Origin of the sequence: Budvicia aquatica DSM 5075 = ATCC 35567 (genome assembly GCF_000427805.1) — a bacterium.
Taxonomy (GTDB): domain Bacteria; phylum Pseudomonadota; class Gammaproteobacteria; order Enterobacterales; family Enterobacteriaceae; genus Budvicia; species Budvicia aquatica.
On record NZ_ATYS01000038.1, the window covers coordinates 1 to 53,310 of the forward strand.

Here is a 53,310-nt window from a genome sequence, read left to right on the forward strand (position 1 = left end):
GCCCGAAAACCTGTTTAGCCCATGAATAGCAGTCAGAAAGTAACATTTTAAAATCAAGAATGAGAGGAAATATAAAGAAAGATCAACAGACAGAGAAAAAGTTCAAAAAAATCCCCAACGAATAGGTCGGGGACTTGTGTATAAGAGACAGGTTGAAAAACGGGGTCCAGCCCTTAAGCCAAATATTAACTGGTTAGCTAAAACCGGGATCCCGGCTTTCGCCGGGATGATGATTGAGTGGAGTCACATCATATAGAAATGCTTAACTGACAAGCATTACTACTGTTAGACGCGGTGAAATGTGCTATTTAAATAGCCAAGGGTATTTAGCTAAAACCAACAATGAAGGAAGTCGATATGTTTAATTCAGGCGGTTCAATTATTGACGTTCCCGGTATCAAAGTTGGCCATCAACAGGATTTGGTCGGCATGACCGGCTGTAGCGTAATTTTAATGGAACAACCCGCAGTATGTGGTGTAGACGTTCGCGGCGCGGCGCCGGGTACCCGAGAGACAGACTTACTCAATCCGGTGAATAGGGTCGACCGGGTTAATGCCATTTTATTAGCCGGTGGCAGTGCTTATGGTCTGGACGCCGCAAGCGGTGTAATGCGTTATTTGGAACAGCAGAATATCGGTTTCGATGTCGGCGTTGGCGTGGTGCCTATTGTGCCGGCTGCGGTTATATTCGATCTCGCTTTTGGTGATGCTAAATCTCGGCCCGATGCGGCTATGGGGTATCGGGCTGCACAACAGGCCGATAAATCTGCCTTTCCTCAGGGGAATATTGGTGCAGGAACCGGAGCCACCGTTGGTAAATTAGCGGGCCATGCGCTGTGCATGAAAGGGGGATTAGGTTCAGCGTCAATCACCTTATCTAATGGGCTTATCGTTGGTGCTATGGTGGTGGTTAATGCCGTTGGGGAGGTAAGAGATCCTGCCACTCAGAAGGTGCTGGCCGGTGCCCGCAATCAACAGGGTGAGATTGAAAGTTCGTTATCGCTAATGCTGGCAGACGTAACTGATGGCGGTCCAGCTGGTACCAATACCACCATTGGTATCATTACCTGTAATGCCAATATGAATAAAAGTCAGATGACAAAAATAGCTCAAATGGCTCACGATGGCTTAGCAAGATGTATCTATCCAATTCATACCATGAGCGATGGGGATACCATATTTGCGGCCACCACCGGGGGTGTGGATGTTTCCGTTAATTTATTGGGAACTTTGGCTGCCGACGTATTGGCTCAGGCTGTCGTCAATGCTATTACTTGCGCGGTCGGCGTTTTAGACATACCGTCATGGCAAGATTTGCATCAGGAAAATAGATAGTCGGTAATGGCCGGCGACATATGATGAATTTGTATAAAAATCAGAGTATAAACAGTAGGCTATTATTGTATTAATAAAATCTCAATCCGTTTCTTTTTTTTACTTTACTCTATCCATATTGCATCATTTATTATCTGAATTAACCTCTTGCTATCACTTATCTAAGATAGCAACACATTGTAACAATAAAGTGGGGTTTGCTTTTTAATTTATCACAAAGAGCCTATTCTTCTAACTATATCATTTAGTTACTTAATTAAGTAATCAAATGCTTATTATATTGTTCGACATTTAATAATAATTCAATAATTTCATCACCGCACAAGATCGCTCAAGAATTTATCATATAAAAATCAATTTAATGGGTGTTTTTATTCTCTGGTTTATTGTGATGACTGGTCTTTTTTATGATCGATAATCACATTTTTGATAGTTTTTAACTATCATTTTGGGGTGGTATGATGGTAATAACGATTTGTGGTAACTAAATATTAGGATTAGATTTCGCGCTATATCCAATGCGTTTTTTAAATTTCATTAATGATTAGCTTGCTAATGAAATTTGACGGCTATGTATTTCGATTTAATTAAATCCCATATCGATTAAATACATTGTTAATTTGATGTTAAAACGTGTTTTTGTTAATAAGTTAATAAATTAATAGTGTTCCTGAAAAGGGGGGCATTGTTGATCCCGTTGTTCTAAATAGTATGAGTGTCGGCCTTCAAGTAAGAAGGTCAGTATCAGGATAGCCCAAGACGGGCGAGTCAGTAAAAAAGGGAAGGGAGCTATACAATGGATATGTTTGCATATCAAAAGGATTTTCAGGGAAAGTCTAGCGGTCAATTCACCCAACGTACCCTATATCAGCAGTTAGCCATTACCGGCCTGTTGAGCCTGAGTGCATTCGTTTTTCAGAATCAAGCGCTGGCGGCCGAATATGGAAGCCTGTCCGGCGGTAATATTACCCTGAATAATGGCGATCAGGTCGTTGCTAATCAACTGACCAGCGGAACGCTTTACGCCATCAATAACCCGTATAACAACAATAATGCTGTTATTGACTTGGCCAGTGGTTCGAGCGTGACATCTGATGCAGCAAGCACGGGTAGTGCTCAGGGCATTATTCTTCAAGGGACGAACAGCGCATTAAAAGCCGATGGGCTAAACCTTACTGTTAACGGTAACGTTGCTCGCGGTCTGGTTGTCAGCAGTAAATCAACGGCCGATTTAGGCAATGGCGGGGTAATTAATGTCACCGGTGTTAACTCTGGTCAGGCGATTATGGTCAGCGGAGCATCGACATTAAAGGCCAATGCGATTGAAATTAATACTGCCTATGCTACGACAAATTCAATATATGCAGCTATTGATATTCAAAATTATGGCAGCTCAGTCGATCTTGGTATTAATAGCTCGATTACGACCAATGCCCGTGGTGCTACGGGTGTTTATGTCTTTGGCTCTAACGGTACCGTTTCTGAAGGCCCGGCTAAATTTAGTGCATCTAATCTCTTTGTTACCACCAATGGAAATATGTCGTATGGCATTAATGCTAATGACAATTCACAGGTTGAATTGGGATCCGGTAGCACCATCGTGACTCATGGTGCTAATTCTACCGGCATCATTATGTACAGCGCGACGATGAATGCCGATGCATTAACTATCACCACCACTGGCAGCGATGCGATTGCTTTGGAAGCCCGGACCCAAGCCAAAGCGAATATCGGCGCCGGTAGTCATTTGTCATCGGCTCAGGCAGGGGCATTAGTGGCCAGTGGAAGCAGCGTTGTGGTTAATTTTCTGGGCAGTGAATCTAACCGTAACTCTATCTTTGCCGGAGGATCTTATGGCGCTTCGGCTCAAGCTGCTGGTTCGGTGATTAATTTGACGAATACCGATATCACTATCGATCGCAATGGTAGCCTGGGATTAGGCCTTTGGGCGATGGGGGGCGGTAACATTAATGGTGAAAATCTGACGGTTAATGGCGCTGCAGGTTCTCGCGGCGTTTACGCTATGACCAATAGCCAAGTCGATCTGACTGGTCACACGGTAATTAATATGGCCGATCCGAGCGCAATGGCAATCGCTACTCAGGATAATGCCGGATATGCTGCCAGTCGGATTAATGCTACCGGCCTGATGGAAATTCAGGGCGGGATTTTGTCTCGCGGCGGTATGATCAATGTCGATATGTCTTCAGGTTCAAGCCTGACCGGTGCAACTTCAACCGATGGTGTAAACGGCGGTGTGCTGAATATGACGATGGCAGGCACCCGTTGGAATATGATTGCTGATTCTAGCGTCACTAAACTGGTGCTGAATGATAGTACCGTTGACTTCGCTGAAGATAAAACCGGTTCAGTATTAACCGTAGGTGATTTAAGCGGTAGCGGTACCTTTATTATGCGTACCGATATTGTCGGTGATGGTGATGGCGTCAATAACTCTGGCGATCGCTTAGTGGTTACGGGTACCAGTGCGGGTAACCATTTTCTTAAAATTCTGAACCGCGGTAGTTTAGCCACCACCGGTAATGAAGTATTAACCGTGGTGGAAACCACCGACGGTCAGGCCAGCTTTGGCCTCGACAGCCGCACACCGCAGGTTGAACTGGGCGGTTATTTATATGATGTTCGCAAGAATAGTACCAACTGGGATCTCTATTCATCCGGTGTCTATATACCGCCGGCAGAACCCCTTAGCCCTGTCGACCCGACTGACCCACAGGTGCCGGTAGATCCAGTAGCCCCGGTTGATCCCGGTACCGATGGCGGAAATGGCGGTGGGAAAATAACCACCACGGCCGATGCCGGTGCTAATTTCTTGAATATCGGCTATCTGATGAACTACGCCGAAACGCAGACCCTATTACAGCGTATGGGTGACCTGCGCCACAACGGAGAGAGCGGTGATGTCTGGCTGAGAGGTTTTTCCGGTAAGTTTGATTCATTTGCATCCGGTAAAATGAGCGGATTCGATATGAGCTATAACGGCGTTCAGCTTGGTGCCGATAAGCGTATTGCTGAACAGATGCCGCTATTGGTCGGTGGTTTTATTGGTATGGCTGATGGTGATCCTAACTACCGTTCCGGCGATGGCTCAGTTAAAAGCAGCCATATGGGCATTTATGCCACTTATATGGCATCAAACGGCTTCTATACTGATGCGGTGGCAAAATATTCCCGACTGAAAAATAAGTTTAATGTACAAGATAGCCAGAATAATAACGTTAGCGGCAACGGCAGTTCTGACGGTATCAGCTTCTCATTAGAAGCCGGTAAGAAATTTAGTTTGAACCAGCCGGGTAACGGCTTCTATATTGAACCTCAGGCCCAGTTATCGTTCAGTCATCAGAACAGTACTGATATAACGGCCAGTAACGGACTCAAGGTCGATTTAGGCGGTTACAACTCGACGTTAGGTCGTACCAGCGCGATTGTCGGCTATGAAATAAGTGGCGAAAATACGGAGGTCGATGTTTACCTGAAAACCGGCTATGTACGCGAGTTTGACGGTGAGGTTGACTATAAGCTGAATGGTTCTGCCGAGCAGCATAGCTTTAAAGGCGGCTGGTGGAATAACGGTGTGGGTGTGAGTGCACAGATCAATAAGCAGCATACCCTGTATATGGACATCGATAGTTCGACGGGAAACAGGTTCGATCAGCGTCAGATTAACGGCGGTTACCGCTTTAGCTTTTGATCGTCAGATAGACAAAGACTGACTTTAAACGGGCGTTGGTAATAAACCAGCGCCCGTTTTTTTATAGAATAATACTCATGATATCCCTCGTAATGAAAATGACTTTTCTGGATTATTTATAGGAGTAATTTACTGAGCGTGCTAATTATTAGCACCGATGTTCATGGTTTTTATATGGTGAGTCGATTTTCATCGTTTGCATTAAAGGCTAAAACATACTTTTGGCATTAGGTTATTATTGCCTAAATTGCTGTTTGATATTCTTTAGTAAATAAAACACCTTGGAAGTGGCATAAATTTAATATGTATTTCCATAAAGGTATCTATTTGTCCAAAATCTGTAAAATATAAATTGGAGTTCAATGAAGATTATTTTTAGAGTGAGTGTATTATTTGGAATTTTCTGTTCACCGGTAGTTAATGCATCTGATAATTCATGGTCCCTTGGGGCAAGTACTGTATTTGAGTTATTGCCCTATAAAGGTATTGAGAGCGAAGTTTTACCATTTCCAATGATTGGTTATGAAGGCGAGCGCTTCTATATTAACGGACCAAGTGCAGGGGCCTATCTATGGAAGGGGCAACAAGATCGGCTGGCGCTGAATATTTATTACTCTCCGTTACATTTTAAGCCCGGTGACAGTGACGACGATGCGATGAAGGCGCTAGATAAACGCCGCTCAACGATGATGGCGGGATTGAGCTATAAATATACCGCTAATTGGGGTAGCGTTCGAACTTCGATTTCTTCTGATGCATTGAATACCAGTAATGGATTAAATGCGGATGCAGCCTATTTATATTCGATAAATATGAATAAGCTAACACTTACGCCGGGAATAGGTGCTGGCTGGCATAATAGTAACTTTAATCATTATTACTATGGAATAACACATAGTGAATCACAGCGTAGCGGGCTTGCACAATATGATGCAAAAAGCAGTTGGGCACCTTATGTCGAACTTACGGCTAACTATAGCTTGAACGACCAATGGCACATTTTTGCATCCGGTCGTTATATTTCATTAAGCAGCGAAGTAAAAGACAGCCCGATGGTTGATAAATCGTACTCCGCTATTATTGCCACCGGTATTACTTATCGTTTCTGAGCCATTAATTAAGTTATATTTAATTTTATAAGAATATTTATAGCCGCTGGAATAATGGTTTTGGCATTAGTGCACAGATAAATAAACAGCATACCCGGTATATGGATATCGATAGTTCGGCGGGAAACAGGTTCGAGCAGCATCAGATTAACCGTGGTTACCGTTTTAGCTTCTGATTACTGAATAGATAAAATTGAATGTTGCTTGGGCGTTGGTGAATCACCAATGCCCGTTTTTTTAATCATGATTTTTGTTTGTTTTTCCAGCAATCCCTCACGTTGTATGTTCATTACGCTTTAGCGATAAAATATTCCAACTGGTTATAAAATATGACTTTTATGATAAATAATTCCATTATGTTGGAATTTTTTGTCGAATATGTTTGCACAAATATTGTTCGGTGAGAGCAGGCTCACAGATCGTGCATTTTGATATTTGTGTATTTTTCTAACGGTGGTAGAACTATGTCTAACATAAAAGAATGGATTCCAACATAATGGAAAATAGTAAGAAATCAAAAGTTCCGGCGCTTTCCAGAGCTATCGATATTCTCGATTTTGTTGCGGAAAATGGCCATTGCTCAGTGACGGATATCGCCACCAGTCTGGCGCTACCGAAAAGCTCACTGTACTTAATGATTGATGAACTCAAGAAGTTACGCCTGCTGGCTCAAAGTGATGATGGTTCATTGCGGTTGGGCTTAAAACTAATGGAGCTGGGTAGCCGTTCAGTTGCACAGCTTGACCTGCGTAAAATAGCCAAAGATCACCTTACCCAACTGATGCTCGATACCGGTCTGGTATGCCATTTAGGTATTCTTGACGGCGATGATCCGATCTATCTGCTGAAGGTCGATTCGCAAAGCACTATTCAGGTGCGTTCATGGGAGGGCAAACGCGTTTCACTTTATAGCTCTGCGTTGGGTAAATGTCTGTTGACGTGGGTGAGTCCTGAACGCCAGAAAGAGCTGATGTCAGCCATTGAATTTAAAGTGATGACCCCTTATACGCTGGCCTCAGAGAGCGAGCTGGTTAATGAGCTGGCATTGATCAAACAACGGGGCTGGAGCTTCGATAATCAAGAGGATTTGCTGAATATTCAGTGTATATCCGCCCCGGTTTTTAATTCATCAAACAAACTTATCGCCGCTATCTCTGCGGTAGGAACCACGCTGCAGGTCAACGAGAATAACCTGCAGATGTTAGCGGAAAGAGTAATGCGTGCAGCAGAACTGATTTCCAGAGAGCTCGGACATCACCACAAGTAAGGAGTAAAACCGTCATGATTCGACCCGCTGGCGTTTATAGCGCCATGTTAACCCCATGGAAAAATGGTGTACCTGATTTAGCTGAACTCAGGAAGATTGTTGATTTTCAGATTAACGCCGGATTAACCGGGCTGTTTCCGGTCAGTTCAGTCGGCGAATCCGGTCTGATGTCATTTGAGCAAAAATGCTCACTGATGGAAACGGTGATCGATCAAGCTGCCGGGCGCGTTCCGGTATGGTGTGGTATTCCCGCCAGTACTGCTCAGGAGAGTATTGCTCTGGGTAAGTTTGCTAAAGAAAAGGGCGCGGCCGGCTTAGTTTTAATGCCACCGACCTTTTATCGTCACTCGTCTGAAGTGATTGTAAACACCATGAAGCAGATAATTCAAAGTACCGAACTGCCGGTGTGTTTATACAATATTCCATTTTTTGCCGATGCTCTGACGCCTGCGATGGTGGCAGAACTGGCACGGCTACCTAATGTCGTCGGTATTAAAGATTCCGGCGGCAATGCGGTGGAATTTATGCAAATGCTCTCTTTGTGTCACGAGGTTAATCCGGAATTTAAGGTATTAACCGGCCGGGAAGAGTTTCTTTATCCTTCACTAAAAGCAGGCGGTGAAGGCTGTATGACGGCGACTTCGGGGGTTTTGCCTGAAGTGATGGCGAAGATTTATCGTTTAACAATGGAAGGAAAAGACCAGCAGGCGCATGAGCTACAAATGGCCGCTCTGCCTGTGATGATGATGATGTCTTCATTACCTTTCCCGATAGGCTACAAATTGGGATTGGAATTAAGAGGGTTCGATATGGGGGAAACGCCTTTCCCACAAATTGACTCAGTAAAAGAAAAGGCTAACTCAATAAAAAATAAACTAGAGAAAGCCCTGCAACAACTTATAAAGATTGCCAACTAGCGAAACAGAGGATAACCATGAACTTACCTAAAATCAAACAGGTCAGAGCTTATTTTATGGGTGGAGCCACGGCGGAAAAAGGTTCCGGTGGTGCTGATTATCACGATCAGGGGTCATCTCACTGGATTGATGACCATATTGCTACACCAATGAGTAAATATAAGCAGTATGAACAATCCCGTCAGTCGTTTGGTATTAACGTACTGGGCACGCTGATTGTTGAAGTTGAAGCTGAAAACGGTGTTAAAGGTTTTGCCGTATCTACCGGCGGAGAAATGGGCTGTTTTATCGTTGAGAAACACCTTAACCGCTTCATCGAAGGCAAGTGCGTCTCTGATATTAAATTAATTCATGACCAGATGATGAACGCCACGATGTATTACGCGGGTTCAGGTGGCTTAGTGATGAACACCATTTCATGCGTCGATTTAGCGCTATGGGATCTGTTCGGTAAAGTCGTCGACCTGCCGGTATACAAGCTGTTGGGTGGCGCGGTACGCGAAGAAATTCAGTTCTATGCCACCGGTGCTCGCCCGGACCTGGCTAAAGAATTTGGCTTTATTGGCGGTAAAATGCCAACCCATTGGGGGCCGCATGACGGTGATGCCGGTATCCGTAAAGATGCCGCCATGGTTGCCGATATGCGTGAGAAGTGCGGTCCGGACTTCTGGCTGATGCTGGACTGTTGGATGAGTCAGGATGTGAACTACGCCACTAAGCTGGCTCATGCCTGTGCACCTTATAATCTGAAGTGGATTGAAGAGTGTTTACCGCCGCAAAACTACGAAGGCTATGCTGAACTTAAGCGTAATGCGCCGGTAGGCATGTTGGTCACTTCCGGTGAGCACCACGGCTCGCTGCAGTCGTTCCGTACTCTGTCTGAAACCGGTATCGATATTATGCAGCCGGATGTGGGCTGGTGTGGTGGCTTAACCACGCTGGTTGAAATTGCGGCAATCGCTAAATCTCGCGGTCAACTGGTGGTGCCTCATGGCTCTTCGGTTTATTCCCACCATGCGGTAATTACCTTTACCAACACGCCATTCAGCGAATTCTTAATGACCAGCCCGGACTGCTCCACTATGCGGCCGCAGTTTGATCCAATTTTATTAGATGAGCCGGTACCGGTGAACGGACGTATGCATAAGTCTGTGTTAGATAAACCGGGATTTGGCGTAGAGTTAAATCCGGAGTGCAAACTAACGCGCCCGTACACACACTAATTTCTAACGAGTAATCGTCATTCAATGAATGATTTAAGCCTGCTCCTCATCAGCGGAGCAGGCAATATACCCTCTGTACTTGAGCTGTGGTACTAGCGCCGCAGAAACGTGAATAACGTTAGGTATATATCCTAATAATAATTTAATAATCAAGGATCTAGTTATGACTACGGTTCTCAACACGGCTGTAACTAAAACGCGCTGGCGCTTGGTTCCTTTTATGCTTGCGCTCTATATATTGGCCTTTTTAGATCGGGCAAATATCGGTTTTGCTAAACAGTCCTATCAATTAGATACCGGCTTAAGCAATGAAGCTTATGCACTCGGCGCGGGAATATTTTTTATTGCTTATGCCTGCCTGGGCGCACCGGCTAACTTATTAATGAAGCACTTTGGTGCCAGAAAATGGATCGGTGTTACTACGCTTTGCTGGGGGGTTTTGTCTTCCGCAATGGCATTTTGTGATACTGAATGGAAATTCTTAGCGGTTCGTACCCTGTTAGGCGCTGCGGAAGCCGGTTTCTTTCCCGGTATGATTTATCTGACGTCACAGTGGTTCCCTCAGCGGACCCGAGCCAGCGTGATGGGGCTGTTTTATATGGGAGCCCCGCTGGCGTTAACCTTAGGATCGCCGCTGTCCGGTGCGCTGTTAGAAATGCATGGATTCGGCGGGCATCCGGGTTGGTTCTGGATGTTTATGATCGAGGGAATGCTTGCGGTAGCTGCGGGTGTGTGGACCTTCTTCTATCTTGATGACAATCTGGAAAATGCACGCTTCTTAACGGCTGAAGAGAAGAAAGTGTTGATTGACCAAATTGCCAGTGAGGAATCTAAAAAGCAAACCTCAAGGCTACTGGACGCAGTGAAGAATCCGCAGGTATGGCACTTGGCTATTATCTATATGCTGATTCAAATCAGCGTATACGGGCTGATTTTCTTCTTACCGACTCAGGTTGCGGCATTAATAGGCACTACGGTAGGTTTCAAAGCCTCTCTGGTGGCTGCAATTCCTTGGGTTGCTGCGATGTTCGGTACCTATTATATTCCGCGCTATTCCGATAAAACCGGTAACCGCCGTAACGTCGCTGCGATTACGCTGTGTATTGCCGGTATTGGTATCGGCGTTTCCGCCTTCGCCTCACCGGTCATTGCGATTATTGCCCTATGCTTTGCTGCCGCGGGTTTTATCGCCGTACAGCCGGTTTACTGGACGATGCCAACCAGCATGTTATCAGGCGTTGCGTTAGCTGCGGGTATCGGTTTTGTCAATATGTTCGGGGCAATTGGCGGCTTTTTGGCTCCGATTATCCGAGTCAAAGCTGAAACGGCGATGGATAACTCAATGGCCGGGCTATTGACGCTGGCCGGGCTAACCGTTATTGGCGCACTGGCTATTATGGCACTGAAGAAAGATAGCGTGGCTGCTACGCAGTAATAGGTTATTTGACTGATTAAGGCCCTGTTCCCCAATGAATGTAGAGAGATATTGCATTCATCAGGCGGAACAGGGTCTTTCTGCGTTATGGATTTGGAGCGGCTAATTCTGTCTCTGAGGGCTGTGGTTTATCCTGATAGGTTTGTTGCAACTGGGATAGCGAACAATATAACCGCCAGATAAGCCCGGCCAGGTCCTGGGCCGCTTTCTCCGGGTGGCGGGAAAGGGCGGTACTCATGCGTAATAGCTCATGAAGCGTAGCATCCAGGGATTTTTGCTGAACGCCTTTTTCAGTCATGATGCCTTTAAGACAGCGGATGCAGACTTCACGCACCACGGACAGAGGGTCCGATCTGGCCTGCCATTTACGCAGTTGCCAGACAATATGGCTACAGTTGAGTAAAACAACGCCCCAGCGTAGCAGCCATAGCCGTGATTGTTCATCTTTGCTTTGATTAAGCTGGCTAATGCGATGATAAATTCGTGACTCAAACTGGCTTTCGCTCTGTTGGGGCTTTTGGCTTAGCTGGTCGATAAAATCCCGGCGTAAGGCGCGAATAATACGTCGGCTTTTAATTTTATCTGAGCTCGGGCGTAATATCTGAAACGCTAGCCCTGCCAATATGACACCGGCCAGTTTGCCGAAGTCATCGTTAATATAGTCTTGAAAGTCATAGCTGGGCGGGTTGGTGACTGCAAGAAAAGATCCCATATAAACAATAAGCTGTCCCCATAATGCCGCATAAGCCGGATGCTGTAGCTTGAACATTTGCATGGTGAGCAATACCGGTAACAGAAACAGGCAGAATACCCAAAAGTCATCGATCTGTATCATCAGGCCAAATTTAGCGATATAGCAGACGACAGACAGCAGAGCCAGTGATTTCATCAGCGTGGTAATACTGTTAATTGGTGACGGTATCGCTGAATAGAGTACGCAACTGATCGCCGCCAGCGTCAGGGCTGATGCACCGGCATCCCACTGGGTATTAATCCAAAAGGCACAGCCAACCACAATGCATAAAAAGGTGCGCAGAGCGTTATAAGCGGCTTCCGTTGAGTCGGTATGTTGAGCAATACTGCTCACTTTAGGCGGTTGCAGTTGGCTGGTTGGATTAATCTCATCTAACTTGGCCAACCAGCGGCTGGACTGAAGATATTGCCAACAGAAGTAACGCAGATGAAGCCAGAACGTTTTATGGCGGAAATCGCTGCCGTTTTCGGGATAAATATCTTTTAATATTTTGGCCAGCCGATATTTATTGGTATCCGGCTGTTTTAGCTCGTCTAATAGTTGCTGTAAAACGCCAGGCAAATTGGCCGGTTGATCCGGCCAGTTAAGCATGATGCGGCGAATGCTGGAGATCACGCTGGTTAAGCGTAACTGCTGGTGTAACATAAAATTAAGCACATTATTACGACGGCGCAGGCGGTAGTGGCTCCAGACTGCCTGAATGCGTAATACGTTCATGGTCAGAATTTGGCTGATAACGCCCTCATGCGAGGTTCGCATTTGCGGGGTAATGTCCGGTTGCCATAGCATCGCTGCGTGATCCAGCAGGCGTAAATGCATTTTACGCAGTGAATCAAGCAGGGTTGAACCGTCTGAGGTGCTGGGCAGAATCATCATCATCAATGCGCCGCAAACAATCCCTGTGACCACTTCACACACCCTCGCCTGAGTAATATCGAATACCTGCATAGAGTCTGTGGCATCGGTCAGAGAGAAGGTAATGATGGCTGCGGTATAACCGGCCAGTGCAAAAGCATATGAAACATTATTCTGATAGTGATTAGAAATATAGGTACACAGCGCCAGCCAACCGGCAATAAAGAAGGTGAATAGCCAGGGGTCATTCAGGCACATTCCGGCAATCAGCATTGAGGCCAGCGCCCCGAGCAGGCTACCGAAAATCCGGCCGATGCTTTTACTGATGACCCCGCCAATAGTCGGAAAACTTACTACTGCCGCAGAGGTCATTGCCCAGTATGGTTCGTCGAGATCGAGTAAAAAAGCCACGCCCAGGGCCAGACACATAGCAATAGAATTGCGTAATGCATATCGCCACTGGGCTTTGGTTGCTTTACCCCATGGCGTGTTTTTCCATTCAAGCCAGGAAAGATTCACGCGGCATGCCTTTAGTTTGAATGACTATGGATGAATGGATACGGAACAGGTTGTTCCCGCTACCAGCAGAACATCGTCAGAGACATGGGTCAGATTAATTCTAACCGGTACCCGTTGGGCTAAACGTACCCATGGAACGTTGGGTTTAACATTCATCAGCATATCTTCATTACCCTCGACGCTTTGGTCGTAAATGGCCCGGCCGATACTTTCTACTTCACCCTCAAGTCGGGTACTGCCGTTGTATAAGGTAATATCGGCTTTGTTACCCTGTTTAATATTATTAAGTTTGGTCTCTTCAAAATAGCCCATCACATAAAAGGAATGGATATCAACCAGAGCAACCAATGGCTGGCCGGCAGTGGCATAGCTTCCTTCGCGGGTTTGTAAGTTAGTGATGTAACCGTCCGTCGGGGCAGTAATTTTAGTATGGGCTAAATTCCATTTGGTTTGCTCAAGTGCCGCCTGCGCGGCTTTATAGTTAGCCTGCATTGATTTAACCGTCAGATTCGCTTCGTCTAAATCTTCTTTGGAAATAACATTTGCCGGTAACCGTTGGCGGCGAGAGGCTTCATGGTTGGCTTTATCTAAATCGGATTCGGCTTTGGCCAGAGCACCCAGCGCTTTGTCGATTTCGATTTGGTAGGCGGTCTCATCAAGGGTAAATAGCAAGTCGCCTTTTTTGACCATCTGGTTATCTTTGATATTTACCGACATAAGCTTACCGGAGACTTCCGGTGTGATGTTCACCAGTTCTGCGCGTACTTTTCCGTCACGGGTCCAGGGGGATTGCATATAGTAGTTCCACAGCCACCAACCCGCACTTACGGCAATGGCGAATACAATTACCGTAGAAAAGTATTTTAGTGTGTTTAGCTTCATAAGATTACCAACGAGTTAATATCCACATCGAGCCGCTAACGGAGATAATAAAAATAGACAGGTCCATCAGCGTAGGGTGCCAGACATCACCTGAATAGAGCCAGTCACGCACTACGCGATGTATCAATAGCCATATTATAAAGCCAAGCATCAGGGCCTTAAATACCGGAGGAAAGTAAAGGGATGCTCCGAAAACCAAATCTGGCATAGCAATACCTTTGTTTGAAAATATGTCCACGTTAATCACGCCTATCTTGTGCGGCGACGGCAATACTTGGTTCCAATGTTACACCTCTATGCTATCACGAGCTTGAAAAAACGATGTGGGTCAATAGGGGAGATGCTTTAGTTTATACTCTTCATACTTCAAGCTGCACCTTTATTGACGATGTTTGCTCAGTCGAATGACTTACCGGAGTCGTCTCGACAAGGTCGCTGCATGCTATCGCGACGTTACTTGAATTATTTTTTGGGATGGTTCTATCGGGGGAATCATTCACCATATAGGAAAGGTGCTAAATCAATCTTAGTATCATTTCGGGCTTATCATCAAATTTGGATGAAATATCTTTTAAGTTAATGATATTAAGTTGTTTTTTGAGTTTGCTCAAATGAGTATTTGTTTCGCTTTTTGGATAGTGATTGAAGCACTTAAGAATAACTTCGATGCTTGATTTTATACATCACTATTATAATCATTGTCATTGAAATTAAACAGACATCTCATTGGATACAGTGGTGTTTAAGGGCGAACACGCACATAAAATAACTATGATTATTATATTTAATGGACTATTAACTTATTGTAACTATCTCGTTTGTATGTTGTTTTCTGATGAAGTATTTTAATTTATTATTATTAATCTACAGTTTTATTTTATGCCGATATTTTATACTCCTACGTATTAATTAAATTTATTTTATGAACAAAGTGGTGTATTAATTTGATTTATAGGGTTATTTTTCACTTTTTTAATTTAGGTGGTGATGGGGGAATAGGGAGGGGATTTAGTTGCTATTACTTTATTACTCATTTGGTTTGCCGCGGGAGTTTTATTAAGTTCATATTTTACCTCTTCATAAAATGAATTCGGAATTTTATTATTAATGGTCGTGTATTGATTTATTAGAATGAATTTCCAGTTGTAATAATATTTATTATTTTAAATACACTTGTTTGCATTCGTGTTAATAAATGAATAGCTCAGCTTTTAGTTTTCAATGTTAAGTTGAAGAAGATGGTTTTTTTGTATGGCAAGAAGAACTTAACCGGCATTTTTTGAGTTTTTATTAATTTATGGCCATTTTTTCGTTTTTTGGATAACGGCTTTTTTCAAACTAGTCTAAGTTGTATCTCAACAATACCGGCGGGCCTTATTTTTATTAATTAATACCGGCGTAAACGTTGATAACTATCAACGTAAGTAAGACTAAATAACGGAACTCATTGCAGGCGCTACGTTTTTGCATATGAGAGCAAACTATTGCTATCAGGGTAATCTCTTTTTTAGAGATTAAATTTATTTTTTTATATTCACACATTCAGGCCTCACTGACTAATTGTTATCAGGTTGTTGCTGAAGGATAAAATATAAAAATGAGATATATAGGCATTGGCGTTATCCGCCAACATTAACGCTGGAACTTAGGCTTTTTATTTAGCCTGGGTGACGTATCTAATTATCCAAAAAACGAAATTATTAGTGAAAAGAGTATGCCATGCCATCTTCATCAATTTATCAATGTAATGTTTATCTTGGTCTTGACGTCGTTAAAGCATCTGATGTCATCTATGGTGGATATTTTGAGCACAGGTTACTTTCTTCTGCTCAACTAAGTTTATATCACCAGAGAATGATGTTGGGCGACTGTCGGCTTGAAACAGGAAACTATAGCTTCCCCGTGATTGCCCGGGGGTGTATGCCATCAGATTGCGTATGTCTTAGCTTAATGGCCTATGGAAGTGAGGTCACTCGCTATAATATGGCCAGCGTTTCGGGTAATGAATTGTTGATTTATCCGGAAGGGGCGGAATTGCTATATCACTCCGATGGTCCCGCCCGCTGGATTAATTACGCGATTCCCAGAGAAATGCTACAGCAGGCTATTATTAACTATTCCGGAAAATCTATCGCTATTTCCCAAGACAGGATCACCTCTTTACAGCTGGATGAAGGTGAAGTAGAGAAGCTGATTAAGCTAACGGATGAAATATTTACTATCGGGCAAACGCACAAGCAGTCAGGCGTTTCTTCGCGTGGTTTTACTCAATTATCTGACACTTTATTAAATAGTTACGTTGCCGCTATATGCGATGCTCATGGCGTTGGAAATCTTCAGGCTAAAAAAAGCTTAATATCTCAGCGGCATAATAACTTGATTCTCGACAGTGAGTATTTTGTGATGTCTCATGATGACATGAATACCAGCTTGATTAACATTGCTCAACGTACGGGTTATAGCCTTAGGGCTCTGGAACTTATTTTTAGAAACTCTGTGGGCATGCCCCCGGGGAAGTGGTTTCTGAATATGAGATTGAACGGTGCGTTACGCGATCTATTAATGGCTACGGCCAACTGTTCAGTATCCAGCATTGCTACGCGCTGGGGTTTTCAACACCTTTCACGATTTTCTGAACAATATCGTAAGACATTCGGCGAGTATCCCAGCCACACTTTGGTGAGAAATCGTCGGGCATTTTTAGATACGGTATCCTGAGCGGTATCGATAGGAATACTATTCATTTTATTCGATTGTAGTAGGCGTGTGTTCTTAAGCTACAGTTTGATTTCTTAGTATTAACTTAAATGATTACTCATTAAGCCTAAATCGATGAGTAATTATTTAATAGTCCTGATAGCCATATGATCTGATTAATTAAAATGACCTGTAGTAGGTTTTTTGTGAGGTTTTTTAGCTAGTTCCATTTTTATTTACTTTTAATTAACGCTATTTTAAATTTCATAAAATTTTTTATTATTATTTACCAATGTGTTTTTTATGGTTTTACTCTACTTTTTCGTTTTTTGGATAACACCCTATTTGGAAACAAGATAGATTTAATCCCGACGTTTAATTTAATCCAATGAATAAAGTTAAGGGGTTTTGTATGATATTCAAAAAAAGGACTCCATGTCGTTATTGTCAGGATTCGCAGTCTGTCAGAAAGCATGGGAAAGGTAGGGCTGGTTACCAACGTTTTTATTGTGTTAGTTGTTGTAAAACTTTCCAAATAAAATATGTTTACTCAGCCTATTATAAAGACGATGAGCCATCAGCGGTAGTATCTTAATTATGTTATGCCAATGTGCTGTTAATATTAGATAGGTTAAGGTTTACCCGCTTATCTTGAGAAAACATTATCATTTTCAATCAGTAAAATAGAACATTCAGACGTGCTTCATTGGCATAACAGCATTACCAACAGTTAGGTTTAACCACAAACAGATAATTTGACGTCGATAATAGATAAGTATAGAGCTATTCAACATTGATAATATGCTTCTATAGCGATAGATAAATTTAGGGTGTTGGTTCCACTTGCGTTGTATTAAAGGCCCTGAGATTACTCTCAGGGCCTTTTCTGTTTATCCCACCGTGGGAGTTAAAATACCAAACTAATACTAAATTTCTTCAGAGACATCCGGTATTGCTGGCAGCGGTTGAGGAACTTCATTGATCCATGCGGTCATTAAGCGATAAGACACGGCTAATACGACCGGACCGATAAATAGGCCTATCATACCGAAAGCCAGCAGCCCGCCAATAACACCTGACAAAATCAGTAGCAGCGGAAGGTCAGCGCCCATACGAATTAGCATCGGGCGAAGGACGTTGTCCAGAGATGTGACTAAACATCCCCATACCAATAGCGCTGTCCCCCAAGTATTATCGCCAGTCCAGTACAGCCAAATAACGGCAGCACCAAGGATAAGAGACGGTCCGATTTGTGCAAGACAGCAGATAAACATCAGAACGGTGAGTAGCGTTGCATAGTGAATACCCGCAACGGCCAGCCCGATACCACCGAGAAGGGCCTGAACTAATGCCGTTACCACTACCCCCAGCGCCACGCCACGAATGGCTTGCCCCGCCAGAATAACGGCTGATTCACCACGTTCTGCGGCTAAACGTAAGGCAAAATGTCGAATGCCGGTGGCAACGGCCTCTCCTTTACTGTAGAGAATGGCACTAAAGACCACCATTAAGGTTCCATGAAGCATAAAGCGACCTACGTGTGCGACTTGAGAGACAAACCATGTCGCACTGGCACCGGCATAAGGCTGAACGCTGGCAACCAGCTTTTTCCCACCGTCAGCCGTCATGGATTGCCATGTCGCCAGCAACCCGTCTCCAACCATCGGAATATTTTCAATCCAGGTCAGGGTCGGGATATGCCAATTTTCCGGCTTAGATAACCAGTTAACCAGCGTGCCGCTGTTGTCAACAATGCTGTTAATCACCAGACTAAATGGCAGAACAAACAGCAATACCAGCAGCAGAGTCATAATAATAACGGCCGGAGCTCTGCGCCCCCAGGTCAACTTTTGCACCCGCAGTAAAAGTGGCCAGGTTGCAATCACCACCATGCCGGCCCAAGCAAATCCCAGAATAAAGGGTTGGATTACCCAAAAACAGGCCAAAATCAGGATGGCAATAAAGAGTATGCCAAACATCAGGCGGGCAAGATCGTAACGTTTATGAGGTTGGTTCATTCATTCAGGCTCATTGAGAAATTAGTAGAACATCAACTTATATTATCGAGTATGGTTGGCAGAACTACCATCTTAGTTTAATAAATTGATAAATATAAGTTAACCAGTGGAATAAAGCTTTAGTTATCAAGCCTTACTCAGTTTTTTTGTCCGCCATATAAGGATGTCCCATAAGATGTAATAAATTTAGCTGATTGAGTACGCAAACGATAAAGTACTGTGCTAATTTAATCCGCTGGTCACCGGCGTAATAAGTTGGTCAATAGGTGACGCAATGGGTAATGTAAAATCTATAAAAAACAAAATAACAACAGAGATAAATGGCAAATGATTCCACAACTTAAGCAGGCTCCGGGAGTAGACTTACTGGTTCAGGATTATCTGGATGCGCTAAAACAGTCGGGTTTTAGCGGCGATGTTGCGACCCGTTATGCTGACCGTCTGACAATGGCGACGGACAACAGTATTTATCAGCTATTGCCACAGGCGATAGTTTTCCCGCGTTCTACTGCCGATGTGGTGCTAATTGCCCGTACCGGACATTTGCCGCAGTTCGCTCAACTGAAATTCACACCAAGAGGTGGCGGGACAGGAACCAACGGGCAATCCCTTAACGATGGCATCGTGGTTGATATGTCGCGTTATATGAATCGTATTCTGGAGTTAAATCTGGAGCAGGGTTGGGTGCGGGTTGAAGCTGGCGTTATTAAAGATCAGTTAAATCAGTATCTCAAGCCAAGAGGCTATTTCTTTTCGCCGGAGCTTTCTACCAGTAACAGGGCAACGCTTGGCGGCATGATCAACACCGATGCTTCCGGCCAGGGGTCACTGGTTTATGGTAAGACATCGGATCACGTGCTCGGTTTAAGAAGCGTCTTGCTTAACGGAGAACTGCTAGATACTCATGCCATGCCGGTGGCACTGGCAGAACAGCTCGCCGAGCAACAGACTCAGGCCGGGCAGGTCTATCAAACGGTAATCGAACGGTGTCGTCTTCAGCGTCAGTTGGTGTTAGATAAGTTTCCTAAGCTCAATCGGTTCTTAACCGGTTACGACCTGCGCCATGTATTCAGCGATGATTTACAGACCTTTGACCTAAGCCGTATTTTGACCGGCTCCGAAGGTTCGCTGGCCTTTATTACCGAAGCCCGCCTGAATATTACGCGGTTACCAGCAGTAAGACGCTTAGTGAATGTCAAGTATGACAGCTTTGACTCAGCGCTAAGAAACGCGCCTTTGATGGTTGAAGTGAAAGCCCTGTCGGTGGAAACCGTTGACTCCAAAGTGTTTAATCTGGCGCGGGAAGACATCGTTTGGGAATCGGTGAAAAATTTAATTACCGATGTCCCAGATAAAGATATGCAAGGGTTGAATATTATCGAGTTTGCCGGGGATGATGAGCAACGAATTAATGCCCAGGTTGAACAACTATGTACCCGATTAGATCAATTGATGGCGGCGCAAGAGGCCGGGGTAATTGGCTATCAGCTGTGTAACGATCTGGCCGATATTGAACGGATATATGGCATGCGCAAGAAAGCCGTTGGCTTACTGGGCAATGCCAAAGGGTTAGCCAAGCCGATTCCATTTGCCGAAGATACCTGCGTACCTCCGGAGCACTTGGCGGATTATATTACAGAGTTCCGGGCATTACTGGATAGCCACAATCTGGCCTATGGCATGTTCGGTCACGTTGACGCCGGAGTGTTGCACGTTCGACCGGCGTTAGATATGTGCGATCCTCAGCAAGAAATCCTAATGAAGCAGCTTTCCGACCAAATTGTTAACCTGACGGCTAAGTATGGCGGGTTGCTATGGGGGGAACATGGGAAGGGGTTCAGAGCTGAGTACAGCCCGGCATTCTTTGGCCCGGAACTTTACGATGAACTGCGCCGCATAAAAGCGGCATTCGATCCGGATAACCGGCTTAATCCCGGCAAAATTTGCCCGCCAAAAGGCAAAGACGATCCGGTGTTTAAAGTGGATGCGGTGAAGCGAGGAACCTTTGACCGTACTATTCCGCTGGCAGTTCGTAGCGCCTTTAAAGGCGCGATGGAGTGTAATGGCAACGGTCTGTGTTTCAATTTTGATGTAAACAGCCCGATGTGCCCGTCGATGAAAATCAGTGCTAATCGCGTTCACTCTCCGAAAGGTCGGGCGTCTCTAGTTCGCGAATGGCTGAGGCTGTTAGCCGAACAGGGAACAGATCCACTGCTGATTGAGCAACAGTTGACCGAACAGCGTATCAGCTGGCGGGGGCTATTAAGCAAGACCAAGAACAGCTGGCGCCAGCGTCAGGGAGAATATGATTTCTCTCATGAAGTTAAACAATCAATGGCCGGGTGTTTAGCCTGCAAAGCGTGCTCGACTCAGTGCCCGATAAAAATCGACGTTCCGGCATTTCGTTCTCGTTTTCTGCAGCTTTACCATACCCGCTATTTGCGCCCGGCCAGAGATTATCTGGTAGCCTCGGTTGAGAGCTATGCGCCCGTTATGGCTAAAGCGCCGAAAGTGTTTAACTTTTTTATTGGTCAACCTTGGGTGCAGTCGTTGGGGGCTAAGAGTATCGGGATGATTAACCTGCCGTTACTCTCCTCTCCGACCTTAAAACAGCAGTTGCAGGGGCATAAGTCCTGCACCATGACGCTGGAACAGCTAGAAGGCTTAGCGCCGGATGCCAGACAAAACTATGTGCTGATTGTTCAGGATCCGTTTACCAGCTATTACGATGCTAAAGTGGTGTCCGATTTTGTTAAGTTAGTCGAAAAGCTGGGGATGTCACCGGTAGTGTTACCGTTCTCACCTAACGGTAAGGCACAGCATATTAAAGGTTTTCTGCATCAGTTTGCTAAAACGGCTAAGCGTACGGCAGAGATGCTAAATCGCGTGGCCAAGCTGAATATTCCGATGGTGGGGGTAGATCCGGCCTTAGTCCTTTGTTATCGAGATGAATACAACCATATTTTGGGCGCACAGCGCGGAAGCTTTCAGGTTCAACTGGTACATGAATGGCTGACCGACAACCTGAGCCGTTTTCCTGAAAAGAGTTCAGCTCAAGAGCCTTGGTACCTATTCGGTCACTGTACAGAAAGTACCGCACTTCCTGCCAGCAGTAAACAGTGGCAAACCTTATTTAGTCACTTTGGCGCTCAGTTGGATAATGTCAATTTAGGCTGTTGCGGTATGGCGGGAACTTACGGTCATGAGGCTGATAATGCGGAGAATTCCGCCGGTATTTATGCGCTGTCGTGGCAAAGTGCTTTATCATCCAAACCGGCGGAGCGCTGTCTAGCTACCGGCTATTCCTGTCGCAGTCAGGTTAAACGTTTTGACGGTGTGGTATTAAAACATCCATTACAGGCATTGCTCGAACTGGTCTAAGTTGAGTAAGCCATCTTTAAAATAAAGGAATAAGCGTTATGTGGAAGCGTGAGAAGTCGTTAGCAGAGCTCAATCAGATGTCTAAAGACACCATGATTGAGCACGTAGGTATTGTCTATACTAAACAAGATGCCGACAGTCTGGAAGCGACGATGCCCGTTGATCATCGTACAGTACAACCCTTTGGTTTATTACACGGCGGAGCATCCGTGGTATTGGCTGAAACCCTAGGTTCTGTCGCCGGATATCTTTGCTGTGAGGGTGAATCACAGGTCGTTGGTATTGATATTAATGCTAATCATCTGCGGGCGGCTAAAAAAGGCTTGGTGCGCGGTGTATGCACAGCGATTCACTTAGGCCGAACCCATCAGGTTTGGGAAATTAAAATTTATGATGAAGCAGAAAGATTGTGTTGTATCTCCCGCCTGACGACGGCAGTTTTGGATAAAAAACTTTAATCCGGATGCGCAGTACATGGACGGAAAGCGGATGGTGAAGATAGATAAAGGTGGTGGTGGTGGACAAAATTACCGGTAAGCAATTAGCGGTTAAGCAGAAAATACACTCTTGTCAGCTAGATGGTAAAGGCGGGATGTTACCGCTAAATGATAAGACTGAAGTCACTCCGGAACGACCGGGTTGGTTACATTTTGACTATGAGCAAGAAGGAAGTCTTGCATGGCTTAAGTCAACCCAGCTACTACCTGAAAGTTTTAAAGAGGCTTTATCTGGCGAAAGCTGCCGCCCGAGAGTTTCCCGTCAGGCCGACGGGACGTTAATTATCTTACGCAGCATTAACCTAAATAGTGATTCACTACCCGATCCGTTAGTGACTATGCGTATCTATATTACCGATAGTCTGATTTTATCTACCCGCCATCGGCCTATTTATGCGGTCGATGAGGTGGTTAATGAACTGAAAAAAAATACCGGACCTACCCATACCGGAGACTGGCTGGTTGAAGTTCTTGATTATTTAACCGATCAGGCCAGTAGCTTTATTGATGATATTCATGGCCGGGTTATCGATCTTGAAGACGGATTACTTGACCGCAACGTTCCGCCCAGAGGTGAGATGTCGCTGATCCGCAAGCAGCTAATTGTATTACGTCGCCACTTATCTCCTCAGCGAGACGTTTTCTCACGGCTTGCCAGTGAACGTCTGCCCTGGATGACCAATGAAGACCGGCACCGCATGCAGGATATTGCAGACAGATTAGGCCGCGGATTAGACGATCTTGATGCCACAATTTCCCGTACTGCGGTACTGGTTGATGAAATTAATGCGCTGATTGCCGAGTCGATGAATCGACGGACCTATACTATGTCGCTGATGGCGATGCTGTTTTTACCCGCGACTTTCTTAACCGGGTTATTTGGTGTCAATCTGGGGGGGATTCCCGGGGGAAATAAAGAAGGGGCTTTTGCACTTTTCTGTTTGTGTTTACTCGCAGTAGGCGGTGGAATTGTGTTGTGGCTCAAGCGCAGCAAATGGCTCTAATTAACACACCTCAGGCAGGCTGCCTGAGGTGTGAGTAATTTTTATTTCACTTCAATGACGTTAATACTTAAATCATCGCTTTCTTCCGGGGTATAGCCAGCCGGAGTCAGCGGCAGTTCTTCCCGATCAAAGGCTAAGTCGCCGCCGTCAATAACATCCATTCCGTGTTGTATGGCACCGAAGTCAAACAGTTCTCGGTCGCACAGGTGAGAAGGGACAACGTCTTGCATTGCACTGAACATGGTTTCGATTCGACCCGGGTAACGTCGGTCCCAATCATTGAGCATCTCTTTGATCACCTGACGCTGTAGGTTCGGCTGCGAGCCACACAGATTACAAGGAATAATCGGGAAGGCTTTTGCCTCAGCATAGCGCTCAATGTCTTTCTCGCGGCAGTAAGCCAGAGGGCGAATGACAATGTGTTTACCATCATCGCTCATCAGCTTTGGTGGCATACCTTTTAGCTTGCCGCCATAGAACATATTTAAAAATAGGGTTTGTAGAATATCATCACGGTGGTGGCCTAAAGCAATTTTAGTGGCACCAAGTTCAGTGGCGGTACGATACAGAATGCCTCGGCGTAAGCGAGAGCATAGGGAGCAGGTTGTTTTACCTTCCGGGATTTTATCTTTAACAATACCGTAAGTGTTTTCTTCAACAATCTTATATTCAACGCCCAGCGCTTTAAGATACTCAGGCAAGATGTGCTCAGGGAAGCCCGGCTGTTTCTGATCGAGGTTAACCGCGATTAGCTCAAAGTTAACCGGAGCACTTCGCTGTAGGTTTTGCAGAATATCCAACATGGCATAGCTGTCTTTGCCGCCGGACAGGCACACCATAATCCGATCGCCTTCTTCAATCATCGAGAAGTCAGCAATGGCTTCCCCGACGTTGCGACGCAGTCTTTTATGGAGTTTATTCAGATTGTACTGTTCTTTTTGGTTAAGCGCTGCTGATGTACTCATGCCGATAGCTCTGTTTGTCCGGTTGCTTTGGTTCAAAAGTATGTTGCGGCTACTTCTCATTTTTAATAAAAAACGCAGAAGAATCGCGGGAGGGCTATGGTACGGATTATTGCCATGGTTGTCAGTATAAGAATGCGCAACAAAGGCATACCAAGGGTGTGGCTATTGTGTGTGGATGTAAAGAAGATGGATTGAATGAGATATTTATCGTTGTATGAAAGGTATTATTATTCCACTTATTTAAAGTTTAACTTTGAATAATAATATGAAATTTAATTATTGGTAACTGTCAAAAATACCAGTATTTATAAAACTACTATATATTGATAATCAATGGTTAAAATAGTAAAACTATTTTGCTACACTCAAATTATTGCGGCTGAATTTTTAAGACTGGGGTAAATTTTATTTGTCACGTCAGCTGATAAATATTATCGGAAAGGACAGGAAGTGAATTGATATCAGGATTAAATTCTTCATATCACGGCACTCATTAATATCTTATAACGTATTGCTATCATGGTTATTTAATACCAGATTATTTTTATCCAGAAGGAGGTGGAAGATGGTCACGATTGAAGTTGCATGTCGTCACTGTAACGAGACTCAGCCTGTCAGGAAGCATGGTAAAGGGCGGGGCGGTTACCCAAGATACTACTGCAATGACTGTAAAAGAACCTTTCAGCTATCTTATTTATATCGAGCACACCAGCCCGGAATGAAAGAAAAAATTATCGAAATGGCTTCGCAGGGCGCCGGAATAAGACACACCAGTCGCACGCTTAAAGTGGGATTAAACACGGTGATGCGATATTTAAAAACAGCAGAACCGGTTGGCTGAATTAATATAATAGGAATCAATAGCGTTAGTTATTTCAATGGCGGGTCTGGAGAGACGATTAAATTTAGCTTCACTATTACTCGTTCAACTAATTTTAAACTCCTCTCATTGATAAAAATAAAGCACCTGATACGGTGCTTTATTTTTATTATTTCAACGATTACTCCGGTTCTGCTTTCTCTACCGTTTTACCGGCCAATAAACTGAGTAGCTGATAACGACGGTGAACGTCTTTTTCTGCTTCAATATGTAAATTGGCTGCGACCTCTGGTTCTAAAGCATTTAACCGCCGGAAACGCTGTTCTTTTAACAGCGCCGCTGCTAACCCGTTTGACGGCGGTCGTGAATCAAGCACTAAGCCGGGCTTATCTTCAATCAGGCGACGCGGATCATAGCGGTACAGCGGCCAAAAACCAGCGGTAGTTAGCTGTTTCATTTGGTCGTGGCTGAAGGCCAGATCGTAACCATGCTCTTCACAAGGGCTATAGGCAATTATCAGTGACGGCCCGGGATAAGCTTCAGCCTCCTGAATAGCTTTAACCGTTTGATTTAGCTGGGCGCCGAGTGAAATTTGGGCGACGTAGACATGCCCATACATCATAATGCTGACGCCTAAATCTTTTCTGCCTTTACGCTTACCACGTTCGGCAAACTTGGTGACTGCGCCCATTGGGGTTGCTTTAGACTGTTGTCCGCCAGTATTGGAATAGCATTGGGTATCCAATACCAGAATATTGACGTTTTCGCTCAGGCTCATTACGTGGTCAAGACCACCAAATCCGATATCATATGCCCAACCGTCACCGCCTATCAGCCAGATAGATTTGTCGACCAGATAGTCTGCATCGGTGGCCAACTCAATGGCCTGAGGTGAACTTAATCCGGCTAAATGTTGACGCAGTTCTGCCACTTGTTGCCGGCGGATTTCTGGCTGAACGTTGTCCTGCTTAAGAGATTCAATCAGTTCGGCCGGAAGATGAGAGGCAACTGATTCGAGTAACCGCAAAACCCGGGCGTGATGCTGATCGACCGTCAGACGGAAACCTAAACCAAACTCTGCGTTATCTTCAAACAGCGAATTAGCCCAGGCAGGGCCACGACCTTCAGCATTGGTGGTATAAGGTGTGCTCGGCAGATTACCCCCGTATATTGATGAACAACCGGTGGCGTTGGCAATTAGCAGGCGATCGCCATATAGCTGAGTGAGCAGCTTAATATAAGGCGTTTCACCACAACCAGAACAGGCTCCCGAGTATTCAAACAGCGGAGTAATTAACTGTGAGGTACGAATATCAATGCGCTCAAGCTTGGTTTTATCAATTTCTGGTAGCTGCAGGAAGAAGTCATAATGACGTTTCTCAGCCTCCAGATTTTCCAACCGAGGCTTCATATTAATTGCTTTGATTTCCGGATTTTGTCGGTCTTTGGCCGGACAAACTTCAACGCATAGGTTACAGCCGGTACAGTCCTCGGGGGCGACCTGCAATACATACTTCTGACCGCGCATATCTTTAGATTTAACGTCTAATGATTGCAAATCATCCGGCGCATTATCCATGGCATCAGGCATAACCACTTTGGCTCTGATAGCCGAGTGCGGACAGGCGGCAACACAGTGGTTACATTGAGTACACAGCGGGGCCTGCCAGATAGGAATATCTTCGGCAATATTGCGTTTTTCCCACTGGGTTGTGCCTACCGGCCATGTCCCATCAGGTGGGAAGGCTGAAACCGGCAGGCTATCGCCTAATCCGGCTAACATCGCCGCAGTAACGGTTTTAACAAAGTCAGGGGCATGTTCAGAGACTACCGGCGGACGCATAGGGCTGAGCGCATTAACCGCTGGCAGAATAATCTCTTCCAGCGCTTCAATGGTAGCGTCTAATGCCTGCCAGTTATTCTGGACAATTTCTTGCCCTTTACTGCTATAACTTTTTTCGATGGCATGACGTAATTGCTGTAGTGCAACATCACCGGGAATAATCTGCGTCAGGTGGAAGAACGCCATTTGCATAACGGTGTTAATCCGAGCCCCAAGATGACATTCACGGGCAATTTTGGCCGCATTGATAATAAACAATCGAGCCTTGCGCTGATGAAGCAGGGCCTGAACGTCTTGCGGTATGCGTTGCCAAATCTCATCTTTGGCATAAGGGGTGTTAAGCAGGAAGGTTCCGCCAGTTTTCAGTTTTTCGACCATCTGATATTTATCGATAAACTGATTCTGATGACAGCCGACAAAATCAGCCAGGTCGATAAGGTAGGCTGAATTGATCGGATATTCACTGACGCGTAAGTGTGAAACGGTCAGTCCACCGGCCTTTTTAGAATCATAAACAAAGTAGCCCTGCGCGTTTAGCGGCGTACCGTTGCCTATGATCTTGATATTGTTTTTGGTTGCAGAAACCGTACCGTCACTTCCCAGCCCGTAGAACAGCGCTTCCAGCGAGGCTTTTTGTGGAATTCGTTCATGGGTCAGAGGAAGAGACAGGCCGGTAATATCGTCAAAAATACCAACGGTAAAACGCGGGCGAGGTTTATCCAGCGTCAGCTCTTTAAACATGGCCAGTACACAATCCGGCGCAAATTCTTTGGAAGATAATCCATAGCGACCACCGCTGACAATCGGCAGCGTATGACGATCGCCACGGGAGTATGCTTCGGCTAATGCGGTCATAACATCTAAGTACAGCGGTTCAGCCAGCGCCCCGGGTTCTTTGGTTCGGTCAAGCACGGCAACTTTGCTGGCGGACTCCGGTAATAATGCCAGCAGGTGTTCAGCAGAGAAGGGGCGATATAAGCGAACTTTTATCATGCCGACCTTTTCACCACGGGTCAGTAATGTATCGATAGTCTCTTCGACGGTGCCACAGCCTGAGCCCATCAATACCACCACGCGATCGGCCTGAGGATGGCCATAATATTCAAATGGCTTATAGCTGCGCCCGGTTAATCCGGCAAAAGCATCCATCGCTTCGGTGACATGACGATAGGTATCGTTATACCAAGGGTTAGTGGCTTCACGGCATTGAAAATAGGTGTCCGGATTTGCAGAGGTTCCGCGAATCACCGGATGGTCAGGAGACAGTGCGCGGCTGCGGTGTGCGGCAATAGCATCGCTCGGCAGTAGCTGACGGATAACATCGTCGTCAATTGGCGCAATTTTATTAATCTCATGTGAGGTACGAAACCCGTCAAAGAAGTGAATAAAGGGTACCCGGCTATTTAGCGTTGCTACCTGAGAGATTAAGGCAAAGTCTTGCGCCTCTTGAACTGAGCTGGCACAAAGCATGGCACAGCCGGTTTGGCGAACGGCCATAACGTCGGAATGGTCGCCAAAAATAGATAATGCATGAGTGGCAATAGTTCTGGCGGCAACGTGTAAAACAAAGGGCGTCAGTTCACCGGCCAGCTTATATAGATTAGGGATCATTAATAACAATCCCTGGGAAGAGGTAAATGAGGTCGCCAGAGCTCCGGTTTGTAAGGCACCGTGAACGGTGGCAATCGCGCCAGCCTCAGACTGCATTTCCATTACACGGGGAACATCTCCCCAAACGTTATGACTACCGTGCTCCGACCATTCATTGGCCTGTTCAGCCATGGTCGAACTCGGTGTAATTGGGTAGATGGCGATAACTTCATTTGAACGATAAGCAACGGAGGTTACCGCGCTGTTACCATCAATAGTAATCATAAACTCTATACCTTTGTTGACATTTGCTCCCCTGAACAGAGACCAGGGCAATAAAAGACATCACTGTAATTATGTTGAATCACTATATAAGTGCGTTGGGCAATGAAAATATCATATCAGAAGCGTAAATTAAGGCCGAGACCGTTTTGTGTGTTAACGCTAAATATGGCATAAAAGGATGCGTGGGGATTTGATATTTAATGATGGAATGTTACCGTAGTTTCACATTAAATTGAGGCAGGATTCAGAATAATGTAGGTCTGTATCAGAGGGAAAGGGCGTGTTACTGGACTATTCACTATCAATAGGCTAAAAATAATCTATTACACTGAATCGTACGGTAGCTGCCAGAGGCCGGGATGATAAAAAAAAACCAACGCAACACGCGCTGGTTATTAACTCAGTCAGAATAACTGAAAAGCAGTGGATCGCTAAATTAATAGCGGGATATATGTTATCTGAATGTAAAGTAGTTTGTATGACAAAAAATGCTACGGTTGAGTCAAGGTAAAAGCAGTCGACAAAGATGCAACTTGAAGTATGACGGGTATCGCGTTAGGTTAACCACAGAAACCTTTAGCTTTAACCACCGGAATGACGGTGGTTTTTTGTGTTCCAGACGGCAAGAAAACATTGATCAGGAGTTAATTATGAAGGGAACGATAAGTTTGGCTGCGTTGTGTGCATCACTATTCTTAGCCGGATGCAGCAGTGCTCCAGACCAAACGCGCCTGTTACCGACTCAGGCTATTGAGACAGACGTCACCGCCCCGATGGATGAAGTGGCATTAGCTAACTGTAATGATATGGGAGGCATGCCGACCACTCTGCATAATCTGGATGGCAGCATTATAGGAAAATGCGTGCTCTCTAACGGTAAGCGTTTTTAGTCGTAATCTGCTTCAAGCAATTTATTTTAGTGATGAAAAGCCGCATCTATGTCTGAATCTATTTTAGACCTGAGGCGGCTTTTGCTTTTATTCTGCCGTGTATCCGACCGGAATTAATTAACCCAGTCTTTTAAGCGATAAATCAGAGTATGTTCCGGCGTGGTTAACGTCAGGGTGCCCTGATCTAAATTAACCTTAGCGCCTTTATTTAAAACGTCGGCAATAACCTGATCCAGGTTAGCGCGTTGTTCATCCAGACAGGCCATTCTGGTCGAAGCTAACTGACTGGTGGTTAATACGTTATTCTTTAATGTCCCTTTGCCCATAAAGTTATTACACATAGCACCGCTGATATGCATATTCTCACCAAACTCAATGTTTAGCGGGCGAGGCTGTTTGATTGAATTCTCAATGGCTTTGCCGTCAACGCTGGTGAGAATAAAATTATGATGCATTAAATCGCTTTCTTTGACTGAATTCTGCTCAGATTGGCTAGTACAACCGGCAAGTAACACCGCAGAAATAATAACAGGTAACAGTGTTTTCATTATGTTCTCCGTAGAACCCTATGTTTAAATAACGGCATTAACCATGACTGACTAATGCCGTAGCGATCCCTGATGTTTCTCTGGAAAGCGTTGTATCATACTAAAACTACTGATGTTTACCTATTTACACTGTTTTACTGCTGACTAACGAAAACATTGCATAATAGATTAAAAAGCCATCAATTTTATAGCGTGTTAGGGCAAGGTTCATTGCGCTCTAACTGACGAATGTTTTGAAGCGTTGTTTCTGAAATATTCAGCAGAGCCTCTTCAGTTAAAAATGCCTGATGGCCGGTAAACAGAACATTGTGACATGATGATAAACGACGGAAAATATCATCCTGAATAACATCGTTAGACTTATCTTCAAAGAACAGGTCGCGTTCATTTTCATAAACGTCCATTCCCAAAGAGCCTATCTTTTGCTGTTTTAATGCTTCAATAGCAGCAGGAGAATCAATTAATCCGCCGCGGCTGGTATTAATGATCATCACGCCTTTTTTCATTTGGTCAAAAGCGGTCTGATTGAGCAAATGGTGATTTTCCGGCGTTAGCGGGCAGTGCAGAGAGATAACGTCGGAATTAGCATACAGGGTTTTTAAATCAACGTACTCGGCTCCGAGCTCCAGCGCCTGTGGTGACGGATAAGGATCAAAGGCCAGCAGTTTCATGCCAAATCCTTTGAGAATTCGCATGGTAGCAATACCGATTTTACCGGTGCCAATAATACCCGCAGTGCGGTTATGCATATTGAAACCGATCAGCCCTTCCAGAGAGAAGTTTGCATCACGGGTTCTTTGGTAAGCGCGGTGAATGCGTCGGTTAAGGCTCATCATTAAGCCGACTGCATGTTCAGCGACGGCTTCCGGCGAGTAGGCCGGAACGCGTACAACTTTTAGGCCCAACTCTTTTGCCGCGTCCAAGTCGACATTATTGAATCCGGCACAGCGTAAAGCTAATATTTTTACGCCATGTTTAGCCAGCTCTTCGAGTACAGGCCGGCTTGCATCATCGTTAACGAAAATACAAACTGCTTCACAGCCTTCAGCGGTTTTAGCCGTTTGTTGACTGAGCTTAAAATCAAAGAATTCGGCATCAAAACCGAACTTCTGATTAGCAATCTCAAGGTATTTACGGTCATATTGCTTTGTACTGTAAATAGCTAATTTCATCGTATGTCTCCACTATAATAATGAAATTAATTTACCAGATATCGGGCATCCGGACAATTTAACGATACACGAAGTCTGCTTACTGATTCATTGAATCAGTTTAGTCAATAGGGTTAATATGCTATATTTCAAGCTTCTTTGGCGTTATGGGGTAATAGAGCGTGATAATAGGTAAGCGTGTTAAAGTCGCTCTGATAATTATCATTGTCCCGATCGCGTTGGCGATCTCGTTATGGCTAACTATCCCCAAATGGTTACCCGGTATTGCCAGCATTTGGCTACCCGAAGGGACCAAGCTCTCACTGAATGAACGTCCTCATTTTATTAAGCGTGGTATTTCGCTATCCGGTATTCAGTTTCGCGCCGGGGATTGTTTGCTTGCCAATGCAGGTCCGCTTAGCCTGACTTACCAACAACGCCAGTGGAACTTACAGGGCGACTCGCTGGACATAGATACCCACTGTTTAGAAAGCTTGCCGCCTCAGCCGCAAGCCACCGACAGTGATATTCCGTTATCTATTGCGGATATCCAAAACCAACTGCCACTATTTAATATCACCCTCGATAAACTCCGGATTACTCCTTGGGAGTCATACCAAGGCCGGGCGGTAGTGACTAATAGCGCTGAGGGGCAGCGGTTGGCCTTTCAGGGGGATTTAGTTTCGGGCATTGTTTCTCTGAATAACCAACAGATGCTGACGCTGGAATCGCTTAAACTCCAGATTCCGGACAGTGATGATGTCATACAGCTTAATGGGGACGTTAAAGTACCGGTGAGTCTGGATGAGATCCCTGAACAGGGCGACATTCATGGTGAGTTTGTTACTTCCTATGTTGAAAAACCCCTGTTAATGAAGCTCAACTGGCAACAGAAAAAAGGTCATTTAACGATAACGCCAGAGGGTGAAGAACAAAGCCTGTTAGATGTTCCATGGGAACTCTCTATTGCAGAAAAACGCTTATTAGTGGTCGAGCAAGGCCAGTGGCGCTGGCCATATGCGTCTCAGCCTTTTAACGGGGGCGTGCGTTTAACGTTGTCTGACTGGAGCAGTGATTACTCAGAGGCAACGATTGAAGCCAGACTGAATGTTGTTACGCAGGGAGATAGCGGTAAAGGCAATGCGGTACTCACCGTTAACCCCGGAAAGATCGGCATGACGGACAGCAATTTGTCGTTTCAGTTTACCGGTAAGGTTAATCACGATGAGATATCTCTGTATGCCACAATTCCGGGCACGCTGAACGGGACTATTTTAAACCCGACGCTGGATATGATGTCTGGCGCATTATTGCGGGCTACCGGTCCGGTAACGCCGGATATTTATCTTAATGAAGCACGCTTTCCGTTAGCGGGTATTAAGCTTACCGATCAAGGTATTTCTGGCCCTTTACAAACCATAATTAATGCCAGCCATCGCTATTGGGGAAAATATAAGCTTCATCTGGATGGCAGAGCGCGCCATTTCTGGTTAGATCAGGGCCACTGGGAATGGAACTTCTGGGGTAACGGTGATATGCCACCGCTTAAGGCCAAATGGGACATGTCAGGCAGAGGTGAATGGAATGACAGCCTGATTAATCTGCAAAGCTTATCTACCGGATTTAACCAAATCGTTTATGGTCAGCTTACTATTGATAAGCCAAGGTTGATTCTTTCGTCACCGCTAAACTGGCAGCGCGAAGAGGGCGTATATCAAGCCGGGTGGCAGCTTCAGGCGCAAAAAACGTCGTTCGAAAACGGAGGATATCTGCCTAAGTCTACCCTGAACATTCATTTTGACGGTAAAGATCCGGCTAACTTCCAGTGGACCGGCGATCTCAGTACTGACAAGATTGGCCCCATTACCATCAGAGGTCGTTGGGACGGGCAGCGCATCAGAGGTGAAGCATGGTGGCCAGAACAGTCACTACAGGTTTTCCAGACGTTATTATCACCTGAGCTTGGGTTTAAAATTCGCAGCGGCAAGCTTTATGCTCAGGCCGCCTTCTCAGCATCTGAAGAACAGGGGATTGAGGCCGGTGGCCACTGGGTGGTTAAAGATGGCGGAATGTGGTTAAAAGATGGCGATCTTGATGGCTTGGACTTTGTTATGTCTTACCGTTTAAAAGATCATATCTGGCAGCTCGGTCCAACAAGTCCGGTTAAGCTAAGAATTAAAAAGCTGACCAACCTGTTTGAGATGGAAAATATCAGCGCTGATTTGCAAGGTCATTATCCTTACGATAGCCGTCGCCCGCTGCGGCTATCTAACGTGGGGGTAGACATCATGAAAGGGCATATTAGTCTTACAGAGCTTAAGTTGCCACAGAAAGAGCCGGTTACGTTAAAGGTAAAAGGTGTCGATCTCAGCGAACTGTTTACTATTCTTAAACCGAAGCAGTTCAGCATGTCGGGTAAAGTTGACGGTGAACTCCCGCTATACTTAGATCATCCTGAATGGCTGGTCCGTGGCGGTTGGATTGAAAATAGCGGGCCACTGACTTTGCGACTGGATAAAGATTTTGTTCAGGCTATCAGCGATGACAACATGTACACCGGTGACATTATCAGTTGGCTAGGTTATATGGAAATTCACCGATCTCGTACCGATATTAATGTGAGTAACTTAGGCCTGTTGAGTATGGATGCCCAAATAACGGGTTTCAATCCAACAAAGATGGCCGACAAGCTGGTGGTGCTCAATTACCATCATGAAGAAGACATATTCCAGCTCTGGCGCAGCCTGCGCTTTGGCGATATTTTACAGGATGACTTACAGCAAATGCTGTCATCACCGAGGGAGAGTAAGCAGTGAAAAAGTGTGGATGGTTGTTAGGGATGGCTTCATTGTCATTAGCTTTGGGTGGCTGTGTTCCCCGTATTGAGATTGCACCGTCTAAAGACCCGATAGTGATTAATATGAATGTTAAAATTGAGCACGAAATTCTTATTAAAGTGGATAAAGACGTCGAAAAAATGTTGAAAACTCAGTCAGATATTTTTTAAGGGTTTATGATGAAAATTATCAAAATTTGTCTGGCTGCAACCTTGTTGTTATGTAGCTCGATGACCAGTGCGTTGACGTTGCATGAAGCAAAGCAGCAGGGCTTAGTCGGTGAGACGCTGAGCGGCTATATTGCACCGGTGACTCAAACCCCTGAAGCTATCGCATTGACTGAAAAAATTAATCAGGCTCGCAAAGATAAGTATAAAGAGGTTGCGGCTCAGAATAACGTTAGCGTTAGCGACATTGCCAGCATGACCGGGAAAAAGTTAATTCGTCGGGCTGAACTGGGTGAGTATGTTCGTGGCATCAATGGTCAATGGTTGAAAAAAGAGGGCGTGAAATAGCCTGCGGAAATCTCATATTTGCTGATGGATTAACTCACTGAAGTATTGTTCATTCCCCGCATACTGTCTTGCGTTTAATCAATTTATCCTAAAAGTCAGTAGCGGTATTTATCATTTGTATTGTTATTTTTCTTATACCTCTATTTATGTAATTAAGCTCACTAACTTATTGTGAGTGAAAGAAATAATCATAATGTGCTCCAAGTATTATTGCGCTAAAGTTAATTGTATATAGGCTGAGTTTATGACAAATAACAATCATATGCTGCCCGTCGGATATATGTATAAAACGGTAAAAACAAAGCCCGATTGGATTAAAACTCATCGGGTCGACGATGTTTATTCTGTCAGTTGCTGCGTATCTACTGATTTTATGGATGATTGGATTAATCAATGGAAACATAATGGATATTGGTTATTTAACTCAGCGCAAGATATTGAGGAGATTGCCAAAAATAATAATATATCGTTAAAGGATATGACGTTATTTTTTTACTGCAGCTATCAATATCAGTGGAATGAGCTTGATAAAAAATGGACTAATTTTGAACCGGATATAGCGTTTGAAACTCATATAATTATGCCGGATAAGGCTGAGTTGCAAGGTTATGATGTTGTTAGCTTTATTGGTGAAAATAGTGCCGGATGTTCACCATTATCCTGTAACCAAATGGCGGATAAATTAATAGTAAATAACCATTGTCTGCTCAATGATTTTGATGAAACAAAAGCATATATCGAGTCCGGAATATTTAATAGTTGTGAACCTGGGCCATATCGAATTTTAGCCGTATATCGAATTATGTAATCAATATTTGGCCAAATAATAGGGTTGAGATTTGGTTGATATTATGGATAATCAGCCCAATATTTAGTCTCAACAGGTATCAAAACGCTCTGTAATAAGTCATAAACCTGCGCTAAAACAAATTTTGTGCAGATTTTTGTCCAAAATAAAGATATGATCTTATACAATTATATCGTTTTGTTACATCTTGCAGCTTTCAATTTGCATTAACATCATTAAAGTTTGAGCGTCTGTATATTTTTAAACTAGTCAGGAGTTATATGCCTTCACTTGTTTTAAAGATAATAGGATCAACAATTTTTCTACTGAGTTTGAGTACATCGGCCAGTTGGGCATCAACTAGTACCGAGTCTCATCAAGAGTATTCTCGCAACGGCAAGTTAAGCGATCTCCCTGATTTGCGACAATACCCTTCTGGTACCCAGAGAAAGAAAGCGTTTTTAAACGCGGTAGTCCCTATTATCGATAAGCAGAATAGTCAAATTCGCCAAGAGCGCGAATGGCTATTAAAAAAGCGCAACACAAAAAACTGGAGCCAGCAGGATATTGCTAAGGTCCGGCAGATATGTGATCGCTACAAAGTTAACTGTGCGACTAACCCGGAAAAGATTAACTGGAATTCGTTGCTCAAGCGCGTTGATATCATTCCGACTCACTTAGTCGCTACGCAGGCTGCAACCGAGTCTGGTTGGGGAACATCGAAGTTAGCCCGCACCAATAAGAACCTTTTTGGTCTGCGCTGTGGTAGTAAAAGTTGTAACAGCAAAAATGGTGGGGTGCAGGGGTATTCAGCCTACACCTCAATTAATGATTCTGTTACGGCTTATATGATCAATATGAATACTCACTCTGCGTACGATACGTTGCGAGAGTCGAGAGCCACTTTAAGAAGTCGCGGCGATACTGTTACGGCAGATCACCTGATTAATAAATTGGGCAACTACTCCCGTTTAGGCTCAACCTACAGTGATTATCTGCGTAAGATGCTCGATCACAATCAGGGTTTAATTCGTCAAGCAGAGTCCAGTATCGAAACGGTAAGCAGTAATGATACTTAAGTGATGTGAACGGGCTTGGTTTAACCGAGCTTGAACCAATCAGTTAGTCGAAAAAATCAGGAACCAGCCCGCTGGCTCCTGATTTTTTATGCCTTTAAAACGCAGGAGATTGTATTACTAAAGCTTATCGCTCTGGCGTAAACGGATATTGCGCGGCCAGTTAACATTTTTTTGTGCAGATAAAGCCTATGATTAATGGTCAATCCTATTCCATCAGGAGTTTTATCTATGAAGATTTTTACTATTGGTTTTCTCTCTTTATTTGTCACAGCGGCACTAACGGCGCAAACCTTTGCTGAAGTGAAAGTACTCACGCCAGAGAAGGGCGGAACGCCAAATAAAGTCTACGATCAGAAAACAACAGCGCCGGAGCTTACCGTTGCTACTTATAATATGGCCGCCGGGCGGGTATCAAATATTCAGGATGTTGCCGCGGCGATTAAATCGCTGGATGCCGATATCATTGCGTTAAATGAAGTGGATAATAAAACGGGTCGTAGCGGTAACGTTGACCAAATCGCAGAGCTGTCTCGGGTGACCGGAATGCACGGCGCTTTTGGTAAAGCGATTGATTTTGACAATGGCGGCTATGGGGTCGGTATATTGTCTAAATACCCTATAGAGAAACAGCAGGTCTTTAAACTACCTTCCGGTGATGATGAACAGCGGGTTTTATTGGTTGTAGAGGTGAAAAAGCCCGGCTTTGATGCCCCGATTCTATTTATGACTACTCATCTTAGCTGGCAGGAAGACCCCGCTTTGCGACTTCAACAAATCAGAGAGATAGAAAATATTACCATTGGTAATACAGACTCTTCGTTCAATGAAATTGCTTCGAGCATTAAGATCCTTGCCGGTGATTTTAATGATGTGATGACCAGTACCTCATTAGCTGAATTACAGCGTTACTGGAATCCGCTAAAAAGTGACAATCTTGATATTCGAACCTGGCCGGCAGCTAATCCTGCATTAGATCTTGACCACATCTTTGTTTATCGTGGTCAGCGATGGGCGGTGGAAAACATGGAAATACCGAATAAGCAGGCTGAATGGAAACAGGTTAACTGGCCGGCGACCAGCGATCATGTGCCGGTAATCGCAAAAATTAAGCTGTTAGAGCAGTAGTATTGGTCAATCAGTTGCTTATCTATAACTAAAGCACCGACGATATAATCGTACGGTGCTTTAACATTCGATCTAAGTATCCGATTTTAACTAAGGCTTATTAGCCTTAAACTCACGGAATGACTTGTTATCAGGCAGTAATTTGCTGCTGAATAAATGCTTTAGCATCTTCTAACGCTTTCTGAGCAACGTCCGGACCGTAAGCAATGCCTTCCTGGAAGACAAACTCAACGTCGGTGATACCAATAAAGCCCAAGAATAGTTTCAGGTATGGCGCGACCAGATCGGTCGGCGAATCTTTATGGATACCGCCGCGGCTGGTTAAGATATAGGCTTTTTTACCGGTAATCAGGCCTTCAGGACCACTTTCTGTGTAACGGAAAGTCACGCCGGCACGGGCAATCAGGTCAAAGTAGTTTTTTAACTGAGTTGAAATATTGAAGTTATACATTGGAACGCCCATTACGATAACGTCAGTATTCTTGAGTTCTTCAATCAGCGTATCTGACAGCTCCATCGCCTCTTTCTGGCGTTGAGTCAGTTCTTGACCTGACGGACGCATAGCGCCGACCAGCTCACCGTCTAACACTGGAATTGGGTTAGCTGCCAGATCGCGCACGGTGATGACGTCGGCAGGATGTTCCTGTTTCCACTGCTCTACAAAGAAATCAGCTAAAATATTAGATTGAGAATAGTTAGACAGAATACTTGATTTGATGACCAGTACGTTACTCATGGTTGATTCCTTTAATCTCGGTTAGTCAATAACAGGCTTTCCCTGTGATGTGAGCATATTATTCACATCTTGATAAACTTGATAGCGCAATAATTAGATGTGATTGTTCGATTTTTTTGAATGAGTTTAGACGTTGATGAATCAATCTAGCGCTTAAGATTATGGTAATATGGGGCCGATAACAGTCAATAAATGAATAAGAATACAGGATTGTAGATAGTGAAATCCCCGCTTGCCGGTCTTTCCGGTCAAATTAGTCAGATGATGCTTCGAGATCAACGCCGCTTACGCCGTCGTTTAGAGAGCGCCCGCAAAATAACTGACCAAGATAAACTTTCAGCCATTGCCGGCGATATTCAACGAGATATCGATGCCGGTATGCAGAGTATTGCTAACCGAAAAGCCACTTGCCCTAAAGTCAGCTATCCGGAAAACTTACCGGTCAGTCAAAAGAAAGATGAACTGCTGGCTGCTATTCGCGACCATCAGGTGGTTATTATTGCCGGTGAAACCGGATCCGGTAAAACCACTCAGATTCCTAAAATCTGCCTGGAACTCGGGCGGGGAATTAAAGGCATTATTGGTCATACTCAGCCAAGACGACTGGCTGCCCGTTCGGTTGCCAGCCGCATAGCCGATGAGCTTAACGTTACGCTCGGTAGCAGCATTGGCTATAAGGTTCGGTTTAATGACCGCATTGGCGAGAATACCTTAGTTAAGCTGATGACTGACGGTATCTTACTGGCTGAAATTCAGCAGGATCGTTTTCTCAGCCAGTACGACACCATTATTATTGATGAAGCCCATGAGCGCAGCCTGAATATTGATTTTATTCTGGGTTACCTGCGCCAGCTATTGCCTAAGCGCCCCGATCTTAAAGTCATTATTACCTCTGCGACTATCGATCCGCAGCGTTTTTCACGCCATTTTAATAACGCCCCTATTATTGAAGTTTCTGGTCGTACTTATCCGGTAGAAGTCCGCTATCGACCGATTGCTGATGAGTCTGATGAAGGCGACAGAGATCAACAGCAAGCCATTCTGGATGCGGTTGACGAGCTAATGCACGAAGCGCCCGGCGACATTTTGGTGTTTTTAAGCGGCGAGCGAGAAATTCGGGATACCGCAGATGCGCTAAACAAACGGGACCTGCCTCATACCGAGGTTCTGCCACTGTATGCGCGTTTGTCTAATAGCGATCAAAATAGGGTATTTCAGTCACATACTGGGCGGCGGATTATTCTGGCGACTAACGTGGCTGAAACATCGCTGACCGTACCGGGCATTAAGTATGTGATCGATCCGGGAACTGCCCGCATCAGCCGTTACAGCTTTAGAACCAAGGTACAGCGGTTGCCGATTGAGCCCATTTCTCAGGCTTCGGCTAATCAGCGTAAAGGGCGCTGTGGCCGGGTATCGGACGGAGTCTGTATCCGACTTTATGCGGAACAAGATTTTCTCTCTCGGCCGGAATTTACCGATCCTGAAATTTTGCGTACCAATCTGGCTTCAGTCATTCTACAAATGACCGCTATTGGTCTGGGGGATATCGCTGGGTTTCCGTTTGTGGAAGCGCCGGATAAACGCAATATTCTTGATGGCGTTCGCCTGTTAGAAGAGCTGGGTGCCATGGTTCAGCAAGATAACGGGCACAGCCAACTCACCGCTATCGGGCGCCAGTTAGCCCAGTTGCCTATCGATCCGCGTCTGGCTCGAATGGTGCTCGAGGGGCAAAAGAACGGATGCGTACGGGAAATGATGATTATCACTTCTGCGCTGTCGATTCAGGACCCGCGTGAAAGGCCTTTGGAAAAACAGCAGGCTTCCGATGAAAAACATCGCCGTTTTAGTGATAAAGAATCTGACTTTATTGCCTTTGTAAACTTATGGAATTATCTCAAACAACAGCAGGAAGAGCTCACTTCCGCCCAGTTTCGTAAGCTATGCAAAACGGATTTTCTCAACTACCTGCGGGTACGAGAATGGCAAGATGTCTATACCCAGCTAAGGCAGGTTGTTAAAGAGCTGGGCTTTGCCGTAAATAGTATTCCGGCTGATTTTCGCAGCATCCATACCGGTTTATTGTCCGGTTTATTGTCCCATATCGGTCAGAAAGACGTTGAAAAACCAGAGTTCTCTGGTGCACGTAATGCGCGTTTTTCAATATTCCCGGCTTCCGGGTTATTTAAAAAACCACCTAAGTGGGTCATGGTGGCTGAACTGGTTGAAACAACCCGCTTGTGGGGGCGAATTGCCGCCCGTATCGATCCGGAATGGATTGAACCTATGGCTCAGCATCTGATTAAGCGTTCATACAGTGAACCGCACTGGGAGAAAGCTCAGGGTGCCGTGATGGCCAGCGAAAAGGTCACGCTGTTTGGATTAGCGATTGTTGCCGAGCGTAAAGTGAACTACGGCGCTATTGATCCTATCGTTAGCCGTGAGCTGTTTATTCGCCATGCACTGGTTGAAGGTGACTGGCAAACGCGTCATCCGTTCTTTAAGGCTAACCTGCGCTTGCTTTCTGAAGTGGAAGAGTTAGAAAACAAATCTCGCCGTCGGGATATTCTGGTCGATGACGAAACGCTATTTGCCTTTTACGATCGGCGGATTGGTGATGAGGTAGTCTCAAGCCGACATTTTGATGCGTGGTGGAAAAAGGCGGTCAAGCAGCAACCTGATTTGCTTAACTTTGAGAAGTCGATGTTAATCAAGGAAGGAGCCGGTGATATCAGTGCGCTGGACTATCCGAACAGTTGGCATCAGGGCAATCTTAAACTGAAAATCACCTATCAGTTTGAGCCCGGTAATCATGCCGATGGCGTCACCGTGCATGTACCGCTACCTATCCTTAATCAGGTTGATGAACAGGGGTTCGACTGGCAAATTCCGGGGTTACGTCGTGAGCTGGTTATTGCACTAATAAAATCATTACCTAAACCGGTACGCCGTAATTTTGTGCCAGCGCCTAACTATGCTGAAGCCTTTCTTGAACGGGCAAAACCCTTTGAGATGAGCCTGCTCGACTCCTTAGAGCGAGAACTGCGGAGGATGACCGGAGTCACGGTGTCGCGTGATAGCTGGCAGCTGGATATGATTCCCGATCATCTGAAAATTACTTATCGGGTTGTTGACGATAAAAACAAAACGCTGGCGGAAGGCCCGGACCTGCAAGCGCTTAAACAAAAGCTAAAAGGAAAAGTTCAGGAAACCCTGTCTGCCGTTGCCGATGATGGTATCGAACAGAGTGGTTTACATATTTGGTCTTTTGGCTCACTGCCTGATGTTTTTGAACAAAAACGCGGAGGCTATGCGGTTAAAGCCTATCCGGCACTGGTGGATGAAAAGAGCAGCGTAGGTATTCAACTGTTTGAAACTGAACAAGAGCAACAGCAGGCGATGTGGCAAGGAACCCGTCGTTTGCTCTTACTCAATATTCCATCTCCGGTTAAATATCTGCATGAAAAACTGCCGAATAAAGCAAAGCTCGGGCTCTATTTTAATCAGTTTGGCAACGTGCTTGACCTGATTGATGACTGTATTGCCTGTGGTGTTGATAAACTGATTGCCGAACATGGCGGACCGTCATGGCAGGAAGAGGGGTTTAATCAGCTTCATGAACGTATTCGTGCCGAGCTAAATGAAACCGTTGTAGAAATAGCTAAGCAGGTGGAACAAATTCTGACAACGGCTCACAGCGTGAATAAACGCCTCAAGGGCCGGGTTGATATGACCATGGCTCTGGCATTATCAGATATCAAGGTTCAGCTTAGCGGCCTGATTTATGCCGGCTTTGTTTGCCAAAGCGGCTGGAAGCGGCTGCCGGATATATTACGCTATTTGCAGGCGATAGAACGCCGAATGGAAAAACTGCCGGTAGACCCGAACCGGGATAGAGTACAAATGCTGAAGGTTGAAAGCGTACAAAAAAGCTATCAGCAGTTGGTGAATAAGTTACCTCCACATAAACCTGTTGCCGCTGAAATAATGGATATTCGCTGGATGATTGAAGAGTTAAGAGTCAGCTACTTCGCTCAACAGCTTGGTACGCCTTATCCTATTTCGGATAAGCGAATTTTACAGGCCATTGAGCAGGTTACGGTGTAACTTATTTTTCTTCTGCATTATTAAGTGCGGCTTATTAAAACGGTTAACGGATCTTGATTTATGAAACAACGAGAGTTCTATCAACAAAATCTCTCCGGTGATGCTTTTCCTGACGGTATTGCTGAGTACTGTCAGTTTTATCACTGTGATTTTAGTCGCGCAGATTTAAGTGAAATACAGTTTATTCACTGTAAATTTTATGACGAACGCTCGTCAGAGAGCTGCTCTTTTTATCGGGCTAAACTGACTGATGCGAGCTTTAAACACTGTGATTTGACGATGGCAGATTTTCGACATATCAATGCATTAGGGTTGGAAATTCATGACAGTAAAGTACAGGGTGCTGATTTCAGAGGGGCCAGCTTTATGAATATGATTGGCCATAATAGCTATTTTTGTTCGGCCAGCCTGATACGCAATAATTTTAGCTATGCCAATTTCGAAGACGTGGTGCTGGAACAGTGTGAACTCAGCGGCAACCGTTGGTCTGAGGTTAACGTGTTGGGGGCTAAGTTTTGTGGTTCCGATTTGTCTGACGGTGAATTTCATCATATGGACTGGGCGTCAGCCAATTTTACCCACTGCAATCTGACCGGCTGCGATTTAAGCCAGTTAGACCCGCGACGGGTTGATTTGACTGGGGTACAGATAAGCCATGAACAACAATCCCAACTGCTTGAACAGCTGGGATTGATTATTCTTTAAGGTGATTTGCTTATAGACGTGATTGCTGGTGGGCTATGTCGCTATTTGCCTATTAAGACCTTTTCTATCTGATGGTCATCCACACAGCAGGCACCATCAGCACAAACAGGGAAATAATAATAGAACGCTCAATAAAGCTGAAAGCTTGTCGCTTTTCTGATGCGCTATAGCGAGCATACAGAAAGACTAAAATGCCGGGAACATACAGCACCACTGACATAAATAAGTTATCCAGGCCTGAGGCATAAATCAGCCACAGGCCATAAATACTGGCTCCGGCAGCGGCAAAGATCAGGCGTGAATTTTTGCGTTTTAGCGCCTCTTTAAACAAAAAGGCACCGACCAGAAAATAGGGGATCAGAATCATTTCTGAGGCGATAATCAGCAATGTATTGTAGTTACTGCCGGTTAACCAGATTAACAATAGGCTGAGCTGGATAGTGCCGTTGGTTAACCATAAAGACGATGATGATGCTCCCTTGGCATTCTGGTGAATAAAAATTCGCGGAAATGCACCGTGCTGAGCGGCCAGAAACGGAACCTCTGCCGCCATAATCGTCCAGCTCAGATAGGCTGCACTGACAGAAATAATAAGCCCCGCCGCAATGACAATTTCGCCCCAGGGCCCCATCATCATGACCATCACTCCCGACATTGACGGGTTGCGCATTTCAGCCAACTCAGTACGCGGAACAACACCCAAAGCCAGTAAGGTAATTAACAGATAAACACACAGAGCCATTAAAACGGCTAATACGGTGGCTCGACCCACATCTGATTTTTTACGGGCGCGGCTCGATACGACGACTGCACCTTCAATACCGATAAACACCCATAATGTAATCAGCATGGTGCTTTTAACCTGCTGCCATACCGGCGTACCTAATTCTACGCCGGTAAAATCAAGTTTGAATGTATCAATATTGAAGGCCAGCAGGGCCAGTATAATAAACAGGACAATCGGCAGAAGCTTAGCCAGAGTAGCTATCAGATTAATTAAAGCAGCAGTTTGGACGCCGCGTAAAATCAGACCATGTACTGTCCAGAGCAGAATCGATGCTCCGATCGTTGCCTGCCAGGTATTCCCTTCGCCAAAAATGATATTGTCCGGCGTGTCGGTAAAAAAGCTTAAGGCAGCGAATACAATCACCAGATAAGATAAATTGGCGACAACGGCGCATACCCAGTAACCCCATGCGGAACAGAAACCGATAAGCTCCCCGAAGCCTTCTTTGGCATAGGTGAAAATTCCGCCGTCTAAGTCGGGACGAATTCGAGTCAGTATCAGTAGGGCAAAGGCTAAAAACAGGATGCCCGTTCCGGTAATAGCCCAACCGATTAGCAATGCTGCGGGGCTGGCAACTTCAGCCATATTCTGCGGGAGACTAAATATGCCGGCTCCCAGCATAGAACTTAATACCAACGCCGTTAGCGTGGTAAGGCCGAGTTTTTTTTCCAACGTCAGATTCCTGAAAATGCGGGTGAGACCTAATGGCTGTAATTGGGATAAAGAGCAGTAAAAAAAGCGACTTACTCTTTAGCCCCCTAAATAATAGGCGCTGATTTTACGGAGCACCGTAGAGTGATGCAATGAATAATCATGCAATGCCGCTATCCGGGGACATATTTTTACCGAGATACATTCATCGGGGTGCATAGGCACAGAAGTGTTGCACTGTTATTGAACACTCTTTTTAAAATCAGTTGTTTATTAAATATATTTAAAAGAGTGAGTTAGACGAAATATCATGATTTTTTGACCATTTTTTTATCATGGCACGCTAGATGCATTTCTCTGGATGAATAAATCCAAACAGAGGAATTGTTGATGTTGCTAAAACCCCGAACTCTATTACCGCTATTTTTGGGCATATCGCTTGTTAGTACCGGAGTGGCTGCATTTGAGCTGCCGCCTAAAACCGAAGATCTCAAAAAGGGTGAAGGTCGTTGACGATTACACCGACACTATGGGGCATGCAGGGGCAATTCTTATTGACGCAAAAACGCATCTGATGTTTGGCGCTACCGATCACCAGAGGTGACGGATTAGCGGCCGGATATTAATTTAGGGTAAATCAGGAGCGGAGAATCCCCGCTCCTGATGCTTAGCCGATTGCGCTATTTTATATCAAACAGCTTATCCACGGCGGCAAGTTGCTCGGTATTTAAGGCTCCGCCATAGTTACGTGACAGCGGCTCAAGGTATTTATATTTTCTGGATACCGTGGTTTTAATGGTGGTGACGAAATCATCACCGATACCATAGATGGCCGATAAGCGACCGATCTCTTTATGCAGCGCGGCGACTTCGTTTAAGTTATTGGCATCATAAGCGGCTTTTATCTGAGCAAATAGCTCAGGTACCACGTTATTTAACCCCGACAGTACGCCCGCGCCACCGTTCATCAGGTTCGGAACAAAATACTCATCGAAACCGGCAAATACTGAGAAATCTTCACGCACCGGAGTTACCGTGCGCACGATTAAACGGGTGTGAGATGAGCAATCAACCGTATCTTTAATACCAACAAAGTTAGGGCATTCATTGACCAGTTTTAGTACCAGCGCGGCGTCAACATCACATCCGGTACGAGCAGGGAAGTTATAGATTAGCCACTTACCGGTAAACCGACGGTCTAAATCCTTGTAGTACTCATATAGTTGCTTAGGCGTTTGAGCATAGTAATAGTGAGGGAGAGCCATGACAGCATCATAACCCTCGGCATAGGCAACATCTGCCAAATGAACCATATCATCAATGCAGGTGGTAGAAACATGCGCAATCATTGGTAGCGAGGTCATTTTACGGGCTTTTTTCATCAGCTCGATACGCTCATTGATGCTCATCGTGACAAATTCCCCGATAGTACCCATTAGTAGAATACCGTCGATCTTTGCCTTCTCTAAGCGGGTAAAATGCTTTTGTAGCGCGTCATAATCAATACCCCCGGCAGTTTTAAACGGGATAACTGACGGACACCATGCACCTGAAAAAACAGCTTTATTACTCATGACAGACACTCCGTATATTTTTTTGATTGTTAGCCTGGGCGTTAAACAAGATTACTTAATTTCAAGCTCCCGTATATGGTAGTTTAAATCTTGTATGTAGGAGTTAATATACGCAATAACAATAAAGAGAAAAAGGTGGGTAATGCAGGATCCTAGCGTTCGATCACATATTTGAGCGTTTTTATTGGGCGTGCTGTATTTACAAATGGAATAAAACAAGAAAGGGAGGGGATATACCGTGGCGATAACAATAGGTTATTGCTTATCAGCTAATCAAATAAGCTTAAAAATGTTTTCTGCAATCGAAGCGTTAGCGGATTGATTGTGACAACATATTAGCCGCCGTTTTAACCAGTTCAACAAATTCAGGAATTTTCTCATTGGGTACCTGAAAGCTAACGCCTGACATGCTAATAGCCGCAATCACGCGATTGCTCTTATCAAAGACCGGTGCAGATATGCAGCTAACGCCATCGTAATCTTCTTCATTATCGAAGGCCCAGCCCTGGTGACGAACAATCGCTAACTCTTTTTTCAACTGGGTGCGGGTAGCAATAGTTGTTTTGGTTTTTACCGGTAATACTTCCTGTGGGATTAAACGGTCAACGTCTTCATCCGGCAGCCATGAAAGAAGAACTTTTCCCAGGCTTGAGCTATGCAGTGAAAGGCGTTTACCTAGCCAGCTACGAACCACAATAGCTCCGGGGCTTTCGGTTTTGGCCAAATAAATCGCAGAGCTGCCATCGAGCACGCCTAAGTGACAGGCCAAACCGGTTTTATTGCGTAAAAAATTCATAGGTTCAATGGCCAGTTCGCGAATATCAAAGCTTTCAACTGCCCGACTGCCCAGTTCAAACAGGCTTAAACCTAAATAATACTTTCCTTTTTCTTGCCTTAAAAATCCGTGGGCGATCAGACTATTTAGCAATGTCGCGGTTGAGCTTTGTGCTAAGTTCAGGTTTTGATAGAGCTGACTAAAGGTTACGCTGCCGTTTTGTGCGACATAGTTGAGTATGCGGGCTGTTTTATCAATGGCTGGCGTTTTAGTCGAGATCTCATCCATTTTTAAGCGCTTATTGGTTGCTGATGACCGGGAGGTGAGTGTAATGGAAATAGTGATTAAACTCAAAAGTACGATAGCCCGCCATGGACGACAAACCGTCGGTTCAGCGACATGGTATAACAACCTATACAATATAGGCAGAGGATAGGCAGAGAAATTGATTATTTATGGATACTTAATAATGCTAATGGGTTGATGTGGTTGAATTATTAACAACGCTAACTAAAATGGCCGAAATCTATTTAAATGGAAATAAGTTATTACCGTGACTATTTATATGATTGTTATTATTTAAAGGTAAACACTTCTGGTTATTAGGAATAGGAGATTATTTTAATTTAATAGTAAATATAATAACGCTTTGAAATTATAGTTTATTAATTTTAAAAATTAACTTATTTTAACTTTAATCAATAAGTTACGAATTATTGTTTGGTGGTTTATTGGGTGTGTAATTATAAACAATCCTTTTTTGTATTGTCTTGGACGATCGATATTCAAGTATCAATTGATTTTATCGATCATTAAATGTAAATTGATCGTTATAAACGATTTATTGGAAATTGAATTAAGACCTATTATTGTCAACTCGTTAAGGGAAGTGTTTTTATTCATGGAAGAATAGATCTATTTTTTATAAATGGGTTTAAAGATTCCATGAATGGATTTAGCCATGGAATCAGAAAATGAATAAAGTTTATAGAATTATATGGAATAACGCATTAGGCCTGTGGGTCGTCACTTCAGAACTTGGACGTGGAAAAGTAAAAAGCGCCACAAAAAAAACGCTCTCTGGCCTGGCTCTGAGTTTAGCATTATCCAATACGGCTCTGGCAAGTGAATGTTTCTCTGAATTTCTTACCTGTAACCTTGATTCGACATGGTCATTTTCCACTAATAATGAATATGCCGGTATGCTGACCATTTCTGATGGTAAAACATATCGTATTAACGGTCCTTCAACGTTTACTGGAGCTTCCGGAACCTACGCTACTTATAGCACCATAAATCAATTGATTGCTGCCGGATATATCAATGCAACACCTTTGCCCTCCGGTGAAATTCAGGTTCATCTTGGTGCAAAAAGCCAAAATATCACTATTGAAGATCCAATTATCAACGCCTCGCGCGTGGTATCTGTTTATGATTCGACGGGTTTAAAAGAGTATGAAAGTGGATTTGCCGCCGGTGGTTATGGCGTCGCTAAAATCGGCACGGCAAACGTCTACTATAAAACTCGGTTTGCTAATGTAACCTCGGGCACGGCAGATATTCATGCAGATAATATAAATATCACGGCTGCGATGAAAGACAGCCAATTGATATACGTTGAGAACAATGGCAATAGTTCAACCGCTCAAGCTAATTGGCATTCTGTTAACTATGTTCAGTTTTTCACTGAACCTGACTATATGGTCACACCGACTCAAAATGCAGTCGCGCGAAAAACGACTTATCAAAACAGCTTCACAGCTTTTGATGGTAGTCAGGTAACAGTCAGTTCTTTAAATGATTTCAAGAATTATAACAATTGGTTGATTAGCAAAATAAAGTCGGGCGAACTTTTACCTGAGCAATACGATACCCAATTAGCTAAAGCCTATAAGACAGTTGCTACCAATTATACAATAAATCGGGTTCCTGCTAATGCCGATCCTATTGTATCTAAGCCTGCCGGTATCTCTGTGGTGATGATGGGAAAAGGCAAAGGAGCAACAATTCGGCTATCTGAAACCGGAAAGATTACAGGCGATCTTCGGGCTAACTGGGGAACGACTGCCAGCGTATTCCGGCTAGAAGAGGGGGCCACAGGAATCAATGACGGATTCGTTGAAACACCCTATTACGCGGCAACGGTATTTAGCGGCTCTCATTTTATTAATAATGGCTCATTAACCACGGGTACTGCGGGCGGCGTTAATGGCAATGGTGTTTATGTCTCGGGTACAGGCAGCCTGTTTACCAACAATGGCCTCCTAAATGTTTCTCCTCCATTTTGGTCTTCAGTTATTGGTAGTAATAGTTCAGCACAGGGGATGACTATTCTTGGTGGTGCTAAAGCAATCAATAACCACATCATGAATATAGGGACCAGCGAAGGCAATAAGGGGCGCGCTGTTCTTGGTTTTGTCTATGGGGCGCTGGTTTCTACCAACGCTAGCTTTATCAATAAAGCTAGCGGGGTGATGAATCTCGGTATGGATGCTAATGGTAATAGTATGTATACCGCATCAGGATCGTCAGCTATTCGTATCGGAGCCGCTACTATCGGGTCTGTTGATAATCAAGGCCACATCATTCTGGGGACCAAGGTTGAAGGTTCCACCGGTATACATGATATAAGCACGGGTACTCATGATGTCGTCAATAGCGGCATCATCACCATTCTTAGCAATGGTGATGATGGGAAATTTATTCCAAAGGAAAATATAGGTATCTATGCGCAAAATAAAGCCAAAGGAGTAAAGAATACCGGAAAGATAAATATCAGCGGAATTAATGCTATTGGTATCAAGTCATTGACTGGCGGGCAGGTTACATCCAGCGGTGAGATTAATATTACCGGCGGTGCCGATCCATCGACCGGATTACGTAATTACGGCGCATGGTCTGAAGGCGCAGAGTCACTGGTTGATATTTCCGGCAGCGTTAACTTAAAAGGCGACGCTGCCATTGGGGTTCATGCCCGGGGAGGCGGCACCATTGGCCTATCGGGTAAAGGTCAGGTGAACTTTTCTGACGGCGAAAATCAGATCGGTTATTACATTTACGGCATTGGATCAAAAATTAGTAATACCAGTACCGGCACCCAAGATGTCACCACTAATCATTCTACTTTAATGCGTCTTGACGGTGAGGCAGCCTTTACCGGTTCGTTTGATGCCACTTCGACTATGTCAGCCTCCGGCGATAATGCCAATGTGATTATTGCTACCGGCAAAGGTACCACCGTTGATTCCGGTGGTATGACGGTTAATGTGAATGGTAAAGAATCGACAGGTTTCCTGATTGAGGGAGGAGCCAAAGGGACAATTGGCAGCACCGCAACCATTAATCTCTCCGGTGAAGGCGCGATTGCCGGTATTGCTGACGGGCAAGGGTACGATCTGACCGGTGCTAAGGTCGATATGACTGATACGGAAAGAAAAACGACATCGCTGACCGCCGGGGCTAATTTAAATTCAGCGCTGGATGGCGTAGTAGGTTATATCGCCCGCAATTTGGCCGCTTTAACTAATTCCGGCAATATTCACTTTAGCGGTGATAACACCACAGGCATTCAGGTAGAGGAAGGTGCTGTCGGAGCCAATAGCGGCAACATCATCTTAGACGGTGCAGGTAGCGTGGGTCTCAAGGCTTCGGCTAAAACGATTGCCACAACGCTAAGCTCTATTAAAGATCTGACTTTAAATGGTAGTTGGAACGGGTCTGACAACGCAACCCGAACCACTGGCGTACTAGCTGACGGTAGCCAAGTTTCGGTCACCATTGGTGATGGTAGCAATGTGGCAGCGGTGAATCTTAATGGTGCAGGTTCTGTCGGGGTTCATGCCTCAGAAGGCAGTACCGTGACGCTCAATGACAACGTGGCTGTTAACTTTGATAGCAATAAATCTGATCAGATCGCCTTCTGGGTAGACGGCCGTGGTTCTCAGATAATTACCGATGCAGGTACAACTCAGACTCAGGTCAACGGTGATGGGGCAACCTTATTCTACGTTACGGATACCGCAACGCTGGACGGCGTGTTGAATCTGAATCTGTCAGGTAAAGCGGGTAGCGATAAAATCACCTCCGGCATTCGGGTAAGCGGTGTTGGCTCATTGGCGACGCTGGCCACCGGCAGCCTGTTGACTATCGGCACTAATGCTACCGGTGTACTGGCCGAAAATGCAGGACAAGCAGTCATTGAAGTGGGTGCGGCCTTTAGCGTGAGCGGCGACAATGCCGTGGTGGGTAAAGCTACCGGTGAAGGTAGTCGGGTAGAGAACAGAGCGGTGGTCACTTCTTTGGCCGGCAGCAACGGATCAACGGCATTTCTGGCTCAGAACGGCGGGGTGATTGATAATAAGGGCAAGATCGACTTATCCGCAGGTACTAACCATACGGCGATAGATCTGGATAATGGCCACGTGGTCAATATCAGCGATATCTTGGCTAACGGTACCGCCATTCATATTAAAGGCAGTGACAGTACCATCACTAACACCGGTACTATTACGGCCACGGGTGGTACGGCAGCCATTCATGTTGATGCGGATGCAGGGCTGGATTTAAGTGCTATTTCCGGTAGCACCGGGACGATTAAGGCTAGCGGTACCGCAGACGGTATTTTACTCAGTGAAGGTGCCCTGAGTCTGAACGTGGCGAATACTATTATTGATATGAGTGATACCGGGGCCAGCGGTATCGGTATTCATAACGTGGCCGGTATTGAAGGCATTAAGCTGGATAACACGCATATTAAGTTGGGCGGCACCGGTATTGGTATCAAAACCGGGGCGTCGTTGGCTAAAACTAACTCAGGTACCATTAACGTTACTGATGGTACTGGTATTTTGTACCTTAATGAGGATGGCTCTGCGGTAGCGGCCAATCTGGACTTCTCGGACTCGTCTGAGCTGAAGATCAAGGTCACCGGTAGCGGTATTGGTGTTAAAGCCACGCTGGATGGTAATGAGCGCTCAGTAAATACCGGTGTGAGCGTCGCCGTGGCTAACGCTACCGGCGGCTCAGCCATTGATGTGAGCGGTGCAAAAACCGTGGCAAACTCGGGAATATTAACCTCTGCTTCTACCGTAGCTAACGGTAATGTACTGAATGTTCACGATGCTGAGACTATCAGTAACAGCGGCACCATTACTGCATCCTCAGCAGATATCGCCGCCATCGCCATGTCCAATGCGGGCAATAAAATCTTTACCAATACCGGAACAATCAAAGGCCTGTTGGATTTTGCTACCGGGGATAATCTGATTAATCTGACCGGCGGTACCCTGACCGGTAATATTAAGGCCAGTGGCGGGGCCAATACGCTGACGGCATCGGGTGGTTCTGCGCACACCGGTGAGATTATTCTGGCCGGAACGAAAGCTCAGACCGTCACGGTCAACGATGCGTCAACACTGGGGCATCTGGTGATGGCCGGAGCTGGCAACCATCAAGTCACAGTGACAGAGGCCTCTGCGCTCGGCAATGTGGCACTGGGTGACGGAAACAGCCAAATCACCGTCGACGGTTCAACCGCGGGCAATATCACGTTGGGCACCGGCAATAATAATCTGACCCTGTCAGGCAGTGCGCAAATCGCTAACTTGGTGGCGGGTATCGGTGGGAATAACACCGTGCTGGTTAAAGATACGGCCACTTTTGGTACGCTGGATGCGGGCACCGGTGGCACCAACGATAGCCTGACCTTTGACGGGGTGGATTATCAGTTGGCTAACACCTCAGATATTCAACACTTCGACCTGCTGAACCTGACCCACGGTGCGGACTTTACCACTGCACAGCAGATTCAGATGGGGGATACGGCAACATCATCAGGTCGAATTGCCATTGATGGCACTTCATCGCTGGTGCTTAATGCTACCGGTGATTACCGCCTTAACCATGCGCTAAGCGGCAATGGCTTAGTCGATATCAC

The 53,310-nt window shown here is 45.1% G+C and carries 36 protein-coding genes; 24 read left to right on the forward strand and 12 right to left on the reverse strand.

Annotation, left to right across the window (positions count from 1 at the left end):
• Positions 1 to 357: 357 nt before the first annotated feature.
• The 8 genes from YWE_RS27375 to YWE_RS0114620 all read left to right on the forward strand — a co-directional run bounded on the left by YWE_RS27375 (position 358) and on the right by YWE_RS0114620 (position 10,998).
• Positions 358 to 1,335: a P1 family peptidase gene (locus tag YWE_RS27375; RefSeq protein WP_036016159.1), complete on the forward strand. Its 978-nt coding sequence runs from the start codon at positions 358 to 360 to the stop codon at positions 1,333 to 1,335.
• A gap of 796 nt (positions 1,336 to 2,131) precedes the next feature.
• On the forward strand, positions 2,132 to 5,047 hold the full coding sequence (locus YWE_RS0114590) for an autotransporter outer membrane beta-barrel domain-containing protein (protein ID WP_029095214.1): 2,916 nt from the start codon (positions 2,132 to 2,134) through the stop codon (positions 5,045 to 5,047).
• Positions 5,048 to 5,409: 362 nt separating this feature from the next.
• Positions 5,410 to 6,156, forward strand: a complete 747-nt coding sequence (locus tag YWE_RS0114595) for a MipA/OmpV family protein (protein WP_029095215.1) — start codon at positions 5,410 to 5,412, stop codon at positions 6,154 to 6,156.
• A gap of 35 nt (positions 6,157 to 6,191) precedes the next feature.
• Positions 6,192 to 6,332, forward strand: coding sequence for an autotransporter outer membrane beta-barrel domain-containing protein (locus YWE_RS31675; RefSeq protein WP_071605877.1), 141 nt, complete (start codon positions 6,192 to 6,194; stop codon positions 6,330 to 6,332).
• Between the two features lie 320 nt (positions 6,333 to 6,652).
• Positions 6,653 to 7,423: an IclR family transcriptional regulator gene (locus tag YWE_RS0114605; RefSeq protein ID WP_036016162.1), complete on the forward strand. Its 771-nt coding sequence runs from the start codon at positions 6,653 to 6,655 to the stop codon at positions 7,421 to 7,423.
• 14 nt (positions 7,424 to 7,437) lie between these two features.
• Complete coding sequence (locus YWE_RS0114610) at positions 7,438 to 8,340, forward strand: dihydrodipicolinate synthase family protein (RefSeq protein WP_029095217.1); 903 nt, start codon at positions 7,438 to 7,440, stop codon at positions 8,338 to 8,340.
• Positions 8,341 to 8,357: 17 nt separating this feature from the next.
• Positions 8,358 to 9,563, forward strand: a complete 1,206-nt coding sequence (rhmD, locus tag YWE_RS0114615; RefSeq protein ID WP_029095218.1) for an L-rhamnonate dehydratase — start codon at positions 8,358 to 8,360, stop codon at positions 9,561 to 9,563.
• Positions 9,564 to 9,726: 163 nt separating this feature from the next.
• The gene (locus YWE_RS0114620) at positions 9,727 to 10,998 is read left to right on the forward strand and encodes an MFS transporter (RefSeq protein ID WP_036016165.1); all 1,272 of its coding nucleotides are present in this window, start codon (positions 9,727 to 9,729) and stop codon (positions 10,996 to 10,998) included.
• 85 nt (positions 10,999 to 11,083) lie between these two features.
• Here the strand turns inward: YWE_RS0114620 and YWE_RS0114625 are convergent, their stop codons facing one another.
• From YWE_RS0114625 to YWE_RS0114635, 3 genes are read right to left on the reverse strand one after another with little or no spacing between them, the layout of a single operon-like run.
• Positions 11,084 to 13,126 (reverse strand): FUSC family protein, encoded by a 2,043-nt coding sequence (locus YWE_RS0114625; RefSeq protein ID WP_029095220.1) that lies wholly within the window; start codon positions 13,124 to 13,126, stop codon positions 11,084 to 11,086.
• A gap of 24 nt (positions 13,127 to 13,150) precedes the next feature.
• On the reverse strand, positions 13,151 to 14,008 hold the full coding sequence (locus YWE_RS0114630) for an efflux RND transporter periplasmic adaptor subunit (RefSeq protein WP_029095221.1): 858 nt from the start codon (positions 14,006 to 14,008) through the stop codon (positions 13,151 to 13,153).
• A gap of 4 nt (positions 14,009 to 14,012) precedes the next feature.
• Positions 14,013 to 14,216, reverse strand: a complete 204-nt coding sequence (locus YWE_RS0114635) for a DUF1656 domain-containing protein (protein WP_029095222.1) — start codon at positions 14,214 to 14,216, stop codon at positions 14,013 to 14,015.
• A gap of 1,511 nt (positions 14,217 to 15,727) precedes the next feature.
• On the opposite strand from YWE_RS0114635, the gene YWE_RS0114640 reads away from it, so the two are divergent.
• Positions 15,728 to 16,726: a helix-turn-helix domain-containing protein gene (locus YWE_RS0114640; protein ID WP_029095223.1), complete on the forward strand. Its 999-nt coding sequence runs from the start codon at positions 15,728 to 15,730 to the stop codon at positions 16,724 to 16,726.
• A gap of 905 nt (positions 16,727 to 17,631) precedes the next feature.
• Here the strand turns inward: YWE_RS0114640 and ydiK are convergent.
• The gene (gene ydiK / locus YWE_RS0114645) at positions 17,632 to 18,723 is read right to left on the reverse strand and encodes an AI-2E family transporter YdiK (RefSeq protein ID WP_029095224.1); all 1,092 of its coding nucleotides are present in this window, start codon (positions 18,721 to 18,723) and stop codon (positions 17,632 to 17,634) included.
• A 327-nt stretch (positions 18,724 to 19,050) separates the two neighbouring features.
• Between ydiK and ydiJ the strand changes: the two genes are divergently transcribed.
• The 3 genes from ydiJ to zntB are packed head-to-tail and all read left to right on the forward strand — an operon-like array spanning position 19,051 to position 23,605.
• Positions 19,051 to 22,104 (forward strand): D-2-hydroxyglutarate dehydrogenase YdiJ, encoded by a 3,054-nt coding sequence (gene ydiJ, locus YWE_RS0114650; RefSeq protein WP_029095225.1) that lies wholly within the window; start codon positions 19,051 to 19,053, stop codon positions 22,102 to 22,104.
• Positions 22,105 to 22,142: 38 nt separating this feature from the next.
• Entirely contained in the window at positions 22,143 to 22,562 is a 420-nt protein-coding gene (locus YWE_RS0114655) for a hotdog fold thioesterase (protein WP_036016174.1), read from the forward strand.
• A 59-nt stretch (positions 22,563 to 22,621) separates the two neighbouring features.
• Entirely contained in the window at positions 22,622 to 23,605 is a 984-nt protein-coding gene (gene zntB, locus YWE_RS0114660) for a zinc transporter ZntB (RefSeq protein WP_029095227.1), read from the forward strand.
• Between the two features lie 41 nt (positions 23,606 to 23,646).
• Here the strand turns inward: zntB and ttcA are convergent, their stop codons facing one another.
• A complete protein-coding gene (ttcA, locus tag YWE_RS0114665; protein ID WP_029095228.1) occupies positions 23,647 to 24,570 on the reverse strand; it encodes a tRNA 2-thiocytidine(32) synthetase TtcA in 924 nt (307 codons plus the stop codon).
• 565 nt (positions 24,571 to 25,135) lie between these two features.
• On the opposite strand from ttcA, the gene YWE_RS31955 reads away from it, so the two are divergent.
• The gene (locus tag YWE_RS31955) at positions 25,136 to 25,411 is read left to right on the forward strand and encodes an IS1-like element transposase (protein WP_029095229.1); all 276 of its coding nucleotides are present in this window, start codon (positions 25,136 to 25,138) and stop codon (positions 25,409 to 25,411) included.
• Positions 25,412 to 25,571: 160 nt separating this feature from the next.
• On the opposite strand, the gene nifJ is transcribed toward YWE_RS31955, so the two are convergent.
• Positions 25,572 to 29,108, reverse strand: a complete 3,537-nt coding sequence (gene nifJ, locus YWE_RS0114675) for a pyruvate:ferredoxin (flavodoxin) oxidoreductase (RefSeq protein WP_029095230.1) — start codon at positions 29,106 to 29,108, stop codon at positions 25,572 to 25,574.
• Between the two features lie 650 nt (positions 29,109 to 29,758).
• Between nifJ and YWE_RS30950 the strand changes: the two genes are divergently transcribed.
• Complete coding sequence (locus YWE_RS30950) at positions 29,759 to 29,998, forward strand: DUF333 domain-containing protein (RefSeq protein WP_051323355.1); 240 nt, start codon at positions 29,759 to 29,761, stop codon at positions 29,996 to 29,998.
• Between the two features lie 113 nt (positions 29,999 to 30,111).
• Here YWE_RS30950 and hslJ read toward each other — a convergent pair whose 3' ends face one another.
• A complete protein-coding gene (gene hslJ, locus YWE_RS0114685) occupies positions 30,112 to 30,546 on the reverse strand; it encodes a heat shock protein HslJ (RefSeq protein ID WP_029095231.1) in 435 nt (144 codons plus the stop codon).
• A gap of 185 nt (positions 30,547 to 30,731) precedes the next feature.
• The gene (locus YWE_RS0114690; RefSeq protein ID WP_029095232.1) at positions 30,732 to 31,718 is read right to left on the reverse strand and encodes a 2-hydroxyacid dehydrogenase; all 987 of its coding nucleotides are present in this window, start codon (positions 31,716 to 31,718) and stop codon (positions 30,732 to 30,734) included.
• A 167-nt stretch (positions 31,719 to 31,885) separates the two neighbouring features.
• On the opposite strand from YWE_RS0114690, the gene YWE_RS0114695 reads away from it, so the two are divergent.
• From YWE_RS0114695 to YWE_RS0114720, 6 genes are all read left to right on the forward strand, one after another.
• Positions 31,886 to 34,513: a YdbH family protein gene (locus YWE_RS0114695; protein WP_029095233.1), complete on the forward strand. Its 2,628-nt coding sequence runs from the start codon at positions 31,886 to 31,888 to the stop codon at positions 34,511 to 34,513.
• 23 nt (positions 34,514 to 34,536) lie between these two features.
• Positions 34,537 to 34,704 carry a YnbE family lipoprotein gene (locus YWE_RS29650; RefSeq protein ID WP_036016177.1) on the forward strand — a complete coding sequence of 56 codons (168 nt, stop codon included), beginning with the start codon at positions 34,537 to 34,539 and terminating at the stop codon, positions 34,702 to 34,704.
• Between the two features lie 9 nt (positions 34,705 to 34,713).
• The gene (locus tag YWE_RS0114705; protein WP_029095235.1) at positions 34,714 to 35,049 is read left to right on the forward strand and encodes a YdbL family probable chaperone protein; all 336 of its coding nucleotides are present in this window, start codon (positions 34,714 to 34,716) and stop codon (positions 35,047 to 35,049) included.
• A gap of 244 nt (positions 35,050 to 35,293) precedes the next feature.
• The gene (locus YWE_RS0114710; protein ID WP_227659953.1) at positions 35,294 to 35,857 is read left to right on the forward strand and encodes a hypothetical protein; all 564 of its coding nucleotides are present in this window, start codon (positions 35,294 to 35,296) and stop codon (positions 35,855 to 35,857) included.
• A 260-nt stretch (positions 35,858 to 36,117) separates the two neighbouring features.
• The gene (locus tag YWE_RS0114715; RefSeq protein ID WP_029095237.1) at positions 36,118 to 36,915 is read left to right on the forward strand and encodes a protein bax; all 798 of its coding nucleotides are present in this window, start codon (positions 36,118 to 36,120) and stop codon (positions 36,913 to 36,915) included.
• Between the two features lie 228 nt (positions 36,916 to 37,143).
• Positions 37,144 to 38,040, forward strand: coding sequence for an endonuclease/exonuclease/phosphatase family protein (locus tag YWE_RS0114720; protein ID WP_029095238.1), 897 nt, complete (start codon positions 37,144 to 37,146; stop codon positions 38,038 to 38,040).
• Between the two features lie 130 nt (positions 38,041 to 38,170).
• Here YWE_RS0114720 and YWE_RS0114725 read toward each other — a convergent pair whose 3' ends face one another.
• Positions 38,171 to 38,776 (reverse strand): FMN-dependent NADH-azoreductase, encoded by a 606-nt coding sequence (locus tag YWE_RS0114725; protein ID WP_029095239.1) that lies wholly within the window; start codon positions 38,774 to 38,776, stop codon positions 38,171 to 38,173.
• Between the two features lie 264 nt (positions 38,777 to 39,040).
• Between YWE_RS0114725 and hrpA the strand changes: the two genes are divergently transcribed.
• Positions 39,041 to 42,883 carry an ATP-dependent RNA helicase HrpA gene (gene hrpA, locus YWE_RS0114730; RefSeq protein ID WP_051323356.1) on the forward strand — a complete coding sequence of 1,281 codons (3,843 nt, stop codon included), beginning with the start codon at positions 39,041 to 39,043 and terminating at the stop codon, positions 42,881 to 42,883.
• A gap of 60 nt (positions 42,884 to 42,943) precedes the next feature.
• A complete protein-coding gene (locus YWE_RS0114735; protein WP_029095241.1) occupies positions 42,944 to 43,588 on the forward strand; it encodes a Qnr family pentapeptide repeat protein in 645 nt (214 codons plus the stop codon).
• Positions 43,589 to 43,652: 64 nt separating this feature from the next.
• Here YWE_RS0114735 and YWE_RS0114740 read toward each other — a convergent pair whose 3' ends face one another.
• Complete coding sequence (locus YWE_RS0114740) at positions 43,653 to 45,047, reverse strand: amino acid permease (RefSeq protein ID WP_029095242.1); 1,395 nt, start codon at positions 45,045 to 45,047, stop codon at positions 43,653 to 43,655.
• A gap of 369 nt (positions 45,048 to 45,416) precedes the next feature.
• Here YWE_RS0114740 and YWE_RS31680 point away from each other — a divergent pair, with 369 nt between their 5' ends.
• Entirely contained in the window at positions 45,417 to 45,539 is a 123-nt protein-coding gene (locus YWE_RS31680; RefSeq protein ID WP_255324512.1) for a hypothetical protein, read from the forward strand.
• Positions 45,540 to 45,706: 167 nt separating this feature from the next.
• Here YWE_RS31680 and YWE_RS0114750 read toward each other — a convergent pair whose 3' ends face one another.
• Together YWE_RS0114750 and YWE_RS0114755 are read right to left on the reverse strand one after the other, a co-directional pair.
• Positions 45,707 to 46,600: a dihydrodipicolinate synthase family protein gene (locus YWE_RS0114750; RefSeq protein WP_029095243.1), complete on the reverse strand. Its 894-nt coding sequence runs from the start codon at positions 46,598 to 46,600 to the stop codon at positions 45,707 to 45,709.
• A 310-nt stretch (positions 46,601 to 46,910) separates the two neighbouring features.
• The gene (locus YWE_RS0114755; RefSeq protein ID WP_227659952.1) at positions 46,911 to 47,729 is read right to left on the reverse strand and encodes an IclR family transcriptional regulator; all 819 of its coding nucleotides are present in this window, start codon (positions 47,727 to 47,729) and stop codon (positions 46,911 to 46,913) included.
• Between the two features lie 620 nt (positions 47,730 to 48,349).
• Here YWE_RS0114755 and YWE_RS0114760 point away from each other — a divergent pair.
• Positions 48,350 to 53,310: ESPR-type extended signal peptide-containing protein (locus tag YWE_RS0114760; RefSeq protein ID WP_029095245.1), on the forward strand; the 4,961-nt coding region annotated here is incomplete at its 3' end.

Bases quoted from the DNA above. Each gene is read 5' to 3' on its own strand.
- YWE_RS0114630 (WP_029095221.1), bottom strand. From the start codon at position 14,008: ATGAAGCTAAACACACTAAAATACTTTTCTACGGTAATTGTATTCGCC.
- YWE_RS31680 (WP_255324512.1), top strand. From the start codon at position 45,417: ATGTTGCTAAAACCCCGAACTCTATTACCGCTATTTTTGGGCATATCG.
- YWE_RS0114725 (WP_029095239.1), bottom strand. From the start codon at position 38,776: ATGAGTAACGTACTGGTCATCAAATCAAGTATTCTGTCTAACTATTCT.
- YWE_RS0114640 (WP_029095223.1), top strand. From the start codon at position 15,728: ATGCCATCTTCATCAATTTATCAATGTAATGTTTATCTTGGTCTTGAC.
- ydiJ (WP_029095225.1), top strand. From the start codon at position 19,051: ATGATTCCACAACTTAAGCAGGCTCCGGGAGTAGACTTACTGGTTCAG.
- hrpA (WP_051323356.1), top strand. From the start codon at position 39,041: ATGCTTCGAGATCAACGCCGCTTACGCCGTCGTTTAGAGAGCGCCCGC.
- YWE_RS0114655 (WP_036016174.1), top strand. From the start codon at position 22,143: ATGTGGAAGCGTGAGAAGTCGTTAGCAGAGCTCAATCAGATGTCTAAA.
- YWE_RS30950 (WP_051323355.1), top strand. From the start codon at position 29,759: ATGAAGGGAACGATAAGTTTGGCTGCGTTGTGTGCATCACTATTCTTA.
- hslJ (WP_029095231.1), bottom strand. From the start codon at position 30,546: ATGAAAACACTGTTACCTGTTATTATTTCTGCGGTGTTACTTGCCGGT.
- YWE_RS0114705 (WP_029095235.1), top strand. From the start codon at position 34,714: ATGAAAATTATCAAAATTTGTCTGGCTGCAACCTTGTTGTTATGTAGC.
- YWE_RS0114735 (WP_029095241.1), top strand. From the start codon at position 42,944: ATGAAACAACGAGAGTTCTATCAACAAAATCTCTCCGGTGATGCTTTT.
- ydiK (WP_029095224.1), bottom strand. From the start codon at position 18,723: ATGAACCAACCTCATAAACGTTACGATCTTGCCCGCCTGATGTTTGGC.
- YWE_RS31955 (WP_029095229.1), top strand. From the start codon at position 25,136: ATGGTCACGATTGAAGTTGCATGTCGTCACTGTAACGAGACTCAGCCT.
- rhmD (WP_029095218.1), top strand. From the start codon at position 8,358: ATGAACTTACCTAAAATCAAACAGGTCAGAGCTTATTTTATGGGTGGA.
- ttcA (WP_029095228.1), bottom strand. From the start codon at position 24,570: ATGAGTACATCAGCAGCGCTTAACCAAAAAGAACAGTACAATCTGAAT.
- YWE_RS0114750 (WP_029095243.1), bottom strand. From the start codon at position 46,600: ATGAGTAATAAAGCTGTTTTTTCAGGTGCATGGTGTCCGTCAGTTATC.
- nifJ (WP_029095230.1), bottom strand. From the start codon at position 29,108: ATGATTACTATTGATGGTAACAGCGCGGTAACCTCCGTTGCTTATCGT.
- YWE_RS0114610 (WP_029095217.1), top strand. From the start codon at position 7,438: ATGATTCGACCCGCTGGCGTTTATAGCGCCATGTTAACCCCATGGAAA.
- YWE_RS0114635 (WP_029095222.1), bottom strand. From the start codon at position 14,216: ATGCCAGATTTGGTTTTCGGAGCATCCCTTTACTTTCCTCCGGTATTT.
- YWE_RS0114605 (WP_036016162.1), top strand. From the start codon at position 6,653: ATGGAAAATAGTAAGAAATCAAAAGTTCCGGCGCTTTCCAGAGCTATC.
- YWE_RS27375 (WP_036016159.1), top strand. From the start codon at position 358: ATGTTTAATTCAGGCGGTTCAATTATTGACGTTCCCGGTATCAAAGTT.
- YWE_RS0114690 (WP_029095232.1), bottom strand. From the start codon at position 31,718: ATGAAATTAGCTATTTACAGTACAAAGCAATATGACCGTAAATACCTT.
- YWE_RS0114595 (WP_029095215.1), top strand. From the start codon at position 5,410: ATGAAGATTATTTTTAGAGTGAGTGTATTATTTGGAATTTTCTGTTCA.
- YWE_RS0114620 (WP_036016165.1), top strand. From the start codon at position 9,727: ATGACTACGGTTCTCAACACGGCTGTAACTAAAACGCGCTGGCGCTTG.
- YWE_RS0114590 (WP_029095214.1), top strand. From the start codon at position 2,132: ATGGATATGTTTGCATATCAAAAGGATTTTCAGGGAAAGTCTAGCGGT.
- YWE_RS0114715 (WP_029095237.1), top strand. From the start codon at position 36,118: ATGCCTTCACTTGTTTTAAAGATAATAGGATCAACAATTTTTCTACTG.
- YWE_RS0114710 (WP_227659953.1), top strand. From the start codon at position 35,294: ATGACAAATAACAATCATATGCTGCCCGTCGGATATATGTATAAAACG.
- YWE_RS0114720 (WP_029095238.1), top strand. From the start codon at position 37,144: ATGAAGATTTTTACTATTGGTTTTCTCTCTTTATTTGTCACAGCGGCA.
- YWE_RS29650 (WP_036016177.1), top strand. From the start codon at position 34,537: ATGGCTTCATTGTCATTAGCTTTGGGTGGCTGTGTTCCCCGTATTGAG.